Source organism: Cupriavidus sp. YR651 (genome assembly GCF_900101625.1).
In the GTDB taxonomy this organism is placed as follows: domain Bacteria; phylum Pseudomonadota; class Gammaproteobacteria; order Burkholderiales; family Burkholderiaceae; genus Cupriavidus.
Map to the genome: position 1 here is coordinate 170959 of NZ_FMYZ01000001.1, position 57671 is coordinate 228629.

46 protein-coding genes and 2 tRNA genes (2 of these 48 only partly in view) are annotated in these 57671 nt (G+C 65.2%); 20 read left to right on the forward strand and 28 right to left on the reverse strand.

Annotated features, from left to right (window positions below):
* The 6 genes from BLR29_RS00760 to BLR29_RS00785 all read right to left on the reverse strand — a co-directional run.
* Positions 1 to 663: the 5' portion of an ABC transporter ATP-binding protein gene (locus tag BLR29_RS00760; protein ID WP_092133814.1), read on the reverse strand. 51 nt of this gene lie to the left of the window's left edge; only the first 663 of its 714 coding nucleotides appear in the window; it begins with the start codon at positions 661 to 663; its stop codon lies off the left edge, out of view.
* The gene (locus BLR29_RS00765; protein ID WP_092133816.1) at positions 663 to 1460 is read right to left on the reverse strand and encodes an ABC transporter ATP-binding protein; all 798 of its coding nucleotides are present in this window, start codon (positions 1458 to 1460) and stop codon (positions 663 to 665) included. Before BLR29_RS00765 ends, BLR29_RS00760 begins: the two co-directional genes overlap by 1 nt.
* Complete coding sequence (locus BLR29_RS00770) at positions 1457 to 2770, reverse strand: branched-chain amino acid ABC transporter permease (protein WP_092133818.1); 1314 nt, start codon at positions 2768 to 2770, stop codon at positions 1457 to 1459. The genes BLR29_RS00765 and BLR29_RS00770 overlap by 4 nt, the downstream gene beginning before the upstream one ends.
* Positions 2771 to 2773: 3 nt before the next feature.
* Positions 2774 to 3721, reverse strand: coding sequence for a branched-chain amino acid ABC transporter permease (locus BLR29_RS00775; RefSeq protein WP_092133820.1), 948 nt, complete (start codon positions 3719 to 3721; stop codon positions 2774 to 2776).
* 146 nt (positions 3722 to 3867) lie between these two features.
* Positions 3868 to 5118: a branched-chain amino acid ABC transporter substrate-binding protein gene (locus BLR29_RS00780; protein WP_092133822.1), complete on the reverse strand. Its 1251-nt coding sequence runs from the start codon at positions 5116 to 5118 to the stop codon at positions 3868 to 3870.
* A gap of 186 nt (positions 5119 to 5304) precedes the next feature.
* Entirely contained in the window at positions 5305 to 6930 is a 1626-nt protein-coding gene (locus BLR29_RS00785) for a 3-(methylthio)propionyl-CoA ligase (RefSeq protein ID WP_092133824.1), read from the reverse strand.
* A 387-nt stretch (positions 6931 to 7317) separates the two neighbouring features.
* On the opposite strand from BLR29_RS00785, the gene BLR29_RS00790 reads away from it, so the two are divergent.
* From BLR29_RS00790 to BLR29_RS00815, 6 genes are all read left to right on the forward strand, one after another.
* On the forward strand, positions 7318 to 8877 hold the full coding sequence (locus tag BLR29_RS00790) for a protein adenylyltransferase SelO (RefSeq protein WP_092133825.1): 1560 nt from the start codon (positions 7318 to 7320) through the stop codon (positions 8875 to 8877).
* A gap of 96 nt (positions 8878 to 8973) precedes the next feature.
* Positions 8974 to 9381 (forward strand): peptide-methionine (R)-S-oxide reductase MsrB, encoded by a 408-nt coding sequence (msrB, locus tag BLR29_RS00795; protein ID WP_092133827.1) that lies wholly within the window; start codon positions 8974 to 8976, stop codon positions 9379 to 9381.
* Between the two features lie 85 nt (positions 9382 to 9466).
* The gene (locus tag BLR29_RS00800; RefSeq protein ID WP_092133829.1) at positions 9467 to 10006 is read left to right on the forward strand and encodes a septation protein A; all 540 of its coding nucleotides are present in this window, start codon (positions 9467 to 9469) and stop codon (positions 10004 to 10006) included.
* A 27-nt stretch (positions 10007 to 10033) separates the two neighbouring features.
* Positions 10034 to 10348: a BolA family protein gene (locus BLR29_RS00805; RefSeq protein WP_092133831.1), complete on the forward strand. Its 315-nt coding sequence runs from the start codon at positions 10034 to 10036 to the stop codon at positions 10346 to 10348.
* Positions 10349 to 10352: 4 nt separating this feature from the next.
* Positions 10353 to 11147, forward strand: coding sequence for a peptidylprolyl isomerase (locus BLR29_RS00810; RefSeq protein WP_092133833.1), 795 nt, complete (start codon positions 10353 to 10355; stop codon positions 11145 to 11147).
* A gap of 264 nt (positions 11148 to 11411) precedes the next feature.
* On the forward strand, positions 11412 to 11768 hold the full coding sequence (locus BLR29_RS00815; protein WP_255371059.1) for a hypothetical protein: 357 nt from the start codon (positions 11412 to 11414) through the stop codon (positions 11766 to 11768).
* Between the two features lie 128 nt (positions 11769 to 11896).
* Here BLR29_RS00815 and purL read toward each other — a convergent pair whose 3' ends face one another.
* Together purL and BLR29_RS00825 are read right to left on the reverse strand one after the other, a co-directional pair.
* On the reverse strand, positions 11897 to 15943 hold the full coding sequence (gene purL, locus BLR29_RS00820) for a phosphoribosylformylglycinamidine synthase (protein WP_092133835.1): 4047 nt from the start codon (positions 15941 to 15943) through the stop codon (positions 11897 to 11899).
* Positions 15944 to 16250: 307 nt separating this feature from the next.
* Positions 16251 to 16877 (reverse strand): winged helix DNA-binding protein, encoded by a 627-nt coding sequence (locus BLR29_RS00825; RefSeq protein ID WP_092133837.1) that lies wholly within the window; start codon positions 16875 to 16877, stop codon positions 16251 to 16253.
* Positions 16878 to 17101: 224 nt separating this feature from the next.
* Between BLR29_RS00825 and BLR29_RS00830 the strand changes: the two genes are divergently transcribed.
* The 8 genes from BLR29_RS00830 (at position 17102) to pgi (ending at position 27404) form a co-directional block, all read left to right on the forward strand.
* Positions 17102 to 18454 (forward strand): amidase, encoded by a 1353-nt coding sequence (locus BLR29_RS00830; protein ID WP_092133839.1) that lies wholly within the window; start codon positions 17102 to 17104, stop codon positions 18452 to 18454.
* 131 nt (positions 18455 to 18585) lie between these two features.
* Entirely contained in the window at positions 18586 to 19557 is a 972-nt protein-coding gene (locus BLR29_RS00835) for a TRAP transporter substrate-binding protein (protein WP_092133841.1), read from the forward strand.
* 145 nt (positions 19558 to 19702) lie between these two features.
* Positions 19703 to 20254 carry a TRAP transporter small permease subunit gene (locus tag BLR29_RS00840; protein ID WP_092133843.1) on the forward strand — a complete coding sequence of 184 codons (552 nt, stop codon included), beginning with the start codon at positions 19703 to 19705 and terminating at the stop codon, positions 20252 to 20254.
* Positions 20254 to 21564, forward strand: a complete 1311-nt coding sequence (locus BLR29_RS00845) for a TRAP transporter large permease (protein WP_092133845.1) — start codon at positions 20254 to 20256, stop codon at positions 21562 to 21564. Before BLR29_RS00840 ends, BLR29_RS00845 begins: the two co-directional genes overlap by 1 nt.
* 126 nt (positions 21565 to 21690) lie before the next feature.
* On the forward strand, positions 21691 to 22986 hold the full coding sequence (locus BLR29_RS00850; RefSeq protein WP_092133847.1) for a D-amino acid dehydrogenase: 1296 nt from the start codon (positions 21691 to 21693) through the stop codon (positions 22984 to 22986).
* A 7-nt stretch (positions 22987 to 22993) separates the two neighbouring features.
* Positions 22994 to 24634: an NAD(P)H-hydrate dehydratase gene (locus BLR29_RS00855; RefSeq protein ID WP_092133849.1), complete on the forward strand. Its 1641-nt coding sequence runs from the start codon at positions 22994 to 22996 to the stop codon at positions 24632 to 24634.
* Complete coding sequence (locus BLR29_RS00860) at positions 24631 to 25587, forward strand: DMT family transporter (protein WP_092133851.1); 957 nt, start codon at positions 24631 to 24633, stop codon at positions 25585 to 25587. Before BLR29_RS00855 ends, BLR29_RS00860 begins: the two co-directional genes overlap by 4 nt.
* Before the next feature lie 188 nt (positions 25588 to 25775).
* Positions 25776 to 27404 carry a glucose-6-phosphate isomerase gene (pgi, locus tag BLR29_RS00865; RefSeq protein WP_092133853.1) on the forward strand — a complete coding sequence of 543 codons (1629 nt, stop codon included), beginning with the start codon at positions 25776 to 25778 and terminating at the stop codon, positions 27402 to 27404.
* Positions 27405 to 27410: 6 nt separating this feature from the next.
* On the opposite strand, the gene BLR29_RS00870 is transcribed toward pgi, so the two are convergent.
* Positions 27411 to 28109 carry an ABC transporter ATP-binding protein gene (locus tag BLR29_RS00870; RefSeq protein WP_092133855.1) on the reverse strand — a complete coding sequence of 233 codons (699 nt, stop codon included), beginning with the start codon at positions 28107 to 28109 and terminating at the stop codon, positions 27411 to 27413.
* Positions 28110 to 28209: 100 nt separating this feature from the next.
* On the opposite strand from BLR29_RS00870, the gene BLR29_RS00875 reads away from it, so the two are divergent.
* A complete protein-coding gene (locus BLR29_RS00875) occupies positions 28210 to 28824 on the forward strand; it encodes an arylesterase (protein ID WP_255371098.1) in 615 nt (204 codons plus the stop codon).
* Between the two features lie 201 nt (positions 28825 to 29025).
* Here the strand turns inward: BLR29_RS00875 and BLR29_RS00880 are convergent, their stop codons facing one another.
* From BLR29_RS00880 to mnmC, 8 genes are all read right to left on the reverse strand, one after another.
* Positions 29026 to 30972 carry a SurA N-terminal domain-containing protein gene (locus BLR29_RS00880; RefSeq protein WP_092133860.1) on the reverse strand — a complete coding sequence of 649 codons (1947 nt, stop codon included), beginning with the start codon at positions 30970 to 30972 and terminating at the stop codon, positions 29026 to 29028.
* Positions 30973 to 31155: 183 nt separating this feature from the next.
* Positions 31156 to 31232: transfer RNA gene (locus BLR29_RS00885), tRNA-Asp, on the reverse strand.
* A gap of 49 nt (positions 31233 to 31281) precedes the next feature.
* A tRNA-Val gene (locus BLR29_RS00890) sits at positions 31282 to 31357 on the reverse strand.
* Between the two features lie 270 nt (positions 31358 to 31627).
* Positions 31628 to 34039, reverse strand: coding sequence for an endopeptidase La (gene lon, locus BLR29_RS00895; protein WP_092133861.1), 2412 nt, complete (start codon positions 34037 to 34039; stop codon positions 31628 to 31630).
* 248 nt (positions 34040 to 34287) lie between these two features.
* Positions 34288 to 35565: an ATP-dependent Clp protease ATP-binding subunit ClpX gene (clpX, locus tag BLR29_RS00900; protein WP_092133863.1), complete on the reverse strand. Its 1278-nt coding sequence runs from the start codon at positions 35563 to 35565 to the stop codon at positions 34288 to 34290.
* 262 nt (positions 35566 to 35827) lie between these two features.
* Positions 35828 to 36478, reverse strand: a complete 651-nt coding sequence (gene clpP, locus BLR29_RS00905) for an ATP-dependent Clp endopeptidase proteolytic subunit ClpP (protein WP_092133865.1) — start codon at positions 36476 to 36478, stop codon at positions 35828 to 35830.
* 108 nt (positions 36479 to 36586) lie between these two features.
* Positions 36587 to 37942: a trigger factor gene (gene tig, locus BLR29_RS00910; RefSeq protein WP_092133867.1), complete on the reverse strand. Its 1356-nt coding sequence runs from the start codon at positions 37940 to 37942 to the stop codon at positions 36587 to 36589.
* A 157-nt stretch (positions 37943 to 38099) separates the two neighbouring features.
* Positions 38100 to 40103 carry a bifunctional tRNA (5-methylaminomethyl-2-thiouridine)(34)-methyltransferase MnmC2/FAD-dependent 5-carboxymethylaminomethyl-2-thiouridine(34) oxidoreductase MnmC1 gene (mnmC, locus tag BLR29_RS00915; RefSeq protein ID WP_092133869.1) on the reverse strand — a complete coding sequence of 668 codons (2004 nt, stop codon included), beginning with the start codon at positions 40101 to 40103 and terminating at the stop codon, positions 38100 to 38102.
* 115 nt (positions 40104 to 40218) lie between these two features.
* Here mnmC and BLR29_RS00920 point away from each other — a divergent pair, with 115 nt between their 5' ends.
* The gene (locus BLR29_RS00920; protein ID WP_092133871.1) at positions 40219 to 41076 is read left to right on the forward strand and encodes a 23S rRNA (adenine(2030)-N(6))-methyltransferase RlmJ; all 858 of its coding nucleotides are present in this window, start codon (positions 40219 to 40221) and stop codon (positions 41074 to 41076) included.
* 4 nt (positions 41077 to 41080) lie between these two features.
* Here the strand turns inward: BLR29_RS00920 and BLR29_RS00925 are convergent, their stop codons facing one another.
* The gene (locus BLR29_RS00925; RefSeq protein WP_255371060.1) at positions 41081 to 41560 is read right to left on the reverse strand and encodes a VanZ family protein; all 480 of its coding nucleotides are present in this window, start codon (positions 41558 to 41560) and stop codon (positions 41081 to 41083) included.
* 147 nt (positions 41561 to 41707) lie between these two features.
* On the opposite strand from BLR29_RS00925, the gene BLR29_RS00930 reads away from it, so the two are divergent.
* Positions 41708 to 42559, forward strand: coding sequence for a hypothetical protein (locus BLR29_RS00930; protein ID WP_092133873.1), 852 nt, complete (start codon positions 41708 to 41710; stop codon positions 42557 to 42559).
* Positions 42560 to 42622: 63 nt separating this feature from the next.
* On the opposite strand, the gene BLR29_RS00935 is transcribed toward BLR29_RS00930, so the two are convergent.
* Positions 42623 to 42838: a hypothetical protein gene (locus BLR29_RS00935; protein WP_092133875.1), complete on the reverse strand. Its 216-nt coding sequence runs from the start codon at positions 42836 to 42838 to the stop codon at positions 42623 to 42625.
* A 252-nt stretch (positions 42839 to 43090) separates the two neighbouring features.
* Between BLR29_RS00935 and BLR29_RS00940 the strand changes: the two genes are divergently transcribed.
* The gene (locus BLR29_RS00940; RefSeq protein ID WP_092133877.1) at positions 43091 to 44059 is read left to right on the forward strand and encodes a bifunctional helix-turn-helix transcriptional regulator/GNAT family N-acetyltransferase; all 969 of its coding nucleotides are present in this window, start codon (positions 43091 to 43093) and stop codon (positions 44057 to 44059) included.
* Between the two features lie 48 nt (positions 44060 to 44107).
* On the opposite strand, the gene BLR29_RS00945 is transcribed toward BLR29_RS00940, so the two are convergent.
* The 4 genes from BLR29_RS00945 to BLR29_RS00960 form a co-directional block, all read right to left on the reverse strand.
* Positions 44108 to 46408 (reverse strand): di-heme oxidoredictase family protein, encoded by a 2301-nt coding sequence (locus BLR29_RS00945; RefSeq protein ID WP_092133879.1) that lies wholly within the window; start codon positions 46406 to 46408, stop codon positions 44108 to 44110.
* A 510-nt stretch (positions 46409 to 46918) separates the two neighbouring features.
* Positions 46919 to 48508 (reverse strand): gamma-glutamyltransferase family protein, encoded by a 1590-nt coding sequence (locus BLR29_RS00950; RefSeq protein WP_092133881.1) that lies wholly within the window; start codon positions 48506 to 48508, stop codon positions 46919 to 46921.
* A 67-nt stretch (positions 48509 to 48575) separates the two neighbouring features.
* A complete protein-coding gene (locus tag BLR29_RS00955) occupies positions 48576 to 49553 on the reverse strand; it encodes a Bug family tripartite tricarboxylate transporter substrate binding protein (RefSeq protein WP_092133883.1) in 978 nt (325 codons plus the stop codon).
* A 268-nt stretch (positions 49554 to 49821) separates the two neighbouring features.
* Positions 49822 to 51087 carry a 4-aminobutyrate--2-oxoglutarate transaminase gene (locus BLR29_RS00960; RefSeq protein ID WP_176860852.1) on the reverse strand — a complete coding sequence of 422 codons (1266 nt, stop codon included), beginning with the start codon at positions 51085 to 51087 and terminating at the stop codon, positions 49822 to 49824.
* Positions 51088 to 51230: 143 nt separating this feature from the next.
* On the opposite strand from BLR29_RS00960, the gene BLR29_RS00965 reads away from it, so the two are divergent.
* A complete protein-coding gene (locus BLR29_RS00965) occupies positions 51231 to 52766 on the forward strand; it encodes a MocR-like pyridoxine biosynthesis transcription factor PdxR (RefSeq protein ID WP_092133887.1) in 1536 nt (511 codons plus the stop codon).
* Between the two features lie 55 nt (positions 52767 to 52821).
* On the opposite strand, the gene BLR29_RS00970 is transcribed toward BLR29_RS00965, so the two are convergent.
* Together BLR29_RS00970 and BLR29_RS00975 are read right to left on the reverse strand one after the other, a co-directional pair.
* A complete protein-coding gene (locus BLR29_RS00970) occupies positions 52822 to 53814 on the reverse strand; it encodes a tripartite tricarboxylate transporter substrate-binding protein (RefSeq protein ID WP_092133889.1) in 993 nt (330 codons plus the stop codon).
* A 36-nt stretch (positions 53815 to 53850) separates the two neighbouring features.
* Positions 53851 to 55017, reverse strand: a complete 1167-nt coding sequence (locus BLR29_RS00975; protein ID WP_092133892.1) for a mandelate racemase/muconate lactonizing enzyme family protein — start codon at positions 55015 to 55017, stop codon at positions 53851 to 53853.
* Positions 55018 to 55129: 112 nt separating this feature from the next.
* On the opposite strand from BLR29_RS00975, the gene BLR29_RS00980 reads away from it, so the two are divergent.
* Positions 55130 to 56053 carry a LysR family transcriptional regulator gene (locus tag BLR29_RS00980; protein WP_092133894.1) on the forward strand — a complete coding sequence of 308 codons (924 nt, stop codon included), beginning with the start codon at positions 55130 to 55132 and terminating at the stop codon, positions 56051 to 56053.
* Positions 56054 to 56093: 40 nt separating this feature from the next.
* Here the strand turns inward: BLR29_RS00980 and BLR29_RS00985 are convergent, their stop codons facing one another.
* The 3 genes in view from BLR29_RS00985 to BLR29_RS00995 are tightly spaced (at most 53 nt apart) and all read right to left on the reverse strand, a layout consistent with a single transcriptional unit that may run on beyond the window.
* Positions 56094 to 57092: a Gfo/Idh/MocA family protein gene (locus tag BLR29_RS00985; RefSeq protein ID WP_176860853.1), complete on the reverse strand. Its 999-nt coding sequence runs from the start codon at positions 57090 to 57092 to the stop codon at positions 56094 to 56096.
* Between the two features lie 25 nt (positions 57093 to 57117).
* A complete protein-coding gene (locus BLR29_RS00990) occupies positions 57118 to 57477 on the reverse strand; it encodes a Dabb family protein (RefSeq protein ID WP_092133898.1) in 360 nt (119 codons plus the stop codon).
* 53 nt (positions 57478 to 57530) lie between these two features.
* A protein-coding gene (locus BLR29_RS00995) for a YciI family protein (protein ID WP_092133900.1) crosses the window boundary here: on the reverse strand, positions 57531 to 57671 show its final stretch. 162 nt of this gene lie beyond the right edge of the window; the window shows 141 of its 303 coding nt (coding positions 163-303); the start codon falls outside the window, past its right edge — the gene reads right to left on this strand; it ends in the stop codon at positions 57531 to 57533.

Here is a 57671-nt window from a genome sequence, read left to right on the forward strand (position 1 = left end):
CGGCGTGCCCTCGAACACGATGTGGCCGTGACCCATCACGTAGACGCGCTGGGAGATGTCCAGCGCGATCGCCAGTTTCTGTTCGATCAGCAAGACCGAGACGCCCCGCTCCTTGAGCGTCTTCAGGAAGTCCCCCACCAGCGTGACGATCATCGGCGCCAGCCCTTCGGTGGGCTCGTCGATCAGGATCAGGTCGGGGTCGCCCATCAGCGTGCGGCACAGCGTCAGCATCTGCTGCTCGCCGCCGGACAGCACGCCGGCTGCCGTATGCTCGCGCTCCCTCAGGCGCGGGAACATGCGGAACATGTCCTCCTCGGTCCACCGGGGCTTTGGCTGCCGCGGGTTGCGCTTCTCCCCCAGCAGCAGGTTCTGCCGCACCGTCAGCGAGGGAAAGATGTCGCGGTTCTCCGGCACGTAGCCGATGCCCGCATGGGCGATCTCGAAGGTGCGCTGACCCAGGATTTCCTGGTCGCGGAAGCGCACGGAGCCTTCCGCCTTGACCATGCCGAGGATGGCCTTGGCCATGGTCGAGCGCCCCACCCCGTTGCGCCCCAGCAGCGCCACGATCTCGCCCTCGTCGATATGGGCGTCCACGCCGTGAAGGATGTGGCTCTTGCCGTAGTAGGCGTGCAATCCGGTGACGTCCAGCATGCGCTTGCCCATCAGTGCGCTCCTTCCATGGCCGGTTCGTCGAGGGTCGTGCCCAGGTAGGCCTCCTTGACCTTGCGGTTGTTGCGGATGGCCACCGGGGTGTCCGTGGCGATGACCTCGCCATAGACCAGCACCGAGATGCGGTCCGCCAGGCCGAACACCACGCTCATGTCGTGCTCCACCATGATCAGCGTCTTGCCGACCGTGACCTTGCGGATCAGCTCCACCGCATGGTCGGACTCCGACCGGCTCATGCCGGCCGTCGGTTCATCCAGCAGGATCACCTCGGCACCGCCGGCGATCGTGATGCCGATTTCCAGCGCGCGCTGCTCCGCATAGGTCAGCAATCCCGCCTGGGTATGGCGGCGATGCCGCATGCCGATCAGCTCCAGCACCTCCTCCGCCCGCTCGCGCGCATCGCGCAACTCGGACAGCCGGTGCCAGAACGAATACTTGTAGCCGAGCGCCCACAGCACGGCGCAGCGCAGGTTCTCGAACACCGACAGCCGGTGGAAGATATTGGTGATCTGGAAACTGCGCGACAAGCCCATCCGGTTGATCTCGAAGGGCCGCAGTCCCGCGATGCTTTCACCGTTCAGCTTCACGGTGCCCGAGGACGGCGCGAAGCGACCCGAGATCAGGTTGAAGGTGGTGGATTTGCCGGCGCCGTTCGGGCCGATCAGCGCGTGACGCTCGCCCTTGCCAATCGTCAGCGAGACGCCGCGGATGATCTCGGTCTGGCCAAATTTCTTGCGTACGTCGTTGAGTTCCAGCGCGGGCGTGCCCACGCCTGTCGTGGCCGCCGTCATGCCTGACCTCCGAATTCCGCCTGAATCTTGTCGAGTTCGGCGCGCACGCGCCCCGTCGCCCATCGCCACGCAAAGTAGCCCGCCGTCCAGAGCGCCGCCGCGGCGATCCACGGCGGCAGCGTGCCCGCATCGAACCCGATGCCGAAGAGTCGCATCGCGGTGCCGTTCGCGCTATCCACCTGCACCTTGTAGACCAGCTCCACGGTCAGGATCATCGCGGCCAGCAACACCAGGCCCGCGGCCGCGGCCTGGCCGTAGGACGGCAGCATCCGGCCGAGCCGCTTCTTCGCCAGCAGCGGCACCTGCATCAGCAGCAGGCTGGCGATGCCACCCGGCACGAACATCACCATCATCACGAAGAACAGGCCCAGGTACAGCAGCCACGCCTTGGTCAGGTCCGACAGCGCCACCGCGAACAGGACGAACACCACCGCGCCGATGACCGGGCCGAAGAACACCCCGGCACCGCCGATGAACGCCGCCAGCAGCACGCCGCCCGAGCGCACGGCGCTGACGTTCTCGGCCGATACGATCTCGAAGTTGATGGCCGACAGCGCGCCGGAAATGCCCGCGAAGAACGCCGACAGGATCAGCACCAGGTACCGCACGCGCTGGGTGTTGTAGCCGATGAACTCCACGCGCTCGGGGTTGTCGCGCACCGCATTGGCAATGCGCCCCAGCGGCGTCTGCGTCCACGCGTACATGGCCGCCATCGACACCAGGCACCATGCGGCTATCAGGTAGTAGACCTGCCGGCCCGGACCGAATGTCAGGCCGAGGAACGACTCCCCGACCACGCGATTGGTGGAGATGCCGCCCTCGCCCCCGAAGAAGTCCGGGAACATCAGCGAACTGGCGAACACCATCTCGCCGATGCCCATCGTGATCATGGCAAACGTGGTGCCGGACTTCTTGGTGGTCACGTAGCCGAACAGCACGCCGAAGAACGCGCCGGCCAGCCCGCCCACCAGCGGCAACATCGACACCGGCAGCCAGACCTTGCCCGCGCCGATCATGTTCAGCACGTGCACGGCGATGAAGGCGCCCAGCCCTGAATAGACCGCGTGCCCGAATGACAGCATGCCGGTCTGCCCGAGCAGCATGTTGTAGGACAGCGCGAAGATGATCATGATGCCCATCTGCGACATCAGCGTCACCGCGAAACCGCCCGTGAAGATCAGCGGCATCACCAGCATCAGCAGGGCCGTGAGGCCCCAGATCAACCAGCGCGCCAGGTTGAGCGGCCGATAGCGCATCGTGCGGCCGGTCACGACCTGATCCGGGCGTTGTTGCATGGTTGTCGACTCCATCGCTCAGCTCTCCCGGGTACCCATGAGCCCGCGTGGGCGGAAAATCAGCATCACCACCAGCAACAGGTACGGCAGCACCGGGGCCACCTGCGCCACCGTGAGCTTCCATAGCGAACTGAATGGCGTGGCGTCCGTCACGGCCATGCCCAGGCTGCCGAGCAGGCCGGCCAGGGAGGCATCGATCGTCACCGCGAAGGTCTGCAGCACGCCGATCAGGATCGAGGCAATGAATGCCCCGACCAGCGACCCCATGCCGCCCACCACCGCCACCACGAAGACGATGGTCCCCACCGCCGCCGCCATCGACGGCTCCGTCACGAAGGCATTGCCGCCGATGACCCCGGCCAGTCCGGCCAGAGCCGCCCCGCCGCCGAACACCATCATGAAGACGCGCGGCACGTTGTGGCCCAGCGCCTCCACCATCTCAGGGTGCGTCAGCGCGGCCTGGATGACCAGCCCGATGCGCGTGCGCGTCAGCACCAGGTAGATCGCCACCAGCATGCTCATCGACACCAGCATCATGAAGGCGCGGTATTTGGGGAACGACGAGGTAAACACCGTGAACAACGGGCCGTCGAGTTCGGCCGGTATCCGGTATGGCACCGCGGCCAGGCCCCAGACCAGCTTGACGCCTTCCTCGATCAGATAGGCCAGGCCGAAGGTGAACAGCAGCTCGGCCACATGCCCGTACTTGTGGACGGTGCGCAGGCCGAAGCGCTCCACCAGCGCCCCGGCCCCGGCCACCAGCAGCGGCGCCAGGATCAGCGCGGGCCAGAAGCCAACCTTGGTGGCGATGGTGTAGGCAAAGTAGGCGCCCAGCATATAGAAGCTGGCGTGCGCGAAATTGAGCACACCCATCATGCTGAAGATGAGCGTGAGCCCCGAGGACAGCATGAACAGCAACAGCCCGTAGCTGATGCCGTTCAACAGCGAGATGACGAAGAATTCCACCGCGGATCCTTGAAATGCATCCCGGATGCCCGGATGCCGCCGCCCCCGGAGCCGGGGACGGCGGTTCAGCGCGGGTCAGGTCCGGCAGGTCAGGAGTATGCAGCAAGTGGCGGCGGCGTCGCACCGCCGCCATCGGCCGCCCACGTTCAGCCCGGCCGCTTCATCTGGCAGGAAGTCGGCTGCGCGGCCACGAACGGGTCGAGCTGCGCATTGGTCTTCCAGCCGTAGCCGGTGTTCTCCTGGTCGAACTTGATGTCCTTGCCGTTGACCTTGGTCCACGTGGCCACCACCAGCGGTTGCTGGGCCTGGTGGTCCGTGTTCCGCATCTCCACGGTGCCGTTCATGCTGTCGACCTTGATGCCTTCCAGCGCCTTGGCCACCTTGACCGGATCGGTGGAGCCGGCGTCCTTCATGGCCTTGGCCAACATGGCGATGCCCGTGTACGACGCCATCACGTAGAAGTCGTCGTTGTACTTCTTCTTGTAGCCCTCGACGACGTCGGCGCCCTTGAAGCCCTCGTTGTTCGGGTTGTAGTAGCCCACGTACTTGACATGCTCCGCGCCGGACGCGCCCATGGCGGTCGGCACGCCCGTCGTGGCGGCGTAGTAGGTGTAGTAGTTGGTGGTGAGCCCGGCGTCCTTGCCGGCCTTGATCAGCAGCGCCAGGTCGCTGCCCCAGTTGCCGGTGATGACCGTATCGGCGCCGGAAGCCTTGATCTTGGCCGCGTACGGCGCAAAGTCCTTGACCTGTGCCAGCGGGTGCAGGTCTTCACCTACGATCTGGATGTCCGGGCGCTTGCGCTTCAGGTACTCCTTGGCTGCGCGCGTCACCTGGTGTCCGAACGAGTAGTTCTGGTTGATCAGGTAGACCTTCTTGACGTTGGGATCCTTGGCCAGGTAGGTGGTCAGGGCCTCCATCTTCATGTCGGAATTGGCGTCCAGCCGGAAATGCCAGTAGCTGCATTTGCTGTTGGTCATGTCCGGATCCACCGCGGCGTAGTTCAGATAGATGATCTCCTTGCCGGGGTTGCGCTCGTTGTGCTTGGCCACCGCATCTTCCAGCGCCAGGCCCACGGACGATCCGTTGCCCTGCACGATATAGCGGATGTTCTGGTCCACCGCCTGCTTGAGGATGGTCAGGCTTTCCTGCGGCGAGAGCTTGTTGTCGAAGCCCACCACTTCAAACTTGTTTGCGCCGCCCCAGCCCTTCTGGTTGGCCACATCGGCCACAAACTGCCAGCTCTTCAACTGGTTCTGTCCCACCGGGGCCATCAGCCCAGACAACGGATCGATGAAGGCAATCTTCACCGTTTCCGCTGCCGCCATGCCCGAAACCAGCGTGGAACCCAGTGCCGCAAATACCGCCACACCGGCTACCAGCGGACGCATCTTGGTCATACCTGTCTCCTTCACTCTATTGTCGTTTGGCGAATGGAACGGCTGCCCGCGGCATTGCGCACGGACGACCGGGATCCGACGACGGCCACGCCCTCCTCGCGTGAACCGCCGTCTCTGCGGCGCCCCTCGACGGGACGCCGCAAATGCCTGCTGCTGCCTGCTATGGGATATACGCCTGGATGGGGCTCAGGCGGTGGGCAGCTTGTAGTCCTTGAACTGATCGCGCAGCTTGAGCTTCTGCATCTTGCCCGTGGCGGTCAGCGGGATTTCCGTGACAAAGGCCACGTCATCGGGAATCCACCATTTGGCGACCTTGCCTTCGAAGAAGCCCAGCAATTCTTCGCGCGTGACGTCCGTGTTAGGCCGCTTCACCACCACCAGCAGCGGGCGCTCGTCCCACTTGGGGTGATAGGCCGAGATGCACGCGGCCATATGCACGGCGGGATGCGCCGCGGCCACGTTTTCGACGTCGATCGACGAAATCCACTCGCCGCCGGACTTGATCACGTCCTTGCTGCGGTCCGTGATCTGCATGTAGCCCTCCTGGTCGATTGTCGCCACGTCCCCGGTGGGGAACCAGCCATCGACCAGCGGGTTGTTGTCGTTGCGGTAGTACTGCGCGATGACCCACGGGCCGCGCACGAGCAGGTCGCCGAACGCCTTGCCGTCCCAGGGCAGCTCCTGCCCTTCTCCGTCGACGATCTTCATGTCCACGCCGTAGATCACGCGACCCTGCTTTTCGAGGATCTTGTGGCGCTCGTCCTCCGGCAGATCGTTGTGGCTGGCCAGCAGCTTGCACGACGTGCCCAGCGGAGACATCTCCGTCATGCCCCACGCGTGGATGACCTCCACGTCCAGCGCCTCCAGCGCGCGGATCATGGCGGGCGGTGCGGCCGAACCGCCGATCACGGTGCGGCGGAAGGTGGAGAATTTCAGCTTGTTGCTCTGGATGTACTGGAGCAGCCCCAGCCAGACCGTCGGCACGCCGGCGGAAAAGGTCACCTTCTCCTGCTCGAACAGCTCATAGAGCGATGCGCCGTCGAGCTTCGCACCGGGGAACACCAGCTTGGCGCCGACCAGCGGCACCGAGTACGGCAGGCCCCACGCATTGACGTGGAACATCGGCACGACCGGCAGGATCACGTCGCGCGCCGAACAGCCCAGCGCATCGGGCAATGCGGACGCATACGAGTGCAACACCGTGGAGCGATGGGAATACAGCGCACCCTTGGGGTTGCCGGTGGTGCCGGACGTGTAGCAGAGGCTGGACGCGAGGTTCTCGTCGAACTCCGGCCAGTCATAGTTGCCGTCCTGCGCGTCGATCAGGTCCTCGTAGCAGATCAGCGGAACCTTCGGCTCGGCCGGCATGTGGGCGCGGTCGGTCATGATGACCCAGCCCTTCACCTTCGGGCAGTGCGGCGCCACGCCTTCCACCAGCGGCTGGAACGTCGAATCGAAGAAGACGTAGCCGTCCTCCGCGTGATTGACGATGTAGGCGATCTGCTCGGGAAACAGGCGCGGATTGATGGTGTGGCACACGGCGCCCATGCCGGACACGCCGTAGTAGACCTCGAGGTGCCGGTAGCCATTCCAGGCCAGCGTGCCGACGCGCTCGCCCTGTTGCACGCCCAGCGCACCCAGCGCCTGCGCCAGCTTGCGGGCCCGCAATTCGCAATCGCGGTAGGTGTAGCGGTGGAGGTCGCCCTCTGTCCGTCGCGAGACGATTTCGGTGCTGCCGTAATAGCGTGCAGCGTGCTTGATGATGGAGGAAATGAGCAGCGGCGCGCTCATCATTTGACCCATCAGTGCCATGAAATGGTCTCCAGTCTTATATTGATCGGTCGAAAAAACGAACAACCGTTCTAATTTTTGGCCGATTGTTCCCACACCCTGCCAACAGCAAAAATAAAACCCTGGTGATGTTTGCATTTGACGCGTGCCGTGACCTCTCTCTCCAGCGGCACGCGGGCCCTGTCATGCACGAAATTGATGTCCGCTATTTGCGTGGCGTGGCGCCGACGCGGACACCCCTTGGCCGACAGGGGAAAACCGGTGCAAGTACAATACTGCGAGCCCAGATGTGTCTCAATATGTCGTTTTCCCCTAGCCTGTTGGCGCACGTGAACAGGGCACGCGGAAACGCCATCCGGCTCCGTACCATTCACCCCGCAAATAGCGCCCCTTGCGCATAGGCTGTCGATGTCCACCGATTCCCACGACGCGTTGAAGCGATCGCCCTACTCCGTGCCGTTCCGCACCGCACCCGGCTTTGCCGCGCTGGGCGAGCGCTTTTTCACCCGACTGCCCCCCACGCCGCTGCCATCGCCCTATCTGGTCAGCGTGGCCCCCGCTGCCGCCGCACTGCTGGGCTGGGATGCCGGCACGATCGGCCAGGCCGCACGCGAGCCGGACTTCATCGATGCCTTCGTCGGCAACAGCATCCCCGACTGGTCCGACCCGCTCGCCTCCGTCTACTCGGGCCACCAGTTCGGCGTATGGGCAGGCCAACTCGGCGACGGACGGGCGATCCGGCTCGCGGAAGCGCAGATGCCGGACGGCCCGTGGGAAATCCAGCTCAAGGGAGCCGGCCTGACGCCCTATTCGCGCATGGCCGATGGCCGCGCCGTGCTGCGTTCGTCGATCCGCGAATACTTGTGCTCGGAAGCCATGTTCGCGCTGGGCGTGCCGACCACCCGGGCGCTGTCGATCATCGGGTCCGACGCGCCGGTGCGCCGCGAGACCATCGAGACCTCCGCCGTGGTCACCCGGCTGGCGCCGAGCTTTATCCGCTTCGGCCATTTCGAGCATTTCGCGGCGCGCGAGGACCACGCGTCGCTGCGCCAGCTGGCCGATTTCGTGATCGACCGCTTCTACCCGGCCTGCCGCGATGCGGCCAGTCCCTACCAGGCGCTGCTGCGCGAGGTCTCGCTGCGCACGGCGGACCTGGTGGCCCAGTGGCAGGCCGTGGGGTTCTGTCATGGCGTCATGAACACCGACAACATGTCGATCCTCGGGCTGACCATCGACTATGGCCCGTTCGGTTTCCTGGACGCGTTTGACGCCAACCATATCTGCAACCATTCCGACCAGCAGGGCCGCTACGCCTACAGCCAGCAGCCGCAGGTCGCGTTCTGGAACCTGCATTGCCTGGCGCAGGCGCTGCTGCCGCTCTGGCGCGATGCTGATGCCGCCGACCCGGAGGCGGAAAAGGAAGCTGCCGTGGCCGCCGCGCGCGAGGCACTGGACCCGTTTCGCGACCGCTATGCCGCCGCGTTCTTCAGCCAGTATCGCGCCAAGCTGGGCCTGCGCCCGCTCGGCGGCGGGGACAACGAGGACGAGGCGCTGCTGACCAACCTGTTCCGCGTGCTGCATGCCAACCGCGTGGACTACACCTTGTTCTGGCGCAACCTCGCCCGCATATCAGCGGCGGATGCGTCGGGCGACGCGCCGGTGCGCGACCTGTTCCTGGACCGCGCCGCATGGGATGCCTGGGCGGCGGAATATCGCACCCGTCTGCAGGCCGAGCAATCGGACGACGCGGCGCGTGCCGTCGCGATGCTTGCCGTCAACCCGAAATATGTGCTGCGCAACCACCTGGCCGAAACCGCCATCCGCGCCGCGCGCGACAAGGACTTCGGCGAAGTGGACCGGCTGCTGGCGGTGCTGTCCCGGCCGTTCGACGAGCAGCCCGAATCGGAACACTACGCAACGCTGCCTCCGGACTGGGCGTCCGGGCTCGAAGTGAGCTGCTCGTCCTGATACGGCGTGCCCGCGAGGTTGTAAGGCGCGCGAGGCAAGACCGACTAACTGGCTCCTCGGCGGCCCGGCCGGCCGCCGAACCTGAAAGGAAGCAAGATGACCACGACCAAGACCGACGCCGAGTGGCGTGACCAACTCTCCGACATCGAATACCGCGTGGCGCGGGAAGCCGCGACCGAGCGTCCGTTCACGGGCCGCTACTGGGACCACTGGAACCAGGGCATCTACCATTGCGTGGGCTGCGGCACACCGCTGTTCGAATCGTCCACCAAATTCGATGCCGGCTGCGGCTGGCCGAGCTACTTCCGCCCGATCAACGGCGAAGTCATCGCCGAGCACGTGGACCACACTCACGGCATGACGCGCGTCGAAGTCCGGTGCAAGGAATGCGACAGCCATCTGGGCCACGTTTTCGAGGACGGCCCGGCCCCGACCGGATTGCGCTATTGCATCAACTCGGCTGCGTTAAAATTCGACGATCGGGATCCGGCCGACCGCGGGTGACGCCGCCGTTACACCGGACGCCAGCATCGATCCGTATCCCGGATCACACGCGGGCCCTCGGGCCCGCCAACCAGACCTCGTCCGCATGAAATTTCTTTTCGACCTGTTCCCGGTCATCCTGTTCTTCATCGCCTTCAAGCTGTTCGGCATCTATCCGGCCACGGCCGCGGCCATCGTCGCCACGGTCCTGCAGATTGCGTGGGTGCGCTTCCGGCACGGCAAGGTGGAGCCGATGCAATGGGTCAGCCTGGTCATCATCGGCGTGTTCGGCGGCGCCACCATCCTGCTGCACAACGAGACCTTCATCAAATGGAAGCCCACGGTGCTGTACTGGCTGTTCGCCGTGACGCTGATCGGGTCGGTGGTCGGCTGGCGCAAGAACCTGGTCCGCGCCATGATGGAAAAGCAGGTCACCCTGCCGGATGCGACGTGGAGCCGCCTGAACGCCGCCTGGGCCGCCTTCTTCGCGGCAATGGGCGTCGTGAACCTGTACGTGGCCTATCAGTTTTCCACCGACACCTGGGTCAACTTCAAGCTGTTCGGCAGCATGGGCCTGATGGTCGTCTTCATCGTGGTCCAGAGCATCTGGCTGTCGCGCCACATCCAGGAAACCCCGTCCGAGTAACGGACCCACCCCAACGAAGGAACCCGGATGGCAGCCGATCCCGCCACCATCGAGGCGCTGCTGCGCGCGGCCCTCGCCCCCTCCCGCCTTGCCGTGCGCGATGACAGCGCGGCCCATGCCGGCCATGCCGGCGCGGCATCCGGCGGAGGCCACTACGATGTCACAATCGTGAGCGAGCAGTTTGCGGGTCACTCCCGCGTAACGCGTCACCGCATGGTGTATGATGCGCTGCGCGCGCTGTTCCCCTCGCAGATTCACGCGCTGGCAGTGAGCGCATATACCGACCAAGAATATCAATCCCGCGAAGCATCACGCGACGCTACCCGCAACTCTCAGACCTGATTCCATGAAGACCACCGTCCTCTCGTTCAGCCTGGCGGCTGTGCTTGCTGCTGGCAGCCTGCCTGCAATCGCCCAGAACGCCGCCGTTGTGAATGGCAAGCCCATCCCCTCGGCCAAGCTGGACAAGCTGATCGCCGGCACCGGCCAGCCCGCAAGCCAGGAGCTGCGCGACCGTGCCCGCACCATGCTGATCGACCGGGAACTGCTGCTGCAAGAAGCCGGCAAGCGCGGCATCACCCAGCGTGACGACGTGCAGGAACAACTGGAACAGGCCAAGCTGAACGTGCTGGCGGGCGCCGTGTTCGAGGACTACGTGCGGACCCACGGCGCCAGCGACGACGAACTGCGCAAGCAGTACGAGAAGATCAAGTCGCAGTTCGGCAACGGCAAGGAATACCACGCCCGCCACATCCTGGTGGAAAAGGAAGCCGACGCCAAGGCGCTGATCGCCAAGATCAAGGGCGGCGCCAAGTTCGAGGACGTCGCCAAGGCGTCGTCGAAGGACACGGGCTCCGCGACCAACGGCGGCGACCTGGACTGGGCCAACAGCAGCAGCTACGTGCCGGAATTCTCGGCCGCGATGACCGGCCTGAAGAAGGGCCAGATGACCGACACCCCGGTCAAGACCCAGTTTGGCTGGCACATCATCGAGCTGGTGGACACGCGCGACGCCAAGATCCCCTCGTTCGAGGAAGTGAAGCCCCAGCTCCAGCAGATGCTGATGGGCGACCAGGGCTGGCAACGCGAGCAGTTCCAGGCGATGATGAAGTCGCTCAAGGACAAGGCCAAGATCCAGTAAGGACCTTCGCACTGCCCCAAGAAAAAACCGGCGCTTCGGCGCCGGTTTTCTTTTTGGGATGCGGCACCGGAGGTTCCGGATCACCGCGTTAAGCGCGCTAAGGCACACTTTGGTGACATCTTTCCGTTTCCGCTGGTCGGGCCCATCGGTAAAATCCGAATTCTGGTTGTTTGGTGCCGGTCGCCGGGAATGACCCGTGCGGCGCGCCGCCAGAACACAACAGAGGGCACTGCGACGATGGGCGTAACGAGCGGCTACTGGCACATGTGGCACCTCTATTCCAGCGGCATCATCTACTGCGCGCTGGGCATGCCCAATATCGAGTGCACTGGCATGCGCTGGCGCCACCTCCACCCCTACGTGCCTACGCGGGACCGCTACGCACAGTCCAAGCTGCTGCAGGCCACGATCGCCTACATGGAGATCCATGGCGAGATCGACGTGCCGCCCGATTCGGACCGCATGCGGCTGCTCTATTCGCGATACCTGCCCTGGAGCGCCCGGCTTTACATGCCGTCGATGACGCCTCCCGAAGCGGGCACACCCGCAGACCCCGAGTCCCCCGACGGGGCAGATGGCAGCGGTGGAGCCGGCGGGGCGGCGCCTGCCGCGGTGGCGTAGGCTCCCCTATACGACAGTCGCATCTGCTCCCCGCCTTTCCCCCTTCCCCTATACAGCACACCAAACCCCAAACAATAAGGCCCGCTTACGCGGGCCTTATTGCTACTGCGGCGAGTCGAACCTGACGGTTACCCCACCCACTTCCGTGCATTGCGGAACATCCGCATCCACGGGCTGTCACCCTCGCCCGCCTGCTTCCAGGCATCCGGCGCCCAGCTCATGGTCGCGGCACGGAACACGCGCTCCGGGTGCGGCATCAGCACGGTGAAGCGGCCGTCCACGGTCGTCACCGACGTGATGCCTTCCGGCGAACCGTTCGGATTCAGCGGATAGGTCTGCGTTGCCACGCCCTGGTTGTCGACGAAGCGCAGCGCCACCTTGGCGGCGTTGATGTCACCCTGCTGGGAAAAGTCGGCAAACCCTTCGCCGTGTGCCACGACAATCGGAATACGGCTGCCTTCCATGCCGGCAAAGAAGATCGACGACGACTGCTGCACTTCCACCGTGACGAAGCGCGCCTCGTACTGCTCCGACTGGTTGCGCGTGAACTTGGGCCACGCATTGGCACCCGGGATGATCGGCGCCAGGTTGCTCATCATCTGGCAGCCGTTGCATACGCCCAGCGCAAAGGTGTCCTGACGGTTGAAGAACGCCGCGAACTGCTCGGCCATCTGCGCGTTGAACAGGATCGTCTTGGCCCAGCCTTCACCGGCACCCAGCACGTCGCCGTAGCTGAAGCCACCGCAGGCCACGAAGCCGCTGAAGTCCGCCAGGTTGGCGCGGCCGGCGATCAGGTCGCTCATATGCACGTCGTGCGCGTCAAAGCCGGCGCGATCCATGCTGTACGCCATCTCGATCTGCGAGTTGACACCCTGCTCGCGCAGGATGGCCACACGCGGGCGGGCGCCGGTGGCGATGAACGGCGCGGCGATGTCTTCGGCCGCATCGAACGTCAGCACCGGGCGGATGCCGGGGTCGCTGCCATCCAGTAGGCGATCGTATTCGCTGTCCGCACAGGCCGGGTTGTCGCGCAGGCGCGCGATGCGCCAGCTGACTTCGGTCCAGTTGCGTTGCAGATCGGCCCGCGCGGCACCGAACACCTTCTTGGCGTCGCGATAGATCTCGACCTGGTCGGACGTATTGGGCTTGCCGATCACATGGCTGCATGCCGACAGGCCCGCTTCGCGCAGCACGCCGAACACGGTGTCGCGCTCGTCCAGGCGCACCTGGATCACCGCGCCAAGCTCTTCCGAGAACAGCGCGCGCAGCGTCTGGTCGTTGCGACGCTCAGCCACCTGCTGCGCCCAGTTCTTGGCGTCGCCGTAATCCTGCTCCTGGCCCGGGTCCAGCGCGAGCATATCCACGTTCAGCGACACGCCGCAGTGGCCGGCAAACGCCATCTCGGCCACGGCCGCGAGGAAGCCGCCATCCGAGCGGTCGTGATAGGCCAGCAGCTTGCCCTCGCGGTTCAGGCGCTGGATCACGTTGAAGAAGTTCTTCAGGTCTTCGGCGCTGTCGACGTCCGGCGCGCTGTCGCCCACCTGCTGCGTGACCTGCGCCAGGATGCTGCCACCCATGCGATTCTTGCCGCGACCCAGGTCGATGGCGATCAGCACGCTGTCGCCCAGGTCGGTGCGCAGTTGCGGCGTCAGCGTCCGGTTGACGTCATCCACGGCGGCAAACGCCGAGATGATCAGAGACACCGGCGCCACCACTTCCTTGTCGCCCTCGGCATCCGACCACTTGGTGCGCATGGACAGCGAATCCTTGCCCACCGGAATGCTGATGCCCAGTGCCGGGCACAGTTCCATGCCGACCGCGTGCACGGTGTCGTACAGCCTGGCATCCTCGCCGGCGACGCCGCACGCGGCCATCCAGTTGGCGGACAGCTTGACCTTGCTCAGGTCCTTGACCGGCGCGGCGGCCAGGTTGGTCAGCGCCTCGCCGATCGCCATGCGCCCGGACGCCGGGGCGTCGATCACGGCCAGCGGCGTGCGCTCGCCCATCGTCATCGCTTCGCCGGCATTGCCCTTGTAGTCGAGCGTGGTCACGGCCACGTCCGCCACCGGCACCTGCCACGGGCCAACCATCTGGTCGCGGGCATTCATGCCGCCGACGGTACGGTCGCCGATCGTGATCAGGAACGACTTGCTGGCGACGGTCGGGTGCCGCAGCACATCCTTGACCGCCTGTTCCAGCGCGATGCCGGTCACGTCGACGGCCGGCAGTTCCTGCGCCACGCGCGTCACGTCACGGTGCATGCGCGGCGGCTTGCCGAGCAGCACATCCATCGGCATGTCGACCGCGTAGTGCGCCTTGAGCGACGCGTCCACGTGCGCATCCACCAGTTGCAGCTGCTTTTCTTCCGTGGCCACGCCGACCACGGCAAACGGCGCGCGCTCGCGCTCGCACATCGCCTGGAACTGGGCAAAGCTGTTCGGGCCGATCGCCAGCACATAGCGTTCCTGCGACTCGTTGCACCAGATTTCTGCCGGGGACAGGCCCGACTCTTCCAGATGCACCTGGCGCAGGTCGAAGCGCGCGCCACGGCCGGCGCCGTCCACCAGTTCCGGGAACGCATTCGAGATACCGCCCGCGCCCACATCGTGGATCGACAGGATCGGGTTCTCATCGCCCAGTTGCCAGCACGCGTTGATGACTTCCTGCGCGCGGCGCTCCATTTCGGGGTTGCCACGCTGGACCGAATCGAAGTCCAGATCGGCCGTGTTGGTGCCGGTGGCCATCGAGCTGGCGGCGCCGCCGCCCATGCCGATGCGCATGCCCGGGCCGCCCAGCTGGATCAGCAGCGTGCCGGCCGGCAGCGGGTCCTTGTGCGTGTGGCCGCCGTCGATGTTGCCGATGCCGCCGGCAATCATGATGGGCTTGTGATAGCCGCGCACGGTGCCGCCCACGTTCTGCTCGTAGACGCGGAAGTAGCCGCCCAGGTTGGCGCGGCCGAATTCGTTGTTGAACGCGGCGCCGCCGAGCGGACCTTCGATCATGATCTGCAACGGCGAGGCGATGCGGTCCGGCTTGCCGGTCACGCCGGACTTGTCGTCCGGGTTGCGATGGGCCATCGGCTGGGCCGCGTCGCGCGCGTTCTCCCAGGATTCGACGGCGTCCGGCAGCATCAGGTTGGACACCGTGAAGCCGGTCAGGCCCGCCTTCGGCTTGGCGCCGCGGCCGGTGGCACCCTCGTCGCGAATCTCGCCGCCGGCGCCGGTGGAGGCCCCCGGGAACGGCGAAATGGCGGTCGGGTGGTTGTGGGTTTCCACCTTCATCAGGGTGTGAGTCAGCGCCTCGTGGCGGCCGTACTTCTGGTCCGCGCCACGCGGGAACCAGCGCTCGGCCACATCGCCTTCCATCACGGCGGAGTTGTCCGAATACGCCACGATCGAACCCTGCGGATTCAGCTGGTGCGTATTGCGGATCATCGCGAACAGCGACTTGTCCTGGTTCACGCCATCGATGGTCCAGGTGGCGTTGAAGATCTTGTGGCGGCAGTGTTCGCTGTTGGCCTGCGCGAACATCATCAGCTCGACGTCGGTCGGGTTGCGGCCGAGCTTGCCATAGGCGTCCAGCAGGTAGTCGATTTCGTCCTCGGACAGCGCCAGGCCCATCGCCGTGTTGGCCTCGGCCAGCGCGGCGCGGCCACCCGCGATATCGATGAACTGCAGCGGCTTGGCCGGCAACTCCTGGAACAGGCCGGCGGCGTCTTCGCGCGTGGCGACCACGGTCTCGGTCATGCGGTCGAACAGGTGCGCAGCCACGGCGGCGCGCACATCGGCGCCCAGCGTCTTGCGGCCGCGCAGCAGGCCCTTCTTGCAGATCACGGTGATCTCGACGCCGCGCTCGATGCGATGCACGTGGTTGAGGCCGCAGTTATGGGCGATGTCGGTCGCCTTGCTGGCCCAGGGCGAGATCGTGCCGAAACGCGGGATCACGACAAAGCGGTCGCCATCGGTCTGGGCGGTGAACGGCGCGCCATAGGTCAGCAACGCAGCGATGCGCGACTGGTCCTCGGCGGACAACGGGGTGTCGGTGTCGACAAAATGCAGGAACTGGCCATGCACCGATTCAATATCGGCGTCGATCTGTTGAAGCGCGGCAAGCAGCCGTTGCTGACGGAAGGCGGAAAGCGCCAAAGCGCCGGGGAAGCACGAGAAATGCGCCATGATCGTAGCGGTCGGGAGGCGAAGGGAGGTCGGGGCAGGCGGCCGCCGACATCGCTGGATGGGGTGCCGGCTGGCGGAAAGCCGCTATTGTACCTTGCCGGCGACCGCTTTTTGCATTGCGCAATGGGATGGAATCGGACACGGGCGTCGTGTCCGGCCTTCCTTGCGGGTTATGCGCGCAATCTTTGGTCGCAGCACCGTTTTGGTGCCCTATGATGCACTTTGGTTCGGCGCATCCGGAACAACGCCTTGCAGCACCCAGGCGGCGCCGAACCCACACTGGAAAGAGGACAGCGCTCCGCGCCGGTCAGAGCGACGTCGCCGACCGCGCGGCCTGCTCGTACAGGCCAGTCAGCACCCGCAGCAGCCGCGCCAGCTCGCCAATCTCCAGATTTTCCTCGCTGCCCTCGGTGAAATTGCTGGTCAGGCACTGCTCGCGGATCTCGCGATAGCGCGCGCAAGCCTCGGTACCGGCCTGGGTGGTCGCATAGGTGGCTTCCTTGCCCACGCGCTCGCCCGCCACGAGCCCCAGGCCCGCCAGCTTCTTGAGCGCGTACGTCACCAGGTGGGTGTCCTCCACGTTCAGCACGAAGCAGATATCGGCCAGCCGCTTGGCGCGGCCACGGTGGTTCACATGGTGCAGCACCAGCACATCGAGGAAGGTCAGGTCGCGCACTCCCGCCGCGCCCATGCAGCGCACGACCCAACGGCTGTAGGCGTTGTAAGCCGTGTTCAACCCGAATTCGAACTCGGACAATTCCGGGCTGCGCACGGACACCAGATGCGACGAGGACACGATGTTGACGCCCGCCGCACGAGCCAGCGAAGGGGCTGGCGATGAGGCGGACGACGGGGCTGGCGATGGGACTGGGGGGTGGGGGGCGGTCGATGCAGGCACGGCACCGGACGGGATCTGGACTGGCTTGCGTGCCATGAGAAAAGTCTCCTGTTGCTGGATATCAATGACCCGATTCGCGCGGCAAACGCCGGCGTGGCGCGGATGGCGATAGGTGAAAGCCCGAAGCGCCACCGGGCAATTTTGGCTTGACAGTTTATTGGCAAATTATGAGCATGAACACTTTAATTCACACAGGCAATGGGTGAAAGCGGCCTCATGTTGCGGCGCCTTTTCCCGTCTCCCGCCTGCGCACCCGCGACATGCTGCCTGACCTCGACACCCTGCACGCCGCCCTGCGCGCCGGCACCACCTGCCGCACCGACCTGATCGCCCAGGCTGCCGCCGCGGCCGCCAGCCCGGCCGGCAACGCGGTTTTCCTGCACCCGACCTTCGACGCCGCCAGCCAGGTGGCCCGCGCCGCCGATGCCGCGGCGCGCGCAGGCAAGCCGCTGCATCCGCTGGCGGGCCTGCCGGTGTCGATCAAGGACTTGTTCGATATGGCCGGCGAGGTCACCCGCGCCGGCTCCGCCGCACGGCACGATGCAGTGCCTGCCGCCGCCGACGCCACCGTGGTCGCCCGCCTGCGCGATGCGGGCGCGGCACTGGTCGGCCGCACCAACATGACCGAGTTCGCGTTCTCGGGCGTTGGCATCAATCCCCATTTCGGCACGCCGGTGAATCCGTGCGACACGGCCGTCGCACGCATCCCGGGCGGATCGTCGTCCGGCGCGGCGGTTTCCGTGGCAATCGGTGCCGCCGTGGCGGGTCTGGGCAGCGATACCGGCGGGTCGATCCGCATTCCAGCCGCACTGTGCGGCATCACCGGCTTCAAGCCCACGGCACGCCGCGTACCGCTTGCCGGCGCGTTCCCGCTGTCCTATACGCTGGACACCGCCTGCGCCATGGCCCGCACCTTGTCGGATTGCATCGCCGTCGACAGCGTGATCGCCGATGCGCCCGTCATCCCGCGCGTGACGGCGGCCGGGGCGATCCGGCTGGCGATCCCGCGCCAGTTGCTGCTGGACGATCTGGACGACGTCGTCGCGCGGGCCTTCGACCGCGCCATCGGCCGGCTGTCCGCCGCAGGCGTACGGATCGAACATATGGACCTGCCGGAGCTGAACGAACTGGCGGGCCTCAACGCGGCCGGCGGTTTCTCCGCGCCGGAGGCGTATGCCCACCATCGCGCGCTGATGGCCACGCATCGGGACCAGTACGATCCACGCGTGCTGGCACGTATCGAACGCGGTGCCGCGATGAGCGCCGCGGACTACATCGCCCTGCACCGTGCGCGGCTCGACTGGATCGCCCGCATGGAAGCCCGCCTGGCCTCGTTTGACGCCGTGGCCTGCCCCACGGTACCGATGGTCGCGCCCGCCATCGCGCCGCTCGTTGGTGACGATGCGCTGTTCTTCCGCACCAACGGCCTGCTCTTGCGCAATACCTCCGCATTCAATTTCCTCGATGGCTGCTCGGTCTCGATGCCGTGCCACGCGCCCGGCGAACTGCCGGTCGGCCTGATGCTGTCCCACGGCCCGATGCGCGACGCGCAGTTGCTGGGCACGGCCCTTGCATTGGAAACCATCGTCCAACCTTCACAGCGCGGCGGCTGAGCCACCGCCACGCCCGTGATCGCGGCTGCGACGCATGTCTCAAACATCTGAGACATGCGCGGCGGCCTCCAGGTAGTCCCAAACCCGCGCAGTCGGGCAGGCGCCCTTGCGCAACACCAGGAGAGATCGAGATGCGAGTCAAGGCAATGGCAGTCGCGGCGGCGGGCATGCTGCTGGTCGCCACGGCGGCACGGGCAGAAACCAAGTGGGACCTGCCCACGGGGTATCCGGCCACCAACCTCCACACGGAAAACCTGCAGCAGATGGCCAATGACGTCGAAAAGGCCACCGGCGGCAAGCTCAAGATCGTGCTGCACCCCAATGGCTCGCTGCTGAAGGCCAACGAGATCAAGCGCGGCGTGCAGACCGGCCAGGTGCAGATGGGCGAAATCCTGATGTCGACGCTGGCCAACGAGAACCCCGTGTTTGGCGTCGATGCCGTGCCGTTCCTGGCCACCAGCTACGGCGATTCGTACAAGCTCTGGCAGGCCTCGAAGCCCGTCACGGACAAGGTGCTGGACCGTCAGGGCATGAAGCTGCTCTACGCGGTGGCCTGGCCGCCGCAAGGCATCTACGCCAACAAGCCGCTCAACAGCGCCACCGACATGAAGGGCCTGAAGTGGCGCGCCTATAACCCCGCCACCTCCAAGATCGCCGAACTGGTCAGCGCGCAGCCGGTGACGATCCAGGCCGCCGACCTGGCGCAGGCGCTGGCCACGGGTACCGTCAACTCGTTCATGTCCTCAGGCGCCACCGGCGTGGACACCAAGGTATGGGAGTCCGTGAAGTACTTCTACACCGTGGATGCCTGGCTGCCGAAGAACATGCTGGTGGTCAGCAAGAAGGCCTTCGCCGCGCTCGACAAGCCCACGCAGGACGCGCTGCTCAAGGCCGTGGCCGATGCCGAGAAGCGCGGCTGGCAGGTTTCCGAGCAGAAGACCCGCGAGTATCTGGCCACGCTGTCGAAGAACGGCATGTCGGTGGCGCCGCCCTCCCCGCAACTGAAGACCGATATGCAGAAGGTTGGCCAGGTCATGGTGGACGAATGGGCGAAGAGCGCGGGCGACGACGGCAAGGCGATCCTCGACGCGTACAGGAAGTAAGCCTGTCCGCGGCCTGTTCGCAGCCAGTTCGCAGCCTGGTCGCCGCATCTCTCCGCACCGCGCACGCGGACGGCCACGGCCGTCTGCGCGCCGGGTCGCCCCGCCCTTTTCATTTCTTGGCTGTACGTAGCCCCCCAGAGGCACCATGGAAGCCCCCACCCCTCGCAAGCGCTGGCTGGACCACCTGCTCGATGTCTGCGCCGTGCTCGGCGCGCTTTGCATCCTCGCCGTCTGCATCGTGATGATTGCGATGTCGATCTCGCGCGAAACCAATATGACCTTCAAGGGCGGCGATGACATCGTCGCGTGGCTGTGCGCCGCGTCCGCCTTCCTGATTCTCGGCCAGACCTTCCAGCACGGCGGCATCGTCCGCGTGGAGATGCTGCTGGAAGCGGTGGGCCCGAAGCGCCGCTGGGTGCTGGAAGTCCTCTCGCTCACCATCTGCCTGGTGTTCTCCGGCTATGCCGCCTGGGCGCTCGGCACCTTCGCATGGCAGAGCTGGGACATCGGCGATGTGTCGCAGGGCCAGATCGTCATCCCGCTGTGGATTCCGCAGAGCTTCGCGGTGATTGGCGCCCTGGGGTTCCTGCTGGCCGTCGCCGACGAATGGCTGCGCGTGGTGCGCCGGCAGAAGCCCCGCTACCAGCTGGCGCAGGAAGCCAAGCTGGCCTCCGGTGATTTTGGGGAGACCGTCTGATGAGCACCGTACTCGTTGCCCTGATCCTTCTGGTGGTGATGATCATCTTCCTGGCGGTCGGCGCCTGGATTCCCGTGGCCATCGCCGTGACCTCGTGGGCCGGGCTGGTGATCTTCTCCGACCACGATGCGCTGGTGAACCTGGCCAACGCGTGGTGGTCGTCGAGCGCATCCTATACGCTCGCGTCGCTGCCGCTGTTTGTCTGGATGGGCGAGATCCTGTTCCGGACCAAGCTCTCCGAACAGATGTTCAACGGCCTGTCGCCCTGGCTCAACTGGCTGCCGGGCCGGCTGATGCACGTGAACATCCTCGGCTGCGGCATCTTCGGCTCGGTGTCGGGGTCGTCGGCCGCCACGTGCGCGACCATCGCCAAATCCGCCCTGCCCGAACTCACGCGGCGCGGCTACGACGAACGCATCACGCTCGGGTCGCTCTCCACGGCCGGCACGCTCGGCATCCTGATTCCGCCGTCGATCACCATGGTGGTCTATGCGGTCTCGGCCGATGTATCGATCATCCGCGTATTCCTGGCCGGCTTCCTGCCGGGCCTGCTGCTGATGCTGCTGTTCTCGGGCTATATCGTGGTCTGGGCGCTGATGAATCCGGAAAAGACGCCGGCTGCGGAAACCTATGGCTGGCGCGCGCGGCTGGCATCCATCCGCCAGCTCATGCCCTGCATCATCCTGATCGCGTTCATCACCTGGATCATGATGGCCGGCTACTCCACCGCCACGGAGGCCGCGGCCTACGGCGTGGTGGCGTCGCTCGCGCTGGCCTGGGCCGGCGGCTCGCTCACGCGCAAGGCATTCTGGGAAAGCCTGATGTCGGCCACGCGGCTGACCGCGATGATCATGTTCGTGCTGGGCGCCACCTCGTTCCTGTCCGTGACGATGAGCTTTACCGGCATCCCGCGCGCGCTGGCCGAATGGGTGGCGGCGCTGCACCTGTCGCCCTGGTCGCTGATCGCGGTGCTGACCATCATCTACATCCTGCTCGGCACGGCGCTCGACGGCATCTCGATGATCGCGCTGACCACGGCCACGGTCCTGCCGATGGTGCAGGCGGCCGGCTTCGATCTGGTATGGTTCGGCATCTTCATCGTACTGCTGGTGGAGATCGCCGAAGTCACGCCGCCGGTCGGCTTTAACCTGTTCGTGCTACAAAGCATGACCGGGAAGGACAGCAACTACATCGCCAGAGTGTCATTGCCGTTCTTCATGATGATGGTGGTCGCCATCGGCATCATCACCGTGTGGCCCACCGTGGTCACCTGGCTGCCGGACGTGGTGATGGCGAAGGAACTTAAATAGAGACAGCGGCGCGCCAACGAGCGCGCCGCAAACAGGCAGTACGTGGCCTGAAGGCAGACGGAAATACGGGATACGGGGATCGGGACGGCAGGCCAGAGGGGGTCATCCACAGGAAACACCACCAAGATGCACGTCATCGTCATCGGCGCCGGCGCAATCGGCGTCTGCTCCGCCTGGTACCTGCGCCAAGCGGGCTTCGAAGTCACCGTACTGGACCGGCGCGGCGCGCCCGCGCAGGAAGCCAGCTTCGGCAACGCAGGCGTCATCGCGCCCGGCTATGTCACGCCCTGGGCGGCCCCGGGCATGCCCCGCAAGATTCTTCACGCGCTGTTCCAGCGCGAGTCGCCGGTGCTGTTCCGCCCCAGCGCGGACCCCGCGATGTGGCGGTGGATCGCCCGCTGGCTGCGCGAATGCCATCCCGAACGCTACCGCGCCAACAAGCTGCGCATGCAGCGCGTGGCCTTCTACAGCCGCGAATGCCTGCACCGGTTGCGCGCGGAACTCGAGATCGAGTACGAGCAGTCGCGCGGCTACCTGCAACTGTTCCGCACGCAGCAGGACGTCGACATGGCCGCGCCCGCGCTGGCGTTGCTGCGCGAGAACAATGTGCCCCACGGGCTGATCGATGCCGGCGCTTGCCGCCAGCTTGAGCCGGGACTCGCCGACGATACGGCGCTGGCCGGCGGACTCCACCTGCCGGAGGACGAGTCGGGCAACTGCCCGATGTTCGTACGTCGCCTGCACCAGCTTGCCGACGCAGCCGGCGTGAAGTTCCGCTTCGAAACCAGCGTCGCCCGCCTGCGCGCCGGCAAGGAGGGTGGCCTGACGGTGGAGCTTGCCGCGCCAGGCCGTGGCGCCACGGCGGAAACGCTGAGCGCGGACCGTGTGCTGATGGCCGCCGGCGTCGGCAGCGCGGCGCTGCTGCGCCCGCTGGGGCTGCGCGTGCCGCTGTACCCGGTCAAGGGCTACTCCGCGACGGTGATGGTGCGCGACGAACTGCAGGCCCCCCTTGGCGCGCTGATGGACGAGTCGTTCAAGGTGGCCATCACGCGCATGGGCAACCGGCTGCGTGTGGCCGGAACGGCGGAACTGGGCTCGCGCCGGCTGGACCTGCGGCCGGCCGCCCTGCGCACGCTGATCAGGGTGGCGCGCGACTGGTTTCCCGTGGCCGGCCACTACAACGAAGCCACGCTCTGGGCTGGCGCCCGACCGATGCTGCCCGACGGACCGCCGCTGATCGGGGCGACCAGCGTGCCGGGCCTGTTCCTGAACCTTGGCCACGGCTCGACGGGCTGGGCGATGAGTTGCGGATCGGGCAAAATTGCGGCCGACCAGATCGCTGCCAGCGCGGGACAGGGCGACGGGCCTGCCATCGACATGGAAGGCCTGACCCCGGCGCGCTACGGGCTGGCGCCTGACTGACCCCGACATGAACGCCACCGCCTCTTCGCCCCCTTCGTCCCCTGCGTCCCCTGCGTCCCCTGCACCGCGACCCGCCGCACCCACCGAGCCTGCATGGCTGCCACTCGACGCGACCGGCGCCAACGCAACCCCGCTCCATGATGTGGCGACGATCCGTCGGATCGAGCAGGCCGGACTGGCGGCATTGCCCCCCTTCACGCTGATGGCCCGCGCCGGCGCGGCTGCCGCCGACTGGGTGGCGCAGCACGTGCCGGCAGGACGCATCCTCTTCCTGGCCGGACCGGGCAACAATGGCGGCGACGCACTGGTTGCGGCCACGCGGCTGCACCAGGCAGGCCGCAAGGTGGAAGCGTGGCTGACCGCCGAGCCGGACCGCCTGCCCGCCGATGCGGCACGGGCCTGGCTGGAGGCGCGCACGGCCGGTGTTCCCTTGATGTCCTTGCCGCCGGACGCCAACACGACGCTGCCGCCCTGGCCCGCCGCGAGTACGGCAATCGTCGACGGACTGCTTGGCATCGGCCTGAATCGCGCGGCGGACGGCGCCGTCGCCCGCTGGATCGACCATCTGAACGCCTCCGGGCTGCCGGTATTCGCGCTCGATATCCCGAGCGGCCTGTTTGCCGATACCGGCGCCGGGCAGCCTGCCGTGCGCGCCCGGCGCACACTGACCTTCCTGGCCGCCAAGCCCGGCCTGCTGACGCTGGATGGTCGCGACTGCGCGGGCGAGATCGACATCGCGCCGCTCGGCCTGCCCTATCCGCCGACGGAAGCGGCCGTGGCCTGCGTCAACCAGCCAGTTGGTTTCCTGCAGGCTTTGCCGGCACGACAGCACGCCGCGAACAAGGGCCACTTCGGGTCTCTGGCCGTGATCGGCGGCAGTCTTGGCATGACCGGGGCGCCGCTGCTCGGCGCGCGCGCTGGCCTCTATCTCGGCGCGGGCCGCGTCCACGTGGGTTTCCTCGCCCAGCCCGCGCCCGTGATCGACCCGGTGCACCCGGAACTGATGCTGCATCCGGTGGCGGAGATCGCCTTCGACGCGATGACCGCGGTTGTGGCCGGCCCTGGCATGGGCACTGGCGCGGCCGCGCGCAAGCAACTGAGCCTGTTGATCGACGCGTGCGCCAATGCGGCCTCGCGGCCGCCGCTGGTGATCGATGCCGACGCGCTCAACCTGCTGGCGTCGGACGCCGCGCTGGCGCAGGCGTTGCGCGATAGCGGGCTCGCCCATGTGATGACCCCGCATCCGCTCGAAGCCGCCCGCCTGATGGGCTGCGCCGTCGCGGAGATCCAGCGCGACCGGCTGGCGGCCGCCGCCGCGCTGGCCACGGCATGGCGGGCCACCATCGTGCTGAAGGGATCGGGCACCGTGATCGCCGATGCCGATGGCACGCCAATGGCGATCAACCCGACTGGCAATGCCGCGCTGGCGACGGCTGGCACGGGCGACGTACTGGCTGGCATGATCGGCGCCTTCCTCGCGCAGGGCATGCCCGTGCCGGCGGCCGCACGCGCGGCGGTGTGGATCCACGGCCGCGCGGCCGACCGGCTCGTCGCAAGCGGCACCGGCCCGGCCGGGATGACGGCCAGCGAGCTCTGCCTGCCTGCGCGCGAGGTGCTCAACACATTGCTGCGAGGCGCCGCGGCATGACTCAGGCCGCCTCGATCGTTACCACCGAAGATCCGCGCCGCCGCCTGCTGACCGGCATTGCGCTGCTGGTCATAGGCCAATGGATCCTGAGCCTGCTTGACGCCACCGGCAAGACGCTGACGCAGCAGGGCCTGCCCGTGGTCGCCGTGGCGTGGGTGCGCTACCTCGGCCATGTGGCCGCGATTTTCCTGCTGCTGGGGCCGGCGCGATGGCAGCAGCAGTCGCGCCCCGCGCAGCCGCGGCTGCAATGGTTGCGGGGCGGGCTGATGCTGGCATCGACGCTGGTCTTCTTCAGCGTGCTGCGGCTGATGCCGCTGGCGCAGGCCACCGCCCTCAACTTCTGCGCGCCGCTGTTCGTGGTGGCGATGTCGCCATGGCTGCTGGGCGAGCGTCCCGGCCCGCACGCGCGCTGGACCCGCTGGATCGGTGTAGGCATCGGCTTTGCGGGCATGCTTGTGGTGGTACGGCCGGGCGGCGAGCTGAGCCCGCTGGGCGTTGGCCTCGGCCTGTTGTCCGCGCTGCTGTTCGCGCTGCTGCAGATGCTGACGCGCCGCATCGCCGCCCATGACGCACCGATGACCACGCTGATCCAGAGCGGCGTGACGGGGGCGGCGCTGACCACGTTGCTCGTGCCCTTCTTCTGGTTCGAAGCCGTGCCGACGCTGCTGCAATGCGCGCTGCTGCTGTCCGCCGGGATCACGGGATCGCTCGGCCACTATTTTGTGATCCGTGCGTTCCAGTACGCCGACGCCTCCTTCCTGAGTCCTTTCCTGTACTTGCAGATCCTCTCGGCCACCGCCGTCGGTTACTTCGCATTCGGACAATTGCCGGACTGGACCACCGCGCTAGGCATCGCCGTGATCTGTGCTGGCGGTGTGTGCGTGGCAGGCGGCGAGCCCGTGCTGCGCGCCGTCGCCGCCCGGTTGTCCGCACGCGGCCGCCCGCGCACTTGAGCTGTCACGTCGGACAACGACCGATAGGGCTGGCGATCCGCGCCTGCTAAGGTGGTATGTGGTTGCCCGCCGGCGATCAGAAATGCTTACAAAAGCTGTGCGACTTCGCGCATTTGTCATCACACGCCGGCGGTATACTTGCCTTGGCCCGTTTGACGGGCCTTCGCCCCTGAACTACAGAAGACCGCATGCCGACTGACCTCCACGCCTGGGACGCCCTCCGCCAACACCTCGATGCCATTCGCGATACGCCGATGCGCGAGTGGTTTGCCGACGCCGATGCCGGGCGACGGGTCGAGGACTTCTCGCTGGAAGCCGCCGGCCTGTACCTGGACTACTCCAAGAACCGCATCACGTCCGAGACCTTCGCGCTGCTCATGAAGCTCGCCGAGGAAGCCGGCGTGAGCCAGCGCCGCGACGCCATGTTCGCGGGCGAGCATATCAACGCCACCGAGGACCGGGCCGCCCTGCATGTGGCCCTGCGCGCGCTGCCTGATGCGCCGTTCAAGGTTGATGGCACGTCGGTCATGCCAGGCATCCACGACGTGCTGCGCCGGATGCAGGATTTTTGCGAACGCGTGCGCAGCGGCGCATGGACCGGATCGACCGGTCACGCCATCACCGACATCGTCAATATCGGCATCGGCGGTTCGGACCTCGGCCCGCGCATGGTCTGCCGCGCGCTGGCGCATCTGGCCGATCCCGCAGGCCCACGCATGCATTTCGTTTCCAACGTGGACGGCACCGAGCTGGCCGAAACGCTGGTGCGCCTGGACCCGGCCCGCACGCTGGTGATCGTCTGCTCCAAGACGTTCACCACGCTCGAGACGATGGCCAACGCCTGCAGCGCGCGGGACTGGTTCCTGCGCAACGGCGTCGCCACGAGCCAGCTCGCACGGCATTTCGTGGCGGTATCGACCAATCGCGAAGCCGTGACTGACTTCGGCATCGATCCCGCCAATATGTTCGAATTCTGGGACTGGATCGGTGGCCGCTTCTCGCTGTGGTCGTCAGTGGGCCTGTCGATCGCGCTCGCCGTGGGGTTCGATGCGTTCGAGGACTTGCTGCTTGGCGCCCGTGCCATGGACGAGCACTTCCGCACCGCCCCGCTGGCGCGCAACATGCCGGTGGTCATGGGCATGCTCGGCATCTGGTACCGCAACTTCCACGGCATGCCGACGAGCTGCATGGCGCCGTATTCAACGTCGCTCGAGCTGTTTCCCGCCTTCCTGCAGCAACTGGAAATGGAGAGCAACGGCAAGTCCGTGCAACTCGACGGCAAGGCTGTGCGCGCGCACACGTCGCCGGTGGTCTGGGGCACGGCCGGCACCAATGGACAACACGCCTACTTCCAGATGATTCACCAGGGCTCGCAGATCGTGCCGGTGGATTTCGTCGCGCCACTGGTGCCGCCGCGCGAACTGCCCGGCCACCACGCCAAGCTGCTGGCCAACTGTTTTGCGCAGGGCGAGGCGCTGATGCGCGGCCGCAGCGTGGAAGAGCTCCGCGCCGCCGGCATCACGGATGAGGCGCGCATCCCGCACATGGTGTTCGACGGCAACCGGCCGAGCAACACCCTGCTGATGGAAGACCTGACGCCCCACGTACTCGGCGCGCTGATCGCGCTGTACGAGCACCGCACGTTCGTGCAAGGCGTGGTCTGGAATATCAATTCGTTCGATCAATGGGGTGTGGAGCTGGGCAAGATCCTGGCGCGCCCGATCGAGGCCGAACTCAATGGCAGCGCGACGGCTACCCACGACGCATCGACCCGCTCGCTGATCGCCCGCGCGCGGCGCGTGCTGTCGCGCGCCTGAGCTGCTTTACACCTCGGTGCCCATCCATTCGTCGCTGGCCACCCGGCCGGCGTCGATGGTGAGGATGCGCGCGCAACGCGCCGCCACGGAGCGGTCATGCGTCACGAGTACCAGCGTCGATCCCGCGTCGCGGTTCAGTTCAAACATCAGCGCAATCACGGCTTCGCCGGTGGCGGTATCCAGGCTGCCAGTCGGCTCGTCCGCAAACAGGATATCCGGCCGCGCCACGAATGCCCGTGCCAGGGCCACGCGCTGCTGCTCGCCGCCCGACAGCGTGCGCGGATAGTGCGACAGCCGCTTGCCCAGCCCCACGCGCTCCAGCATCTCGGCGGCGCGCTCGCGCACGCGGTCCGTCTCGCCGCGGAGTTCCAGCGGCAGCATCACATTCTCCAGCGCCGTCAGATGCCCCACCAGCTGGAACGACTGGAACACAAAGCCGACATGGCGGCCGCGCAGTGCGGCACGCTGGTCTTCATCCAGCGTGAACAGATCCTGCCCATGCAACCTGACGGCGCCGGTGCTCGGCAGATCCAGCCCGGCCAACAGGCCCAGCAACGTGGACTTGCCCGATCCGGATGCGCCGACAATGGCCAGCGTTTCGCCAGGCGTGACGGAAAACGAGACGTCATGCAAAATCGTCAGCGAACCCGTCGTGTCGGCTACGGTCTTTCCGAGTGACTCGACAGCGAGAATGGAAGAAGACATGAGCAAGTGGATTGGATACGGTTGGCGCCACAAGGCGCTGGTGGCGTGCGGTGCGATACTGGCCACGGTGGCGCTGACGGCGGCCCTGGCCCCGGACGTGATGGCACAGGGATCGGCGCAGGCAGCCAACAGGCCTGCAGTGGCCACCACGCCGGCGGTACTGGTGCTCGGCGACAGCCTGTCCGCCGAATACGGCATCGCCCGCGGCACGGGTTGGGTCAGCCTGCTGCAGGATCGCCTGCGCACGGAGCGGTTCGATTATAGCGTCGTCAATGCCAGCATCAGCGGCGAGACCACCATCGGCGGCAAGACGCGCCTGCCCGACCTGCTGAAGCGCCACAAGCCCGCCATCGTGGTCGTGGAACTCGGCGCCAATGATGGCTTGCGCGGCCTGCCGCTCCCGTCGATCGAATCGAACTTGCGCAGCATTCTCAACGATGCCCAGAAGGCCGGCGCCGGCGTGCTGCTGGTTGGCATGCGAATCCCTCCCAATTTCGGGCAGGACTACACCGAACGCTTCTTTGCGCTGTATCCCAAGCTGGCCACGGAATATCGCGCTGGCCTGGTGCCATTCTTCCTCGACAAGGTCATCACGCGGCCCGACTGGTTTCAGGACGATCGGATCCATCCGACGTCGGCCGCCCAGCTCACGCTGCTCGACAATGTCTGGCCGCAACTGAAACCGTTGCTGAAGACCCACCCGAAGCCACGCTGAGCATGCGCCGCGGGCGCAGCCGCATCGCGCACGGATATAGCAACGGGTATCGCTAGTACAGCGCTATTGCGACGCAAACACCGTGCAAATGCGGTTGCAGACGCGGTGCAAACAAAAAGCCCCTGCGGTCATAGACCTGCAGGGGCTTTTTGCTGGCTGGCGCCATTCCGGCTGACATCAGGCCGGCTTGATTTCCATCGCTTACTTCGCGGCGGCCTCGCTGGCCGGGGCGGCATCGGCCGCCACCGCCGGACGCAGGATCTTGACCTTGGCCCGCGCCTTCAGCGCTTCGTAGTAGGCGCCGAGTTCGGTTTGTCCCGCGAGCTGGCTCAGCTGCTGGGACTCGGCCTGGCGCTGGCCGGCGTTCGCTTGCGGCGGCGTGCTGACCTTCGCGATGCGATAGATCCCGTAACCCTCGGCACCCAGGTCCACGCCCACCACCGACGGCAGCTTGGTCGAATCGGCACGCATGATCGCTTCCACGGCCTTCGGCGAAACACCGTCCGCCTTGGTGCGCGACACGACGATGGTCGGGCCGAAACCCTCCGCACTGCCGCTCTTCTTCAGCGCCTCCAGGCGCGCCTCGCCATCCTTGCGGGCCAGCTCGGCCGCCTGCTGGGCAACATAGGCCTGACGCACCTGCGCTTCCACATCCTCGAACTTGCGGGGCGTGGCCGGGCGATAGTCCGCGATGCGGGCCGCGACCAACGTGGTCGGACCGACCTGGACGGCCTCGGTATTGCGCTTGTTCTTGATGGCGTCGTCGCTGAACAGTGCCTTGAGCAACTTCTCGTTATTCAGCGGGTTCTCGGCGCCCAGGGCCGGATTCGGCTGGCGGGTCACGTTGTCCGCGGTCTGGATCGTCAGCTTGAACTTGTCGGCGGCCGCCTTGAGGCTGTCGGACTGTTCGTAGACGGTGTTGCCGAAGGCATCGGCCAGTTCCGCGTACTTCTTGCCGGCCAGCTGCTTCTTGAGTTCGGCTTCCAGTTCCGGGCGCACGGCATCGAGCGACTGCGTTTCCGCCGGCTTGAGGCCCGTCAGCTTGATGATGTGGTAGCCGTAGTCGGTTTCCACCACGTCGCTGATCTGGCCGTCCTTGAGCGCATACATCGCGTCCTCGAACGGCTTGACCAGTGCTCCGCGCCCCATGAAGCCAAGGTCACCGCCCTTGTCAGCCGAACCCGGGTCTTGCGAATTCTTCTTGGCCACATCGGCGAACGTCTCCGGATGCTTGCGCAGGTCCGCCAGCAGCTTCTCGGCCTTTTCCTTCGCCGCCTTGCGATCGGCGTCCTTGCCATCCTTCGGGGCGGCAATGAGGATGTGGCTGGCACGACGTTGCTCTTCGGTACGGAAGCGCGCGATGTTGCTGTCGTAGAAGGACTTCAGCTCTTCCGGCGTCACGGTCTGGCTGGCGGCCAGCGCATCGCCCGACAGCACCAGATACTCGACCTTGGCCTGCTCGGGCGTGGTGTACGTCGAGAGGTGCGCATCGTAGTAGGCCTTCAGCGCGGCGGGCTCGACCTTGACCTTCGACGTGAAGTCGGCGGGCTTGATCACCAGTGCCTGCACATCGCGCTGCTGGTCGCGGATGGCGATCAGGCGGTCAAGCAGGGACTTGGGCATGAATGCCGTCGTGCCAATGGCGCCACCCAACTGCTGCGTGGCCAGTTCAAAGCGCAGCCGCGCATCGAACTGCTCGGGCGTCATGCCTTGTGATGCCAGCAACTGGATGTAGGCCTTTTCGTCGAGCTTGCCATCGGCGGTTTTCAGCTGGGCAATCGCCGGGATGTTCTGAATGGCCGCTGCGACCTGCGCGTCGGAGACCGTCAGGTGCTTCTCCGTGGTGGCGTTGGAAACCACGCGCTGCAGGATCAGTTGATCCAGCACGGCCTGGCGTGCCGCACCGCCCTCGAACATGCGCGGATCGTAGTTGTTACCCAGCATCTGGCGCATGCGCTCGCTCTGGTCCCGCACCACGTTGTCGACTTCCTGCACGGAGATCGCGCGACCGTCCACTTTGGCCGCGTCGTGCGAGCTGTCCATGAAGCGCGAGTAGCTCTCGACACCGAAGAACACGAACGACGGGAAGACAAGCACCAGCAGCAGCAGAAGCATCAGGCGCCGGTTGTTGCGTACGAAATCAAGCATGCTGATTCGGGTAAGGGGTTGGCACGAAGGACAAACTTCGCGATTCTAGCAGGAGCCGGCCGCTACACCGCGATTTGCTGACGCGCGGACGTCACGTTGCGGGCGGAGAACAAAAACCACGGGAATGCGAAGACGGCAGGCGCGAAAACAAAAATGCCCGCTGACGCGGGCATTTTTTGTATCTGGCGGAGTGGACGGGACTCGAACCCGCGACCCCCGGCGTGACAGGCCGGTATTCTAACCGACTGAACTACCACTCCTGTGTCGGTACCTGCCGGGAAAAACATTGCCTGGAGCGCGATGGTGAAGTGGTGGGTGCTGAGGGGCTCGAACCCCCGACCTACGCCTTGTAAGGGCGCCGCTCTACCAACTGAGCTAAGCACCCACTAGACCATCGCAGGCATCGCCTGCAGGATTTAACTCGCTTCGCACGACTCGGCAGTTACTGCTGTTTGCCGCTGTTTGCGTTGCGAGGCCGCGATTGTAATACGAGACTTTTCGGTTTGCCAAGCGTTGATTGCAACAATCTTGCTGTCTCCGCGCAGGTCCCGTGCGGGATCCGCGCGGGTGCTTCGCAATGGCCTTTCCGGTCGGCCACAAAAACAAAAACGCCGCGGGTGTGACCCCGCGGCGTTCTGGTCATCGCAAGCGACGATCAGTGATGAATCATCTCGACCTTGGCCGTGGCCTTGTCCGCCACCTCGGCGGGCTTGGCCTCTTCCTCGGCCAGCGGCTCGGGCTTGCGCTCGAGTGCCAGCTCCAGCACCTTGTCGATCCAGCGGACCGGCACGATCTCGATGGCATTCTTCACGTTGTCAGGAATCTCGGCGAGATCCTTGACGTTCTCCTCGGGGATCAGCACCAGCTTGATGCCGCCACGATGGGCCGCCAGCAGCTTCTCCTTGAGGCCACCGATCGGCAGCACTTCACCACGCAGCGTGATCTCGCCGGTCATGGCGACGTCCGCCCGCACCGGGATGCCGGTCAGCACCGACACCAGCGCCGTCGTCATCGCACCACCCGCGGACGGACCGTCCTTGGGCGTTGCGCCTTCGGGCACGTGGATGTGGATGTCGCGCTTCTCGAACATCTCATCCGCAATACCCAGGCGACGCGCCCGCGAGCGCACCACCGATCGCGCTGCCTCGACCGATTCCTTCATCACGTCGCCCAGCGAACCGGTGCGGGTAATGTTGCCCTTGCCGGGCATGATCGCGGCTTCGATCGTCAGCAGGTCGCCGCCAACTTCGGTCCACGCCAGACCGGTCACCTGACCCACCTGGTTTTCCTTGCCGGCCAGACCGAAGTCGTACTTGCGTACGCCCAAGAACTTGTCCAGGTTTTCCGAATCGACCTTCACCGCGCCAGACTCCTTCTTCAGGAGCAGCAGCTTGACCACCTTGCGGGCAATCTTGGACACCTCGCGTTCCAGCGACCGCACGCCAGCTTCACGCGTGTAGTAGCGGATGATGTCGCGGATTGCAGCCTCGCTGACGTCGATTTCACCGACCTTGAGGCCGTTGTTCTTGATCTGCTTCGGCAACAGGTAGCGCGTGGCGATGTTGACCTTTTCTTCCTCGGTGTAGCCCGACAGGCGGATCACTTCCATCCGGTCCAGCAGCGGCGGCGGAATGTTCAGCGAGTTAGACGTCGCCACGAACATCACGTCCGACAGGTCGAAGTCCACTTCGATGTAGTGGTCCTGGAACGTGTGGTTCTGTTCCGGGTCCAGCACCTCGAGCAGTGCCGACGACGGGTCGCCACGGAAATCCATGCCCATCTTGTCGATTTCATCGAGCAGGAAGAGCGGATTGCGCACGCCGACCTTGGACAGGCTCTGCAGGATCTTGCCCGGCATGGAGCCAATGTAGGTCCTGCGGTGGCCGCGGATCTCGGCCTCGTCCCGTACGCCGCCCAGTGCCATGCGCACGAACTTGCGGTTCGTGGCGCGCGCCACCGACTGGCCGAGAGAGGTCTTGCCCACGCCGGGAGGCCCCACCAGGCACAGGATCGGCGCCTTCACCTTGTCCACGCGCTGTTGCACCGCGAGGTACTCGAGAATGCGTTCCTTGACCTTTTCCAGGCCGTAGTGGTCTTCGTCCAGCACGCGCTCGGCATTGGCCAGGTCGTTGTTGACCTTGCTCTTCTTGCGCCACGGCAGGTTGACCAGCGTGTCGATGTAGTTACGCACGACGGTCGCTTCGGCCGACATCGGGGACATCAGCTTGAGCTTCTTGAACTCGGCGTCAGCCTTTTTCTTGGCTTCCTTGGGCATGCGCGCAGCCTTGATGCGCTTGTCCAGTTCCTCGAGGTCGGCACCTTCCTCGCCCTCGCCCAGTTCCTTCTGGATGGCCTTGACCTGCTCGTTCAGGTAGTACTCGCGCTGGCTCTTCTCCATCTGGCGCTTGACGCGGCCACGGATGCGCTTTTCCACCTGCAGGATGTCGATCTCGCCTTCCAGCTGCGACAGCAGGCTCTCCAGGCGCTCGGTCACATTGACCATCTCCAGGATCTTCTGCTTCTGCTCGAGCTTGATGGGCAGGTGCGCGGCGATGGTATCGGCCAGGCGACCAGCCTCGTCGATGCCCGACAGCGAAGTCAGGATCTCGGGCGGGATCTTCTTGTTCAGCTTCACATACTGGTCGAACTGCGACACGATGGCGCGACGCAGGGCCTCGGTTTCGGCAGATTCGGCCGCTGCGGGCGGCACAGGCACGGCTTCACACATGAAGTGCGAATCGTCCTCGCTGACCTCGGTGATATTTGCGCGCTGGGTGCCTTCCACGAGCACCTTCACGGTGCCGTCGGGCAACTTCAGCATTTGCAGGATATTGGCGATGCAGCCGACCTCGTACAGGTCGTCAGCAGTCGGCTCGTCCTTGGCAGCCGTCTTCTGAGCCACGAGCATGATGCTCTTGCCCGACTCCATCGCAGTCTCAAGCGCCTTGATGGACTTCGGGCGACCCACGAACAGCGGGATCACCATGTGCGGAAACACCACCACGTCGCGCAGCGGCAACAGTGGGAGGCGAATCGGCTCAGCCGGGAGGAGTTGTGTTCCGGACATCATTTTCCCCAGTCAGTCATTTAAGGCGTAAATAGGGTCACGCGAATCGATTGCAAGATACCTGCCACTGATTCTTCATGCAGAAGAACATGCTGCAAACTGCACTTGCGCCCCTCTCTGAAACAGCATACCCGCGTTTCCTCCCGTTCGTCGGTCGAATTGAAGAAAAAAAGCCGTTCGCTTTCACGCGAACGGCCGCTTGCCATTTTAGTCAGTGTGGTATGCACCACGCGGAGCAGGCGCGTTCGTCAGTTGGACCCCGCGACCTTGGGCTGCTGCTCCTCGTACATCAGCAGCGGGGGCGCATCGCCGGTAATCGTGTTTTCGTCGATCACCACCTTTTGCACACCCTTGTAGTTGGGCAGGTCATACATGACATCCATCAGCGACTGCTCCAGGATGGAACGCAGCCCGCGTGCACCCGTCTTGCGGCGGATGGCCTTGCGTGCGATTGCTGACAGCGCCGCCGGGCGGATTTCCAGCTCCACGCCTTCCATCGCCAACAGCTTCTGATACTGCTTGACCAGCGCGTTCTTCGGCTCGACCAGGATCTGCACCAGGGCGGTCTCGTCCAGCTTGGCCAGCGTGGCCACCACCGGCAGACGACCGATCAGTTCCGGAATCAGGCCGAACTTGATCAGGTCTTCCGGCTCGGTCTGCGGCAACACTTCGCTGACGTCGCGCTCTTCCTTGCTCTGCACCTGCGCGGCAAAACCGATGCCGGTCTTGTCCGAACGCTGCATGATGACCTTTTCCAGGCCGTCAAACGCGCCGCCGCAGATGAACAGGATGTTGGTCGTATCAACCTGCAGGAAATCCTGGTTGGGGTGCTTGCGGCCACCTTGCGGAGGCACCGAGGCCATCGTGCCTTCGATCAGCTTCAGCAACGCCTGCTGTACGCCCTCGCCCGACACGTCGCGCGTGATGGACGGGTTGTCCGACTTGCGCGAAATCTTGTCGATTTCGTCGATGTAGACGATGCCGCGCTGGGCCTTCTCGACCTCGTAGTTGCAGTTCTGCAGCAGCTTCTGGATGATGTTCTCGACGTCCTCGCCCACATAGCCGGCTTCCGTCAGGGTCGTGGCATCCGCGATCACGAACGGCACGTTCAGCAGTCGCGCCAGCGTCTGCGCAAGCAACGTCTTGCCCGAGCCGGTAGGCCCGATCAGCAGGATGTTGCTCTTGGACAGTTCGACGTCATCCTTCTTGCCAAGATGCTTCAGGCGCTTGTAGTGGTTGTATACCGCTACCGCCAGAATCTTCTTGGCCTGCTCCTGCCCGATCACGTACTGATCCAGGCTCTCGCGGATTTCGTGGGGCGTAGGCAGATCCGACCGCGTGGCCGCGCTGGCGTCCTTGTCGGTCGCGGCGGCCTCGTCACGGATGATTTCGTTGCACAGGTCGATGCATTCGTCGCAAATGAACACCGACGGGCCCGCGATGAGCTTCTTCACCTCGTGCTGGCTTTTGCCGCAGAACGAGCAATACAGAAGCTTCTCGCTGGATGAACCTTTTTTATCCGCCATAGGAATCAGTCACATTAGCAGTGTGTGCCCCGCGCAGCGGGAGAGCCCACGGGAAACGCATTAAACGCATCATACGCCAAAACAATTGGCACAGTCGGCGGCATCCCCGGCCTGTGGGGCAAAACGCAAAAACGAGGCACACAGCCTCGTTCCGGTGTAGCCTGCGTCATTTGGCGCGGCCTTGCGGCGGTGCCGGCGCCTGGCGCCGGACGCTGCCCGATCCATGCGGACCGGGCTACCGCGCCGACACACCGGCATCGGCTCACCCGCGGCGGGAAATGACCTTGTCGATCAGACCGTAGTCGACCGCCTGGTCGCCGCTCATGAAGTTGTCACGATCGGTGTCGCGGGCAATCTTCTCGACCGGCTGGCCCGTCACCTCGGACAAGATGCTGTTCAGACGTTCGCGCAGGTACAGGATCTCGCGCGCCTGGATCTCGATGTCCGAAGCCTGGCCACGGGCACCACCCAGCGGCTGGTGGATCATGATGCGCGAGTTCGGCAGCGCGCTGCGCTTGCCCTTGGCACCGGCCGCCAGCAGGAATGCGCCCATGCTGGCCGCCATGCCCATGCAGAGCGTGGACACGTCCGGCTTGATGAACTGCATCGTGTCGTAGATTGCCAGACCGGCGGAAACCGAACCGCCCGGCGAATTGATGTACAGCGAAACGTCCTTGTCAGGATTCTCGCTTTCCAGGAACAGCAGCTGGGCCACGACCAGGTTGGCGGTCTGGTCGTTCACTTCGCCGACCATGAACACCACGCGCTCCTTGAGCAGGCGCGAGTAGATATCGTACGCGCGCTCGCCCCGGCCGGACTGCTCGACGACCATCGGCACCAGTCCGAGACCCTGGGTTTCCAGAGCAGAGGCCTGCGTGGTGGCGAGACGGTCAAGCAAATCATTGCGGGTCATGCAGGTTCTCCAGATATTCAGGAATTGCGTCAATCGGCCCGCGCGCGAGACCCGTTGACGGCGACCGGTACCGCACCGGGGAGGCGCGGCAGCCGGTCATGCCCGACCTCAGGCTTGCGGAGCGTTGGTCTCGGCGGTGAGTTCCTCGAACGACACCGTCTTGTCCGTGACCTTGGCCTTGTCGCACACGAAATTTACCACGTTGTTTTCGAGCACGTAGGCTTCCATTTCCGCCAGGCGTTGCTGGTCGCCGTAGTACCAGCGCATGACTTCCTTCGGGTCTTCGTAGCTACGGGCGAAGTCCTCGATTTCAGCCTTGATCTGGTCTGCCTTGGCGTCCAGGCCGTTGGCCTTGACGATCTCGGCCAGGATCAGGCCCAGCTTCACGCGACGCTCGGCCTGCTGGGCGAACATCTCGGCCGGAATCGGCATGTCCTTGGCGTTCGGCATGCCACGTTGCTCGAGGTCGCGACGAGCCATTTCCACCAGGCGCTCCTGGTCTTGTTCGATCAGCGACTTCGGCACGTCCAGATCGCTCGCCTTCAGCAGCGCGTCCATGACCTGGTCCTTCAGCATGGCGTGCGTGCGGCGCTTGACTTCGCGCTCCAGGTTTTCGCGGATGTCGGCGCGCATCTTCTCGACGCTACCGTCGGCGATGCCGAGCGACTTCGCGAAGGCGTCGTCCACCTCGGGCATGTGGGCCCATTCCACCTTCTTCAGCGTAACGGTGAACTCGGCAGTCTTGCCGGCCACTTCCTTGCCGTGGTAGTCGGCCGGGAATGCCAGCGGGAAGGTCTTGCTTTCGCCCACCTTCAGGCCCAGCGCGGCTTGTTCGAACTCGGGCAGCATGCGGCCTTCGCCCAGCACGAAGGCGAAGTCATCGGCCTTGCCACCGGGGAATTCGACGCCATCGATCTTGCCGATGAAGTCCAGCGTCACGCGATCACCGTTCTTGGCGGCCACGTCGGCGCCACCGTCACCGTGGGCACCGGCTTCGCCACGCGTGTGGTAGTGCACGCGCTGCTTGCGCAGGATGTCGACGGTCTTGTCGATTTCGGCGTCGCCGATCTCGGTCTTGGTACGGGTCACTTCGGCAGTCGCCAGGTCACCGATCTTGACTTCCGGGTACACCTCGAAGGTGGCTTCGAAGGCCACTTCGTCCTCGGCCACGCCATCGGTCTTCAGGTCGAACTTCGGCTGGCCGGCCACCTTCACGTCCTGGGCCTGCGTGATGTCGAAGAACTTGCGGGCGGCCTTGTCGAAGCGCACTTCGAATTCGACTTGCTGGCCGTATTGCTTCTCGACCATCTTCATCGGCACCTTGCCCGGGCGGAAGCCGGACATCTTCACCGTCTTCGACAGACGCACCAGGCGTTCCTGGGTTTCCTTCTGCACTTCGGCCTTGGGAATAGCCAGGGTCACCTTGCGGTCCAGCTTGCCGAGGTTTTCAATGACGTTCGACATGGTCGTTAATCCAATCCAGAAATGTTGTTGTCAGCGCAACCGCCTGCGCACCGGCTTGCGGCACGTGCTCGCGAGCGAGGGTCTTCCGCGCAAACGGAAAACGAGGATTATCGCACGGTTTTGATTCGCTTCCGGCAGTTTTTACCCTGAGGCAGCCTTACGCTTCCTCGGGATCCATCGCTGCCGGGTCAAAAGCGCGCCCGTGACGCAGGGCGCGCAGCAGCAGCCGGGCGGGGTCCACCGCGTCGGCCAGTTCAGCCTCCAGCGGCAACGGCTCGCCCTCCACCTGGCTGGCGATCAATTCCGCACCCAGCGCTGCCCATGTGAGGCCGCGCGACGCATATGCAAGCGCCGCATAGAGCCCGGGCAGCCGCGGGAGAGTCCGCAGATGCGCACCGCGCAGCGCCCCGGCATGGGCCAGCGCCTGCGCCTCGTCCGCGACGGGGCCGATCAGAGGCAGCCGGTTGTGCGTCACTGTCCGCACGCCGACGTAGCCTGCCAGTGCGGCGGGGTCCAGGTGCGCGATGGCGTCGGCGCGGTCCGGCAGCAGCGCGGACAGGCGACCGAGATTCGCCGCGTGCACATCGGGCCGCAGCGTGAGCGGGCCCTCGTCCGCGTCATAGCTCGACCCGATGCGCACGCCGCCATCGGCCCCACGCGGCAGCAGATAACCGCCACCTGTCACCACGCAATCCGGCCAGCGGCCGAGTGCGTCGACCTGCCCTGCCGACAAATCCGTCAGTTGCCCGCGCACGCGCCGCAGCGCCAGGAACCGACCCGAAGTCAGTCGCTCGGCCTCATGAGCATTGGCCAGCACCATCACAGGCGCGCTGGCCAGCACGGTGCCGTCCGCCGCCCTTGCCTGCCAGATGCCGTCTGCCGCCTCGATCGCCGCCACACGGCAGTTGAATCTTGCATCCACCGCCGCGCCGGCCCGGGCAAGCTGCGCACGACAGATATCCGGCGGCGCCACCCAGCCACCGTGCGGAAACCACAAGCCGCCACGCGGCACGCTGGCGCCGTGGGTCGCAGCCGCCTCTTCCGGCGCCATCCAGCGCACGAACGACTCGGGGAAGCCGAGCGCCGTCAGCGCGGCGCGCTGGGCTTCGCCCTCGGCATCGCCCTCACCAATCTGCAGTACGCCACAACCATGCCAGTCGACCGGATGCCCGGATGCGCCCAGCGCCGACCACGCTCGCAGCGCATGCAGGTTGCCTGCCCGGGACAAGCGAGACAGCAGGCTGTCATCGGGCGAGATATGCGCATGCATCGCTGCCGCCCGATGCCCGGAAGTCTGTCGCGCGGGTCCGTCATGCGCGTCGAACAGCGTCACCCGCCAGCCGCGCGCCGCCAGACTTTCAGTCACGGCACAGCCGGCCAGCCCGGCACCGATCACGATGGCGTGGCGGTCCTTCCATGCGCCGGCCGCCGGCGGCGCGTGGCGCCGGTTCTTCCAAGCCGGGGCGAACCGCGCGACGGTCATGTCCCGCTTGCCGCCAAATCCCGGTGCCTTCGCCACATCAAAGCCAACCGCCTGCAGGCCGCGCCGGACGAAGCCCGCCGCCGTATAGGTCGCCAGCGTTGCATCGGGCCGCGCCAGCCGCGACAACCCGCGGAAGACCGTGTCGGACCACATGTCGGCGTTGCGCGACGGGGAAAAGCCATCCAGATAGAAGGCATCCGCACCCGCGACCAGCCGCGGCAGCATCGTCTCGATATCGCCAAACGCCAGCGTCAGCGTGACGCCGCCCGCCTCGAAGGACAGCCGGTGCATTCCCGGTAATGGATCGGGCCACTGCTGCTGCAATTCGGTCGCCAGCGGCAGCAGGACACCCAGGCCGGCGTGCAGTTGCGCCAGCCCTTCACGGGTAAACGGGTGTTTTTCGATCGAAACGAAGTGCAGGCGCCGGCAGCGCTGCGGATCGTCGCGCCAGGCCTGCCACGTGGCCAGAAAATTCAGCCCCTGGCCAAAGCCAGTTTCGACGATGACGAACTGATCGCGCCCGGACCAGTTGCCCGGCAAGCCATTGCCGCCAAGGAACACATGATGGGCCTGCGCCAGCCCCCCGCGAGCGCTGTGATAGACATCGTCGTAACGTGGCGAATACGGGGTACCGTCGTCGGACAGGATCGGCTCGGCTGGCTCGAGGGCACGCGGCATGGCGGGAATCGGATCACGGGAAAACGGCGGCGGATGGTAGCATAGCGCCCTTCGCGCCACGCGCCCGCCGACAGCGTTTTGCGGCAACGTTTGCGCACCGTCATCCCGCCTTGCCATGCTCAGTTATCGCCACGCCTTCCACGCCGGCAATCATGCCGATGTCCTCAAGCACGCCGTCGTCGTCCAGTTGCTGGAACATCTCACGCAAAAGGACAAGGCGTTCTGGTATATCGACACCCACGCCGGCGCCGGGCTCTATGCGCTCGACCATGCCTACGCACAGAAGAAGGCCGAGTTCGAGACCGGCATCGCGCGCATCTGGCAGGCCGCCGCCAGCGGCCAGGCCCTGCCGCCGCTGCTGGACGAGTATCTCGACCAGGTCCGCACCCTGAACACCGATGGCAGCCTGAAGCACTACCCCGGATCCCCGTGGCTGGCGTGGCAGATGCTGCGTGACCATGACCGGCTGCGCCTGTTCGAACTCCACAGCACCGAGATCCAGGTCCTGCGCGACAACTTTCGTGGCGCCGGCCGCAAGGTCATGCTCTACGACGGCGACGGCTTCAACGGCATCAAGGCGATCCTGCCGCCTCCGCCGCGCCGGGCCCTCGTGCTGATCGATCCGTCCTACGAGGACAAGCAAGACTACGCCCGAACCATCCAGACGCTGGAAGAAGGACTCGAGCGCTTTGCCACGGGCGTCTATGCGATCTGGTATCCGGAAGTGCAGCGCCGGGAATCGATTCAGTTGCCAGCCCAACTGAAGCGGCTGCCGCTGAAGAGCTGGCTGCACGTGTCGCTGACGGTCAAGCATCCGGTTGAGGGCGGGCTGGGCCTGCACGGCAGCGGGATGTTCATCGCCAACCCGCCGTGGAAGCTCAAGGAAACGCTTCAGGAAGCGATGCCGCTGCTGGTCGACCTGCTCGGCCAGGACGGCGGGGCGAAGTTCACGCTGGAATCGCTGGACAACTGACGCCCTAGTTTCCCCCCGCGCCCTGGTTTCCCGCCGCCTTCCCGGCGGGCTTTCCACTTGATTTTTCGGCGGGATTCCCTGCCGCCGGCCCTGCTGCCGGCAGCGGCCGCGGCCAGATCCTGGCCAGCGCGGCCTCGACGCCCAGTCCGAGCGCAATGCCGATCGTATCGGCCAGCAGATCGAGCCACGACGGCTCGCGGTCGCCTGACATCCCTTGCAGCACCTCGATCAGCGCGCCGTAGACCACCAGTCCGACGAGCACGCGCCACCTCCGCGTCGGCCAGGCGCGCAATCCCAGCACAGCCAGCACGGAAAACGCCAGCAGATGATTTGTCTTGTCCCAGCCCGTGGTCGGCAATGGCGTGGACGGCGGCAGCAGTGACAGCACCATCACGACCAGCGCGCAGAGCCAGAACAGCAAGCGGAATCGGGAAATGGTGAGAATCGGCACGCCGGTCGGTTCGGGAAGGTTGGATGGATCCAAGGCAGGATCGCACATCCGAAGACCGGACAGCGTTGGAAATGGCACTGAAACCGCGAAAATCCCTCGCTCTTGCCATCCCCCTCGCCTATAAACGCAGAGTCGTCCAAGAAAACGTCTAGATGTAAAAAAATAACGAGGGAGGCAAAAATGGAAAACTCAACAGATGCTCAGGGCGCGGAACAAACCGAGACGTTGTACGCGTGGTGCGTTCCAGCCTGGTTCAACGGCAGCGTCCTCGACCATACTTGGGTCACTTCCTACGACAACCGAACAGTGCAGCACCAATCCATCAATGACGTAAAGGGAGCCGGGGATTTCTACTGGTATTCATGGGGGTCATTCCATCCGAAGGGAGGGGTTCCCCCCGGACGCCCGGATGGCTTCATCGTCAGCAGTGGCGCTTCATTAAGCCTGGCGCGGTGCCTGTGTGATCCGAATGTTGAGTCCAAGACACATCAGGGCGCCAGGGGAACCATATTCTCTTACGGTATCGATGGCGTCTGTCACCAGTTGGCAAACCAGATCCTGTGGGCTACAACGGCAGTGAATCCCCAGGCAAAGACTGTCAATGGGGTACGCGGCTATTGGCTGAGCAACGCTGCCTATGGCACATACGGACTGCAGCACGCTGCCTGGAAAGCGAAGAAGGCGGGTTGTCAGCAAAATCAGTCTTCAACCTCTTCGGCCCTCGCAATGGCGAATGACCCTGACGATTTCGAAACTCACGCGATCGAAACACTGCGAGGCCACGCCACCGCCGAACAGATTGCCGATCTGTTGGGGCACAGGCAGCAATTTACTACCCGCCTGGCACTGAATCTGCGCCAGGCGACGTCGGCCCAGGAGTTGAACGAACAGCTCAATAGATTCTTTGCCAGGGCTGTCGAGATTCTCGGCCCCGAAAATTTCGAGCGAGTCTTCGGCACCCCTGCCGATGCGAACTTCGACCTGGTCGACCCCAAGATTTTCGAAGAGTCGCAAAAAAATCCAAATCCTTAGGCGTAGCGCCGCCGGCGCGCTCCGGCCTGAATACGTGCCCGCCTTGCGCGGGCTTTTTGATGCCTACTGCTTGCGCTTCAGCGCCGCCACCACCCGCTCGTTCAGCCCGGCGCGGTAGAGCGTGGCGCCGACCTGCACCAGCAGCGCCCTCTCCTTCCCCTGGATCGTCGGGTCGGTCAACAGCACCGCGAGTCCCGTCACCACATCATCAATTTCCAGCTCCTGGTCATCATCGAGCGCCAGGCGCTCGAATTCCCGGATTACGTCATCTGGCCCCATTTTTGTCTTGCCCTAGCAATGGAAAGTACGCAGTCTAGCGCAGCTCGCGGTCATCATTCCTCCAGGCTGGCGACTGCCTCGACAAGCGCTGCGATTTCAACCAGCGTTGAAAGTCATGCAGAGGCCCGGGAAAAATAGGCCAAGTCGATCCCGGTAAAGATCAGGCTTGCACAAGTTGCGAACCGCAACTATATTTCCTGCCTGTATCCCTGCCTATGTTCCCTGCAATACGCAGCCGACGCGAGCCAGCTCATGGACCTTATCGATATTCCTGCCACACCCCGAGAAACGACGATCCTTGAGCTCCGGGAGTTTTCCCGAAGACTGGTTCGCGAACTGGGCTTCATGCGCACGACCCTGGCCGGTAGCGATCTTGCGCCTTCGGCGGTTCACGCCGTCATCGAAATTGGCATGGCGCCGGGTATCAGTGCAAAGGACCTGGGCAACATCCTGCGATTGGACAAATCGAACACCAGCAGGCAGGTCGCGAGGCTGGAAGCCGGCGGACTCGTGAAGCGCACGGTCTCCACTGACGACGCCCGATCGTCCGAGTTGTATCTGACGCCGGCAGGACAAAAGCTCCGGAAGAAAATCGACCAGTTTGCGACGGACCAGGTATCCAACGCGCTTCGGCGCGTGGTTCCCGAGGACCAGCAAGCCCTCGTCCGCTTCCTCGCGCTTTACGCCGACGCGCTCGCGCAAGACAACGCGGTCAAGACACCCTCTGGCGGGGCCGAGGCCACGCGGATTCTGGAGGGCTACCAACCCGGCTGCATTGGCGATGTTGCAAGCCTGCACGCCCGCTTCTACTCGGAGCGCTGGGGCTTCGGCGCGTTCTTCGAGAAGAAGGTGGCGACCGAGCTAGCCGAGTTTGCCGGCGCGTTGCCAGCCGAAGGCAAGGCCCTTTGGCTCTACTCCGAAAATGGTCGCGCGCTCGCTTCCCTGGCCATCGACGGCAATAACGAAACCGGCATCGCCCATTTGCGATGGTTCATCGTGGACGATTCGCTGCGCGGCTCCGGTGTCGGACGGCAACTGATGTCGCACGCCATGCGTTTTGTCGACGAGCGATTTAGCGAGACGTATCTCTGGACGTTCAAGGGACTGGATGCCGCACGTCATTTATACGAGTCATTCGATTTTCGATTGACCAGCGAATCGGAGGGGACGCAGTGGGGAACCAAGGTCGTCGAGCAACGATTCAGTCGTCGCTCTGCCTGATTCCACCGCGGCGCCCCCAGCTGCCGTCAATGCATTAACGTATCCCGCTCACAGCGACTTCACAAATTCGATCAGTTGCTTACGATCGTCCGCAGGCATTGCCTTGAAGCGATCGCGCGCGGCGCTGCCCTGCCCGCCGTGCCAGAGAATCGCTTCCTCGATCGAACGTGCGCGGCCGTCATGCAGATAGCGTGTCTGCGGGTCGATGCTGGCCAGCAGGCCCAACCCCCACAGCGGCGCGGTACGCCATTCGGCCCCGCTTGCCTTGCCTTGCGGATAGTTGTCCGCAAGGCCGGCGCCCATGTCATGCAGCAGCAGATCCGTGTAGGGGTGGATCAGCTGGTTGCGCAACTCGGCAAATTTGTGCGCGCCGCCCGTCGTCAGGGATGCAGCATGGCAGGACGTGCAACGCGCCTGCGCGAACAACTGGCCACCGCGTGCCACGCGGTCCTGCGCGGTGCGCTCGGCCTGCTCCGCGGCGGTCACCGCGCCTGGGTTGCTGGCCAGTTGGTCGACAATGGTCGGCGCCGGCACCCCCAGATATTGCTGCCCGGCAAAGTGCCGCCGCGCAGGCACGCCCAGCAAGCTCAGGTAGTGCGTGATCAGCTTGACGTCGGTGTCGCCCAGTTCCGGGCTGTTGGCGTCCGCGGCGCGGCAGCCGCCGTCAGGCATCGCGCGCCCGCAAAAATGCTTCGGCAGCAGCGAGGTGGTCACGCCCATGTCGCCGTTGAGCGCATCGACGGTCTGTTGTTGCACCGTGGACGAGGTGGCCTTCCATCCGAAGCGCCCCACGCGCGGGATCGTGGGGTTGTGCGCATCCGGCACGATCTGCAGGCGACCTGCGGTGCCATCCGGGTCTGATGCGCTGGCCCGCGCCAATGCAGCCAGAGCCGACTCCGGCACCGCTTCCAGCAACCCCATGCCGACGAGGTGCGGGGATGCGCGCACCGACATGCGCTCCGGCATCGGCAAGCTGTTTCCGTTGACGTCCGTCAGCGCATAGATCGGCGTCTGCAGGGTGTAAGCCGTGCCATCCGGGTACTTGCCATCCGTGTTCCGGTATCCCGTGACCTTGAGCACGCCGTTGCGGCCGTCATAGGTCTTGCCGGCATCGGTGACCAGCCCCTGCCAGATCCGCCCGCCAAACCGGCGGTCAACGGTCACGCCGCCACTGGCATCGGCATCGCCCGTCAGCACCACCATATTGGCGAGCGGCGTGTTCAGGGCCGGGCTGCTCTTGCCATTGTTCGTGTGACACTGGATGCAGGCGGCCTCCTGGAACTTCGGACCCGCCCGGCCGGCCAGCGTGTTGAACAGCGTCGGGTTGCCCGCTTCCACGTGGGCGCCGGTCAGGAACGACGAGTGAAACAAGCGGCGGCCTTCCACAAACGGCTGAATATTCCGGCCGGCGATATTGGGCGACACCTGCAGCAACTGCATCTCGGGCTCGTTGGAGGTGTCCTCGTGCAGCGTCATCATCGCGCCACCAGCAAGGGCCTCGGACGGCAGCAGCTTCGTATCCCACGGAATCGCGGCCGCATCGCAACACCCGCCGCGGAACCACGGCTGCACGCCGGTCGTACCGACCTTGTAGGTGATGACGTCGGCGTAGTAGTTGAAGCGACCCAGCGCGTTCCCCTGCTTGCCTGCCAGGAAGATGCCGAGTTCGAACTCGACCAGGTCGCCAGCCCTGAGCCCGCGATTCAGGCGAGGCAGCGTCGTGATCTGCTTGACGAGCACGAATTCCCCGTCCTGCGGCGGCACGTTGAGATCGGTGTCGTAGTTGCTGTCCGGGTCTTCGCCCAGACTGCCGTAGTTGGCGATCGGCGTCTTCAGGTCCTGGCCGTCGCGCAGCATGCCGACCGGCAAGCGCTTCATGCCACCGTTATCGCCGTAGAGCGCCACGGCGGTCGGCCCGGCCGGATCGCCATCGCGACGTCCGATAAACCCGAAGCGGAAATTGGTGCCATACATCCACCATTGCGGCTTGACGACCAGCGTCAGTATCCGGTCCGCCGCATTGGAGGGCGAAGCATTCTCGTAGATCGTAATCTCGTGCGTTCGCCGTTCGAAATAGTGAGGAGCGAATATGCCGTACAGATCCCCACCGACATTCGTACCGGTTTCCGACTGCTCGCGGGCATGCCGGTCGCGAACGCGTCCACCGACGCGCGTCACCATCGTGCCGTCCGGTAGCGTGTATTGGGTCGACGGCTCGATCTCCGACCAACTCAGCGGCGCATACTCGCCGGGCGTCTGCGGAGCACCGCCCCCCGGTGGGCCGGCATCTCCGCCCGGACGATCGCCACCACCTCCACCGCACGCGGCAAGGACGCATAGCGCGACCATATTTCCCAACACGGCGCCCCGGCAGCGCCTAAATCGCCGGATGAATTTCCCTGAAAAATTCAACACGATATTGACCCATTTTTTATGCAGCGTTTATTTTTGGTTTATCCATTTGAAATCAGGGCGCGCGATGCTTTTCCGCATTGACGCGCGCACGCTGATTCAGGCACGGCCATCGGAATGCCGCGACTGCAGGATGGCGCCCTTCTCTCTGTGGAGATCGGGCGGTCAGTCTTTTTATGGTGCGGGAAGATAATCGATTTGCTCGCGCGCGGGAGCCAGCGATTATTGGACGCAGCGTTCGGAAATCCTGAACGATGGTGGTGACTCGTCTTGCACAGCGTGGAGAGCGGCAACCTGGTCCGCTATCACTCATTCATGCGGCCGCGTGAATACGCTCAACTATTGATAAGTTGTGGCGCATTCCCCACGGACGCCATGACCTGCCTTTTTCATTTAACTCGGATCTGATAAAAGGCGGCCGCCCCGGAGAGCGGACCGCCTTTCCGGTCAGAACCCCACCGCCTGCCCATCGCGCCGCGAATCGGACGCGGCGACATAGCCGTGCGGCGCCTTGTAGATCAGTTGCGCGGAGCCGAATTCCAGGCTGTCGCGCGGCGCCACTTCCACGCGGTGACCGCGCTCGCGCAGCGTTGCCACCACGTCCGGAGGCAGGTGCGCCTCCACGTTGACCACAGGGCCGGCTTCCACGCGGAAGCGCGGGGCATCGCTCATGGCCTGCGGGTTTTGTCCGAAAGCCGCCAGCCGCGCCATCATCTGCACATGGCCCTGCGCCTGCATGGACCCGCCCATTACGCCGAAGGCCATCACCGGCGCGCCATTGCGCGTGACAAAGCCCGGGATGATCGTATGCATCGGCTGCTTGCCCGGCGCCACGCAATTGGCATGACCCGGCTTCAGGTTGAAGCCTTCGCCACGGTTATGCAGCGAGATACCGGTGCCCGGCACTACCACGCCCGAGCCAAAGCCACGATAGTTGGACTGGATGAACGACACCATCGACCCCGCCGCGTCGGCAGCCGCCAGGTACACGGTGCCGCCGGTCTTCGGCGTACCGGCCGATGGCGTGCCTGCGCGCTTGAGGTCGATCAACGCGGCACGCTCGGCCAGGTAAGCCGGATCGAGGAACGCGGCGGGCGCATGCTGCATCGTCGCCGGGTCCGCTACGTGCCGGTGCAGATCGGCAAAGGCCAGCTTCATGGCCTCGATGCTCACGTGATAGAAGTCCGGGCTGTCTACGCCCATGCCCTCGAGGTCGAAGCGATCCAGGATGCCCAGGCCAATCAGCGCGGCAATGCCCTGGCCGTTCGGCGGGATCTCGTGCAGCGTGTAGCCACGGAAATCCTGCTGGATCGGTTCCACCCACGACGGCGTGTGCGTGGCCAGATCGTCGCCACGGATGGCACCGCCGGTTTCCTCCGCGAATGCCACGATGCGCGCGGCCAGTTCGCCCTTGTAGAAGCTCTCGCCGTCGCTCTCGGCGATCTTCTTCAGCGTGGCCGCCTGCGCCGGAAAACTCCACCGCTCGCCAGCTTGCGGCGCGCGGCCATCGCGCAGGAAAGCCTGGGCAAAGCCCGGTTGATCGCGCAGCACCGGCACCTGAGCGGCCCACTGGCGGGCGATCTGCGGCGACACTGCAAAGCCTTGCTCCGCGTACTCGATCGCCGGCGCAAACAGCCGCGCAAACGGCAACTTGCCGAAGCGTGCCGACAACGCCTTCCAGCCCACCACCTGGCCCGGCACGGTCACCGTATCCCAGCCTACGGACGGCATGCGCTCGCGGCCCGCGAAGTATTCCGGCGTCCAGCGTGCCGGCGCGCGGCCGCTGGAGTTCAGCCCGTAGAGCCGCCCTTCATGCCAGACCAGCGCGAACATGTCCCCGCCGATGCCGTTCATGACGGGCTCCACCACTGTCAGCGCAATGGCACTGGCAATGGCGCTGTCGATGGCGTTGCCACCTTCGTACAACATGCGCAGGCCAGCCTGTGCGGCCAGCGGCTGGCTGGTGCTGACGGCGTTGGCGGCCAGCAGCGGCATTTTCTGGGAGGGATACGGGAAGGACCAGTCGAAGGGCAACATGGGCAAGATCGGTTCGGAAAAAGTGAAGTGGCGCCCCGGACGGCGCCACGGGATTGCGATATGCCGCTTATTGCAGGGCCACGCCGGATTGTTTGACGAGCTTCTCGGTGCGCGGAATCTCCGCGTTGATCATGGCGGTGAAATCGCCGACGCTGCCGCCGCGCGGCTCGGCACCGGTAACGGCCAGCTTCTCGCGGAAGTCCGGCGTGGTCAGCAGCTTGTTGATCGACACATTGAGCTTGTTGACCACATCGGCCGGCGTGCCCTTGGGCGCGACGATGCCATACCACGGGGCGATATCGAAACCTGCATAGCCTTGCTCGGCGATGGTCGGGATCTCGGGCGCCTGCGGCGAACGCTTCGCGGTGGACATGCCCAGCGCGCGCAGCTTGCCGGACTTCACAAACGGCAGACCGGTCATGATGGTGTCGAAGTACATCGACACCTGGCCCGACAGCAGCGCGGGAATCGCTTCGCCAGCGCCCTTGTATGGCACGTGAACGATGTCGATGCCCGCCACGGCCTTCAGCATTTCACCGGCGATATGCGACGTGGTGCCCGTGCCGAACGATGCATAGCTCAGCTTGCCCGGATTGGCCTTGGCATAGGCCACCATCTCCGGCAGCGTCTTGAACGGCAGTGACGGGCTGGAAAGCAGGATGTTCGGCGTGATCGCCACCACCGCAACCTTCTCGAACGCGTCCGGATCGTAGCTCAGCTTCTTGTACAGGAACCGGTTGGTCACCATCGACGCCGGCCCGGACATCAGCAGCGTATAGCCATCGCCCGGCGCCCGCGCGGCGGCTTCACTGCCGATCATGGCGGCCGCGCCGGGGCGGTTTTCCACCACGAAGCTCTGGCCGAACTCCTTGCCCAGACCCGCGCCCAGCTGACGCGTGATCAGATCGGTGGCGGAGCCCGCCTGGAATGGCACCACGATGCGCACCGGCTGCGTGGGCCAGTCGCGCGGACCTTGCGCCGACGCCAGCGACGACGCGGCTAGCATGGTGATGGAAAGTAGTGCCCGGAAAGAAGAGAAACGCATGTCTGTACCCTCGTTGTTTCGAATGATGGCCAGCCCCGCTGACTGCCGGGAATGGCCCTCTTTCGTCCGCAATATGCGTGCCACTGGCATTGCGGCGTCTTCGACGCGAACCCCTTCCGCCCCCTTCGATACCGCGAAGTTTGCGTGGATGACGCACCGGATTGGTTATGGTGTGGCCGGTGCGTGCGGGGCCGGTCGTGTCTCCTGGTGCCGGAGCACCGTCAAGGTGCCCGGCAATCTCCTGGTGGTTGCGTGTAGCGTGGCCCGCTTATTCGGCCAGCGCCTGCGCCAGCACGGCCAGTGCGGCGTCGAACTGGGCTTGCGGAACCGTCAGCGGATAGAGGAAGCGGATCACGTTGCCGTGGGTGCCGCAGGTCAGCAGCACCAGCCCGGCTTCCAGCGCGCGGCTCTGCACGCGCTTCGCGTGGTCGGCACTGGGCGCCCCGGTGGCGGGATCACGGAATTCGGCCGCGATCATCGACCCCAGGCCACGGACTTCGGCCAGCGCGGGACACTGCTTGCGCAGGCCATCCAGGTGTTGCCGCAGTTGCGCGCCCAGCGCCTCGGCGCGTTCGCACAGTTGCTCTTCGGCGATGGTGTCGATGACGGCGTGCGCGGCCGCCACGGCCAGCGGGTTGCCGGCATACGTGCCGCCCAGGCCGCCCGGCAGCGGCGCGTCCATGATCGCGGCGCGGCCGCACACCGCGGACAGCGGCATGCCGCCGGCCAGGCTCTTGGCCATCGTGATCAGGTCGACTTCCACGTCGTAGTGCGACATCGCGAACAGCTTGCCGGTGCGGCCGAATCCGGTCTGCACTTCATCGGCGATCATCACGATGCCGTGCTTGTCGCAGATGGCGCGCAGGCCGCGCATGAAGTCCGCCGGCGCGGGCTGGAAGCCGCCCTCGCCCTGCACCGGCTCGACGATGATCGCGGCCACGCGTTGCGGGTCGATATCGGACTTGAACAGGTTGTCCAGCGCGTACAGCGCCTGTTCGGTGGTGACGCCGTGCGACGCGCTCGGGAACGGCGCGTGATAGATGTCCGACGGGAACGGACCGAAGCCCACCTTGTACGGCACCACCTTGCCCGTCAGCGCCATGCCCAGCAGCGTGCGGCCATGGAACGCGCCCGAGAACGCGATCACGCCGGCGCGGCCGGTATGGGCGCGCGCGATCTTAATGGCGTTCTCCACGGCCTCCGCGCCCGTCGTGAACAGCGCGGTCTTGTTCAGGCCCTTGATGGGCACCAGCCCGTTGATGCGCTCCGCCAGCGACACATAGCTCTGGTACGGCACCACCTGGTAGCAGGTGTGGGTAAAGCGTTCGAGCTGCGCCGCGATGGCCTGCATGATGCGCGGGTGGCGATGGCCGGTGTTGAGCACGGCGATGCCGGCGGCGAAGTCGGTATAGGCACGGCCTTCCACATCCCACAGCGTCGCGTTTTCGGCCCGGTCCGCGTAGAAGTCGCACATCACGCCGACACCGCGTGGCGTGGCAAGGGAACGGCGTTGATTCAGTTCGATGTTTTTCATGATCATGGAGCGGTGATGGCAGGTCGGCGCCTGGACGACACGACGTACGGACGACTCGCTGGCGATTGCACAGCGATGTCGTGCATTTCAATCAGATTTGGCCCTACAATCCAGCGCCACTTTCATAAATCCAATGGTGCCAATTGAAGTCGATCTGCGGTGACCTCCTGCTCCAGCGCCTGGGCCCCGAGGGGCTCGGGGCCTTCGGCAAGCCCCTGAACCGGGGGCTCTACGAGTGCATTCGCGGCGCCATCCTCGATGGCAGCCTGCCACGGGCCACGCGGCTGCCGCCGCAGCGCGACCTGGCCGCCGAACTCGGGCTGTCGCGCAATACGGTGATGTACGCGTATGAACAGCTACTGGCCGAAGGCTACCTGCGCGCCCGCACGGGCAGTGGCACCTTTGTGGCCGACACGGCACCGGAAAGCTATCTGAACGCCACAGCGGCAGCGATCACCGACGCGGGCCCGCGGGCGATGCCCGGCCTTTCGCCACGCGGCCAGCAACTGCTGGCCAATGCGTCGGCCTCGCCCACGCAATGGGGCGCCTTCATGCCGGGCGTGCCGGATCTGCGGCGGTTTCCGCATCGGCGCTATGCCCAGATCTCCGCACGCCTCTGGCGCCAGCCGCCACCGGAATGGCTCAGCTATGGCCACGGCGGCGGCCTGCCCGCCTTGCGCGAGGCCGTGGCGGCACATCTGCGCGTGGCGCGGTCGGTGCGGTGCGATGCCGAACAGGTGCTGATCACCGAGGGCATCCACCAGGCCATCGACCTGGTGGTCCGCCTGCTGGGGTCGACCGGCGATCAGGCATGGGTGGAAGAACCGAGCTACTGGGGCATTCGCGGCGTGCTGCAAGTCAGCGATATCGGCATGGTGCCGATGCCCGTGGACGATGAAGGGCTGACGCTGCCGGAGGCCGACGCGGGCCGCCTGTCCGGACGAACGGAGCCGGCGCCGCGCTTCATCTTCGTCACGCCGTCGCACCAGTATCCGTTGGGTGCGGTGATGAGCCTGAAGCGCCGGCGTGCGCTGCTGGAGTTCGCGCGCCAGCACGGCAGCTGGATCGTCGAGGACGACTACGACAGCGAGTTCCGCTTTTCCGGGCAGCCGATTCCGTCGCTGCAAGGGATGGAAGCCGACGCGCCCGTCATCTACATCGGCACGTTCAGCAAGACGCTGTATCCGGGCTTGCGCATGGGCTACCTCGTGCTGCCACGCGAGCTGGCCGGCGCGTTCCAGACCGCCCATGCCGAGCTCTATCGCGCGGGCCATCTGATGACGCAGGCCACCGTCGCCGAGTTCATGCAGGCCGGCGACTATGCCGCGCATATCCGCCGCATGCGGCCGCTCTACGCGCGGCGGCGGGCCGTGCTGGCCGCGCTGATCGAGCGCTACCTGGGGCCCGGCGCGCTGAATGCGCAAGGCAGCAATGCCGGATTGCATCTGGTGCTGCGCCTGCCCGACGATGCCGACGACGTGGCAATCACTGCAGCCGCGCGCGCAAAGGGCATCATGGTGCGGCCGCTGTCGCGGTACTACCTGGGCACGCCGGCGCAGAGGGGACTTCTGCTCGGGTACGCATGCGTGCCCGAGGAAGACATCGGCCCGGCGTTCGATGTGTTGCTGGGATGCCTGGGGGAATGCGGCCACGCTGCGCACGTAGCGCGCATCGGCTGATCATGCTCGTACGGCCGCCATCGGGCTTCCCCGACACCGGCCCGGGAAGAAACCGTTACTCCGGCTGAATGCCGGCGTCCTGGATGATCTTCGACCAGCGACTGGCCTCCCCCTCGAAAAACTTCTTGTGCCCGGCCGGCGAGAGCCGGTCGTCGCCGACCACCATCACGCCGAGCGCTTCTTCACGCTGGATAAGCGCCGGATCCTTCAGTGCCGCCCGGAGGGCCGTGTTGATCTTTGCCAGCACGGCCGGCGGGGTCCCGCGCGGCGCGTAGAGACCGTGCCAGACGGTGAAGTTGAATCCCGTCAGCCCCGCTTCGTTGAGGGTTGGAATGCTTGCCAGCGCCGGCACCGGCGAGCGCTGGGCACTCGTCACGCCGTAGGCTTTCACCTTCTTGGCCTCGATCTGGGGCGTGCTGTTCGTGGCTTGCTCGCACATCAGGTCGACCTGGCCACCCATGATGTCGGACATGGCGGGGGCCGTCCCCTTGTACGGCACAAAAGTCATGTTGCTCTTGAACGCGCTTTGCAGCATGAGGCCACAAAGATGGGATGCCGATCCCACGCCGGCATTGGCGAGGTTCAGCTTCCCGCCGTTCTCCGCAATGAATTTGCGGAGGTCCGGCAGCGCGTTCGGCGGAAGGCTGGGCCTGCCGATCAGGGTCGAAGGCGCCTCGTTGACCAGGCCGAGAAATTCCAGGTCGGCAGTCTTGTAGCCGAGTTTCTTGTAGAGCGACGGGGCCGTCGCCAATCCGATGTGGTGTACCAGCAGCGTGTACCCATCCGGCGCGGCCCGGGCAACACGCGCCGTTCCGATCGTCCCGCCAGCGCCGGCCGTGTTCTCCACCACAACGGTCTGCCCCAGGGTCTTGCGCATGGCCTCCGCGACATCACGCGCGATCTTGTCGCTCGGGCCACCGGCCACGAACGGGACAACCAATGTGACCGGCTTCTCCGGGTACTCCGCACTCGCCGAACCCGAAGCACAGAATGTCCCGGCCGCAATACAAAGCGTGACCGCACAGGATGCTGCTTGCTTGTTCAACATGGTTGTCTCCGTTGTGGTTTTTGACGTTCGCCAGCCTCAGGCCGACATCTCTTGCATCACGCTGTAGAGATCGGCCTTGCCCTCGAAGCCGATGCCCGGCAGGTCCGGCATGGTCAGGTAGCCCTTTTCGACCTTGACGCCATCGGGGAAGCCACCGAACGGCTGGAAGAGGTCGGGGTAGCTCTCGTTGCCACCCAGGCCCAGGCCCGCGGCGATGTTCAGGGACATCTGATGGCCGCCGTGCGGAATGCACCGGCTTGCCGACCAGCCGTGCTGCTTCAGCATGTCGAGCGTGCGCAGGTATTCCACCAGGCCGTAGCTCAGCGCGCAGTCGAACTGCAGCCAGTCGCGGTCGGGGCGCATGCCGCCGTAGCGGATCAGGTTGCGCGCGTCCTGCATCGAGAACAGGTCCTCGCCGGTCGCCATCGGCTTGTCGTAGTAGTTGCGCAGCGTCGCCTGAAGCTCGAAGTCCAGTGGGTCGCCCGGCTCCTCGTACCAGAACAGGTCGTATTGCGACAGCGCCTTGGCGTACTGGATCGCGGTATCGAGATCGAAGCGACCGTTCGCGTCGACCGCCAGCTTCTGGCCATCTTGCAGCACGCTGAGGATGGCGTCGATACGGCGCAGATCCTCGTCCAGCGACGCCCCGCCGATCTTCTTCTTGACGACGGTGTAGCCACGATCGATGTAGCTGCGCATTTCGTCCTTGAGTTTGCTGTAGTCCTGGCCGGGGTAGTAGTAGCCGCCGGCCGCGTACACGAAAACCTTGCGATCGGGCGTGCCATTCCCGTAGCGATCCGCCAGCAACTGGAAGAGTGGCTTGCCTTCGATCTTGGCCACGGCATCCCAGACCGCCATGTCGATCGTGCCAATCGCCACGGAACGCTCGCCGTGGCCGCCCGGCTTCTCGTTCTTGAACATGGTGTCCCAGATCTTGTGGGGATCGAGGTTATTTCCGGTGGCGTCGAGCAGTGACTCGGGATCAGCTTCCATCAGGCGCGGGATGAAACGTTCGCGCATCAGCTTGCCCTGGCCGTAGCGCCCGTTCGAGTTAAAGCCGTAGCCGACGACGGGCTTGCCATCCCGGATCACGTCCGTGATCACCGCCACGAGGCTCAGCGTCATCTTGCTGAAGTCAATATAGGCATTCCGGATGGGCGAGCTGATCGGAAAAGTCTTTTCGCGAATCTCGACGATTCTCATGGTGTGTCTCCTGATGCACCGGCGCGGCGATGCGTGAGCTGTGGGAATCGGTAGATTAGGCGCAGGACCTTGAACTAAAATGAACCCAAATTCACAAGATAATTCACTTAAAGTGAAAACTGACCTCGCGTCCGAATTGGAGTTCTTCGTGCTGGTGGCCCGGCTCGGCAGCCTGTCGGCTGCGGCGCGCGAGCTCGACCTGACGCCGCCCGCGGCCACCAAGCGGCTGGCGCTCATGGAGGCCCGGCTGCGGGTGCGGCTCGTCAATCGCACGACGCGCAGCATCAGCCTGACCAACGAAGGCGAGACCTATCTGGCCTATGCGACGAGGATCCTCGCGGATCTACGTGAAATGGAGGACGCCGTATCGAGCAGCGGCGCGGCGCCACATGGCCTCCTGCGCGTCAATGCCACGCTGGGTTTCGGCCGCACCGTCATCGCCCCGCTGGTTTCGGATTTTTCCAGGCGATATCCGAACGTCGAAGTGCAACTGGAGGTCACGGACAAACCGGTGGATCTCGTCGAGAGTGGCTACGACCTCTCGATCCGGTTCGGCACGTTACCCGACAAGCGCCTGAGCGCCAGGCGTGTCATGTCGAACCGTCGCTTCCTCTGCGCGTCCCCGGTCTACCTCGACAAGTCTGGAACGCCGACAACGCTCGCTGACCTGGCGGATCATCGCTGCATCATTCACCGGCAGAACGACAGCGCCCACGGCGTGTGGCGATTCGTTCACCAGGGGCAAACGGAAGTGGTGAAAGTTGACGGCGCGCTGTCCAGCAACGACGGCGACATCGTCCTAGGCTGGGCGCTCGATGGCCACGGAATCCTAATCCGGTCGGAATGGGATCTGGCCAAGTATCTGGAAAGCGGACGGCTGAGGGTGGTCTTGCCAGACTTCACGCTGCCGTCCGCCGATCTCTTCGTCTACTACCCCCAACGCCGGAATCAGACGGCGCGCACAAGGGCCTTTATCGACTTTCTGGTCGAGAAGTTCCAGAAGCCTGCGGCGGGGACCGGAAAGAAGGGAGCGTAGCGGCGCTTCACTGCCCTTACCTGGAGCAACGCCATTGCTCCTAAGGCGCGACGGCGTCGCCGCCACGCTCGCTGGACTCCACAATCGCCTCCAGCAGCCTGATGTTGTCCACCAGCTCGCCGGCCGTGAACGGGTAGGTCCCGCTGCCTGCCACCGCGTCGGCCCAGGCCTCGAAGTTGGCCAGCACCGCATCGGTCGCCTCATACAGGCGTTCCGTGCGAGGTACGCCAGTGCCACCGCAATGCGTCAGGCGAGTGGGCAGACCCTGATCGACATTCCCTTCGGACACGATTTCCACCCAGCCTTTGTCACCGAACACCGCGATGCGGCCATGGAACGGCGTGACCGAGAGGAGGCTGATCGTGGCCTGCACACGCGAAGCGAAAGTGATGGTGGCGGTGGTGAAATCGCGCACGGGCTCGGGGAAGATCAGGGACTCGGTGCGCGCGCGCACGCTGCTGGCACCGCCGGCCAGCGCGACGAAGATGTCGGTGATGTGGATGCCGACCGCCGTCATCATGCCGGCCGGCGCATGCTTCGAGTCCAGGCGCCAGTTCGACGGATCGAGCTTGCGGAACAGATCGTGGCTGACATTGGCCTCCATATGCAGCAGGCGCCCAAGTTGGCCAGCGCGCACCATCCGCATCAATTCGGCGATGGCGGGCTCGAAGCGGCGCTCGTGCCCCACTCCCAGCACCTTGCGCTGGCGCGCACAGGCCTCGACAATCCGCTGCGCGCCGGCCGTGGTCATGGCCAGCGGCTTTTCGCAGAAGACCTCCTTGCCAGCCTCCAGCGCCGAGAGCACCTGTTGCTCGTGCAATGCATGCGGGGTGGCGAGGATAACGCCGTCGATATCGGCCCGTCCGAGCACTTCCGCCAGATCGGCGGCGAGTTCCACGCCTGACTCGCGCGTGAACGTCCGGGCTTCCTCCGTCGCCATCGGGTCCACGGCCACGATCACCTTGAATTTCGCACTCTTGCTCAACGTGCGGATGATCTGCTTGCCCCACCATCCCAAACCGGCTACCGCAACTCTCACGATCTCCCTCCTTTGCGTGGATCCGTCAATCCACTAGCGGCGCGGCGATGAACGCCCCGCCCTGCTCCGCATGCGCCACGGTGCCGTCGTAGTCGACCTGGTGCCTGGCGATGCGCAGATCGCCCAGCTCGCGCTTGACGCGCAGATGCTCGGGATGGGTCGCGTAGGCCTCCAGGGCGCTGTGCGACTCGAACTCCGAGTACAGGACGACGTCGCAGGCGTAGTCGACGCGACTCGAATCGACGCCGATCTCCAGGTGCCGCAAGCCGGGAATCCGGCCGCGCAACCCCTCGAAAGCGCCCTTGAGCCGCGCGATGGCATCGCGCTTCGCGCCCTCGCTGTCTCCGCGCAGGTTCCACATCACGATATGTTTGACGATGGGCAAAATGGCCTCCCTGGCTGACGCTGCCTGACGTGGTGTTGGTGAGAGAAACCGGCTTACGCCGCAGGGAATCCGGCGCGTTGCGGCCACATGTTGCTGAACGCATGAACCGAACTGGTCGCATAGACGCCCGCCACCGTGAACGGCTCTTCGGCCTGCCAGCGGCGCGCCGCCTCGATCGACGGAAAGTCGATCAC

Bases quoted from the DNA above. Each gene is read 5' to 3' on its own strand.
- BLR29_RS00765 (WP_092133816.1), bottom strand. From the start codon at position 1,460: ATGACGGCGGCCACGACAGGCGTGGGCACGCCCGCGCTGGAACTCAAC.
- BLR29_RS00770 (WP_092133818.1), bottom strand. From the start codon at position 2,770: ATGGAGTCGACAACCATGCAACAACGCCCGGATCAGGTCGTGACCGGC.
- BLR29_RS00780 (WP_092133822.1), bottom strand. From the start codon at position 5,118: ATGACCAAGATGCGTCCGCTGGTAGCCGGTGTGGCGGTATTTGCGGCA.
- BLR29_RS00785 (WP_092133824.1), bottom strand. From the start codon at position 6,930: ATGGCACTGATGGGTCAAATGATGAGCGCGCCGCTGCTCATTTCCTCC.
- BLR29_RS00790 (WP_092133825.1), top strand. From the start codon at position 7,318: ATGTCCACCGATTCCCACGACGCGTTGAAGCGATCGCCCTACTCCGTG.
- msrB (WP_092133827.1), top strand. From the start codon at position 8,974: ATGACCACGACCAAGACCGACGCCGAGTGGCGTGACCAACTCTCCGAC.
- BLR29_RS00800 (WP_092133829.1), top strand. From the start codon at position 9,467: ATGAAATTTCTTTTCGACCTGTTCCCGGTCATCCTGTTCTTCATCGCC.
- BLR29_RS00805 (WP_092133831.1), top strand. From the start codon at position 10,034: ATGGCAGCCGATCCCGCCACCATCGAGGCGCTGCTGCGCGCGGCCCTC.
- BLR29_RS00810 (WP_092133833.1), top strand. From the start codon at position 10,353: ATGAAGACCACCGTCCTCTCGTTCAGCCTGGCGGCTGTGCTTGCTGCT.
- BLR29_RS00815 (WP_255371059.1), top strand. From the start codon at position 11,412: ATGTGGCACCTCTATTCCAGCGGCATCATCTACTGCGCGCTGGGCATG.
- purL (WP_092133835.1), bottom strand. From the start codon at position 15,943: ATGGCGCATTTCTCGTGCTTCCCCGGCGCTTTGGCGCTTTCCGCCTTC.
- BLR29_RS00825 (WP_092133837.1), bottom strand. From the start codon at position 16,877: ATGGCACGCAAGCCAGTCCAGATCCCGTCCGGTGCCGTGCCTGCATCG.
- BLR29_RS00830 (WP_092133839.1), top strand. From the start codon at position 17,102: ATGCTGCCTGACCTCGACACCCTGCACGCCGCCCTGCGCGCCGGCACC.
- BLR29_RS00835 (WP_092133841.1), top strand. From the start codon at position 18,586: ATGCGAGTCAAGGCAATGGCAGTCGCGGCGGCGGGCATGCTGCTGGTC.
- BLR29_RS00840 (WP_092133843.1), top strand. From the start codon at position 19,703: ATGGAAGCCCCCACCCCTCGCAAGCGCTGGCTGGACCACCTGCTCGAT.
- BLR29_RS00845 (WP_092133845.1), top strand. From the start codon at position 20,254: ATGAGCACCGTACTCGTTGCCCTGATCCTTCTGGTGGTGATGATCATC.
- BLR29_RS00850 (WP_092133847.1), top strand. From the start codon at position 21,691: ATGCACGTCATCGTCATCGGCGCCGGCGCAATCGGCGTCTGCTCCGCC.
- BLR29_RS00855 (WP_092133849.1), top strand. From the start codon at position 22,994: ATGAACGCCACCGCCTCTTCGCCCCCTTCGTCCCCTGCGTCCCCTGCG.
- BLR29_RS00860 (WP_092133851.1), top strand. From the start codon at position 24,631: ATGACTCAGGCCGCCTCGATCGTTACCACCGAAGATCCGCGCCGCCGC.
- pgi (WP_092133853.1), top strand. From the start codon at position 25,776: ATGCCGACTGACCTCCACGCCTGGGACGCCCTCCGCCAACACCTCGAT.
- BLR29_RS00870 (WP_092133855.1), bottom strand. From the start codon at position 28,109: ATGTCTTCTTCCATTCTCGCTGTCGAGTCACTCGGAAAGACCGTAGCC.
- BLR29_RS00875 (WP_255371098.1), top strand. From the start codon at position 28,210: ATGGCACAGGGATCGGCGCAGGCAGCCAACAGGCCTGCAGTGGCCACC.
- BLR29_RS00880 (WP_092133860.1), bottom strand. From the start codon at position 30,972: ATGCTTGATTTCGTACGCAACAACCGGCGCCTGATGCTTCTGCTGCTG.
- lon (WP_092133861.1), bottom strand. From the start codon at position 34,039: ATGTCCGGAACACAACTCCTCCCGGCTGAGCCGATTCGCCTCCCACTG.
- clpX (WP_092133863.1), bottom strand. From the start codon at position 35,565: ATGGCGGATAAAAAAGGTTCATCCAGCGAGAAGCTTCTGTATTGCTCG.
- clpP (WP_092133865.1), bottom strand. From the start codon at position 36,478: ATGACCCGCAATGATTTGCTTGACCGTCTCGCCACCACGCAGGCCTCT.
- tig (WP_092133867.1), bottom strand. From the start codon at position 37,942: ATGTCGAACGTCATTGAAAACCTCGGCAAGCTGGACCGCAAGGTGACC.
- mnmC (WP_092133869.1), bottom strand. From the start codon at position 40,103: ATGCCGCGTGCCCTCGAGCCAGCCGAGCCGATCCTGTCCGACGACGGT.
- BLR29_RS00920 (WP_092133871.1), top strand. From the start codon at position 40,219: ATGCTCAGTTATCGCCACGCCTTCCACGCCGGCAATCATGCCGATGTC.
- BLR29_RS00930 (WP_092133873.1), top strand. From the start codon at position 41,708: ATGGAAAACTCAACAGATGCTCAGGGCGCGGAACAAACCGAGACGTTG.
- BLR29_RS00935 (WP_092133875.1), bottom strand. From the start codon at position 42,838: ATGGGGCCAGATGACGTAATCCGGGAATTCGAGCGCCTGGCGCTCGAT.
- BLR29_RS00940 (WP_092133877.1), top strand. From the start codon at position 43,091: ATGGACCTTATCGATATTCCTGCCACACCCCGAGAAACGACGATCCTT.
- BLR29_RS00945 (WP_092133879.1), bottom strand. From the start codon at position 46,408: ATGGTCGCGCTATGCGTCCTTGCCGCGTGCGGTGGAGGTGGTGGCGAT.
- BLR29_RS00950 (WP_092133881.1), bottom strand. From the start codon at position 48,508: ATGTTGCCCTTCGACTGGTCCTTCCCGTATCCCTCCCAGAAAATGCCG.
- BLR29_RS00955 (WP_092133883.1), bottom strand. From the start codon at position 49,553: ATGCGTTTCTCTTCTTTCCGGGCACTACTTTCCATCACCATGCTAGCC.
- BLR29_RS00960 (WP_176860852.1), bottom strand. From the start codon at position 51,087: ATGAAAAACATCGAACTGAATCAACGCCGTTCCCTTGCCACGCCACGC.
- BLR29_RS00970 (WP_092133889.1), bottom strand. From the start codon at position 53,814: ATGTTGAACAAGCAAGCAGCATCCTGTGCGGTCACGCTTTGTATTGCG.
- BLR29_RS00975 (WP_092133892.1), bottom strand. From the start codon at position 55,017: ATGAGAATCGTCGAGATTCGCGAAAAGACTTTTCCGATCAGCTCGCCC.